General features: G+C 63.0%; 47 protein-coding genes and 1 pseudogene (2 of these 48 cut by a window edge). 19 read left to right on the top strand and 29 right to left on the bottom strand.

Annotated features, from left to right (window positions below; genetic code table 11):
• The 5 genes from ACFY68_RS14460 to ACFY68_RS14440 all read right to left on the bottom strand — a co-directional run.
• Positions 1-1,202, bottom strand: partial view of a tyrosine-protein phosphatase gene (locus ACFY68_RS14460; protein ID WP_387528373.1) — the 5' portion only. It extends 712 nt beyond the left edge of the window; 1,202 of the gene's 1,914 nt are visible here — the first part of the coding sequence; it begins with the start codon at positions 1,200-1,202; its stop codon lies beyond the left edge, outside the window.
• 144 nt (positions 1,203-1,346) lie between these two features.
• A complete protein-coding gene (locus ACFY68_RS14455) occupies positions 1,347-2,120 on the bottom strand; it encodes an AraC family transcriptional regulator (RefSeq protein ID WP_387528370.1) in 774 nt (257 codons plus the stop codon).
• 36 nt (positions 2,121-2,156) lie between these two features.
• Positions 2,157-3,395 carry an MFS transporter gene (locus ACFY68_RS14450; RefSeq protein ID WP_387528368.1) on the bottom strand — a complete coding sequence of 413 codons (1,239 nt, stop codon included), beginning with the start codon at positions 3,393-3,395 and terminating at the stop codon, positions 2,157-2,159.
• Between the two features lie 117 nt (positions 3,396-3,512).
• Positions 3,513-3,746, bottom strand: coding sequence for a hypothetical protein (locus tag ACFY68_RS14445; RefSeq protein WP_387528365.1), 234 nt, complete (start codon positions 3,744-3,746; stop codon positions 3,513-3,515).
• Positions 3,739-4,518, bottom strand: a complete 780-nt coding sequence (locus ACFY68_RS14440) for a VacJ family lipoprotein (protein ID WP_387528362.1) — start codon at positions 4,516-4,518, stop codon at positions 3,739-3,741. Before ACFY68_RS14440 ends, ACFY68_RS14445 begins: the two co-directional genes overlap by 8 nt.
• A gap of 168 nt (positions 4,519-4,686) precedes the next feature.
• On the opposite strand from ACFY68_RS14440, the gene ACFY68_RS14435 reads away from it, so the two are divergent.
• Positions 4,687-5,397, top strand: coding sequence for a response regulator (locus ACFY68_RS14435; protein WP_387528359.1), 711 nt, complete (start codon positions 4,687-4,689; stop codon positions 5,395-5,397).
• Positions 5,394-6,746, top strand: a complete 1,353-nt coding sequence (locus ACFY68_RS14430; RefSeq protein ID WP_387528356.1) for an ATP-binding protein — start codon at positions 5,394-5,396, stop codon at positions 6,744-6,746. The genes ACFY68_RS14435 and ACFY68_RS14430 overlap by 4 nt, the downstream gene beginning before the upstream one ends.
• Here ACFY68_RS14430 and ACFY68_RS14425 read toward each other — a convergent pair whose 3' ends face one another.
• The 6 genes from ACFY68_RS14425 to ACFY68_RS14400 all read right to left on the bottom strand — a co-directional run bounded on the left by ACFY68_RS14425 (position 6,747) and on the right by ACFY68_RS14400 (position 12,212).
• Positions 6,747-7,211 carry a DUF1348 family protein gene (locus tag ACFY68_RS14425; protein WP_387528354.1) on the bottom strand — a complete coding sequence of 155 codons (465 nt, stop codon included), beginning with the start codon at positions 7,209-7,211 and terminating at the stop codon, positions 6,747-6,749.
• Between the two features lie 144 nt (positions 7,212-7,355).
• Complete coding sequence (locus tag ACFY68_RS14420; protein WP_387528351.1) at positions 7,356-7,880, bottom strand: hypothetical protein; 525 nt, start codon at positions 7,878-7,880, stop codon at positions 7,356-7,358.
• Positions 7,867-8,145, bottom strand: coding sequence for a hypothetical protein (locus tag ACFY68_RS14415; protein WP_387528348.1), 279 nt, complete (start codon positions 8,143-8,145; stop codon positions 7,867-7,869). Before ACFY68_RS14415 ends, ACFY68_RS14420 begins: the two co-directional genes overlap by 14 nt.
• Before the next feature lie 249 nt (positions 8,146-8,394).
• Positions 8,395-9,576 carry an MFS transporter gene (locus ACFY68_RS14410; RefSeq protein WP_387528345.1) on the bottom strand — a complete coding sequence of 394 codons (1,182 nt, stop codon included), beginning with the start codon at positions 9,574-9,576 and terminating at the stop codon, positions 8,395-8,397.
• A 74-nt stretch (positions 9,577-9,650) separates the two neighbouring features.
• Entirely contained in the window at positions 9,651-10,454 is an 804-nt protein-coding gene (dkgB, locus tag ACFY68_RS14405) for a 2,5-didehydrogluconate reductase DkgB (protein WP_387528342.1), read from the bottom strand.
• A gap of 180 nt (positions 10,455-10,634) precedes the next feature.
• Positions 10,635-12,212, bottom strand: a complete 1,578-nt coding sequence (locus tag ACFY68_RS14400; protein WP_387528339.1) for a hypothetical protein — start codon at positions 12,210-12,212, stop codon at positions 10,635-10,637.
• Between the two features lie 173 nt (positions 12,213-12,385).
• Here ACFY68_RS14400 and ACFY68_RS14395 point away from each other — a divergent pair, with 173 nt between their 5' ends.
• Together ACFY68_RS14395 and ACFY68_RS14390 are read left to right on the top strand one after the other, a co-directional pair.
• The gene (locus ACFY68_RS14395; protein ID WP_387528337.1) at positions 12,386-16,297 is read left to right on the top strand and encodes a dermonecrotic toxin domain-containing protein; all 3,912 of its coding nucleotides are present in this window, start codon (positions 12,386-12,388) and stop codon (positions 16,295-16,297) included.
• 105 nt (positions 16,298-16,402) lie between these two features.
• Positions 16,403-21,625 carry an NEL-type E3 ubiquitin ligase domain-containing protein gene (locus tag ACFY68_RS14390; RefSeq protein ID WP_387528334.1) on the top strand — a complete coding sequence of 1,741 codons (5,223 nt, stop codon included), beginning with the start codon at positions 16,403-16,405 and terminating at the stop codon, positions 21,623-21,625.
• 60 nt (positions 21,626-21,685) lie between these two features.
• Here the strand turns inward: ACFY68_RS14390 and ACFY68_RS14385 are convergent, their stop codons facing one another.
• From ACFY68_RS14385 to metH, 4 genes are all read right to left on the bottom strand, one after another.
• Positions 21,686-22,180 carry a DUF934 domain-containing protein gene (locus ACFY68_RS14385; RefSeq protein ID WP_346612903.1) on the bottom strand — a complete coding sequence of 165 codons (495 nt, stop codon included), beginning with the start codon at positions 22,178-22,180 and terminating at the stop codon, positions 21,686-21,688.
• A complete protein-coding gene (locus ACFY68_RS14380; protein WP_387528331.1) occupies positions 22,164-23,816 on the bottom strand; it encodes a nitrite/sulfite reductase in 1,653 nt (550 codons plus the stop codon). Before ACFY68_RS14380 ends, ACFY68_RS14385 begins: the two co-directional genes overlap by 17 nt.
• Before the next feature lie 521 nt (positions 23,817-24,337).
• Positions 24,338-24,556, bottom strand: a complete 219-nt coding sequence (locus tag ACFY68_RS14375; protein ID WP_387528329.1) for a DUF2970 domain-containing protein — start codon at positions 24,554-24,556, stop codon at positions 24,338-24,340.
• Positions 24,557-24,651: 95 nt separating this feature from the next.
• Positions 24,652-28,359: a methionine synthase gene (gene metH / locus ACFY68_RS14370; protein WP_387528326.1), complete on the bottom strand. Its 3,708-nt coding sequence runs from the start codon at positions 28,357-28,359 to the stop codon at positions 24,652-24,654.
• A 166-nt stretch (positions 28,360-28,525) separates the two neighbouring features.
• Between metH and ACFY68_RS14365 the strand changes: the two genes are divergently transcribed.
• From ACFY68_RS14365 to ACFY68_RS14345, 5 genes are all read left to right on the top strand, one after another.
• The gene (locus ACFY68_RS14365; RefSeq protein ID WP_387528323.1) at positions 28,526-30,826 is read left to right on the top strand and encodes a fatty acid cis/trans isomerase; all 2,301 of its coding nucleotides are present in this window, start codon (positions 28,526-28,528) and stop codon (positions 30,824-30,826) included.
• Between the two features lie 109 nt (positions 30,827-30,935).
• Positions 30,936-31,970 (top strand): acyltransferase family protein, encoded by a 1,035-nt coding sequence (locus ACFY68_RS14360; protein ID WP_387528320.1) that lies wholly within the window; start codon positions 30,936-30,938, stop codon positions 31,968-31,970.
• Positions 31,971-32,028: 58 nt separating this feature from the next.
• Positions 32,029-32,613, top strand: coding sequence for a Fe-S biogenesis protein NfuA (nfuA, locus tag ACFY68_RS14355; RefSeq protein ID WP_172218736.1), 585 nt, complete (start codon positions 32,029-32,031; stop codon positions 32,611-32,613).
• A gap of 199 nt (positions 32,614-32,812) precedes the next feature.
• Complete coding sequence (locus ACFY68_RS14350) at positions 32,813-33,421, top strand: SCO family protein (protein ID WP_387528316.1); 609 nt, start codon at positions 32,813-32,815, stop codon at positions 33,419-33,421.
• A complete protein-coding gene (locus ACFY68_RS14345) occupies positions 33,421-33,909 on the top strand; it encodes a copper chaperone PCu(A)C (protein ID WP_346612910.1) in 489 nt (162 codons plus the stop codon). Before ACFY68_RS14350 ends, ACFY68_RS14345 begins: the two co-directional genes overlap by 1 nt.
• A 34-nt stretch (positions 33,910-33,943) precedes the next feature.
• On the opposite strand, the gene ACFY68_RS14340 is transcribed toward ACFY68_RS14345, so the two are convergent.
• The 8 genes from ACFY68_RS14340 to ACFY68_RS14305 all read right to left on the bottom strand — a co-directional run bounded on the left by ACFY68_RS14340 (position 33,944) and on the right by ACFY68_RS14305 (position 39,584).
• Entirely contained in the window at positions 33,944-34,171 is a 228-nt protein-coding gene (locus tag ACFY68_RS14340) for a hypothetical protein (protein ID WP_346612911.1), read from the bottom strand.
• A gap of 75 nt (positions 34,172-34,246) precedes the next feature.
• Positions 34,247-35,080, bottom strand: coding sequence for an AraC family ligand binding domain-containing protein (locus ACFY68_RS14335; RefSeq protein ID WP_387528311.1), 834 nt, complete (start codon positions 35,078-35,080; stop codon positions 34,247-34,249).
• Entirely contained in the window at positions 35,077-35,391 is a 315-nt protein-coding gene (locus tag ACFY68_RS14330) for an AzlD domain-containing protein (RefSeq protein WP_254480475.1), read from the bottom strand. The genes ACFY68_RS14335 and ACFY68_RS14330 overlap by 4 nt, the downstream gene beginning before the upstream one ends.
• Complete coding sequence (locus ACFY68_RS14325) at positions 35,388-36,089, bottom strand: AzlC family ABC transporter permease (protein ID WP_387528308.1); 702 nt, start codon at positions 36,087-36,089, stop codon at positions 35,388-35,390. The genes ACFY68_RS14330 and ACFY68_RS14325 overlap by 4 nt, the downstream gene beginning before the upstream one ends.
• Before the next feature lie 108 nt (positions 36,090-36,197).
• On the bottom strand, positions 36,198-36,893 hold the full coding sequence (locus tag ACFY68_RS14320) for a sel1 repeat family protein (protein WP_387528305.1): 696 nt from the start codon (positions 36,891-36,893) through the stop codon (positions 36,198-36,200).
• 156 nt (positions 36,894-37,049) lie between these two features.
• Positions 37,050-38,132: a hypothetical protein gene (locus ACFY68_RS14315; protein ID WP_387528302.1), complete on the bottom strand. Its 1,083-nt coding sequence runs from the start codon at positions 38,130-38,132 to the stop codon at positions 37,050-37,052.
• Positions 38,133-38,172: 40 nt separating this feature from the next.
• Entirely contained in the window at positions 38,173-38,799 is a 627-nt protein-coding gene (locus ACFY68_RS14310) for a LysE family translocator (RefSeq protein WP_387528300.1), read from the bottom strand.
• Between the two features lie 2 nt (positions 38,800-38,801).
• A complete protein-coding gene (locus ACFY68_RS14305) occupies positions 38,802-39,584 on the bottom strand; it encodes a YqcI/YcgG family protein (protein ID WP_387528297.1) in 783 nt (260 codons plus the stop codon).
• 160 nt (positions 39,585-39,744) lie between these two features.
• Between ACFY68_RS14305 and ACFY68_RS14300 the strand changes: the two genes are divergently transcribed.
• From ACFY68_RS14300 to ACFY68_RS14270, 7 genes and pseudogenes are all read left to right on the top strand, one after another.
• Positions 39,745-40,665, top strand: a complete 921-nt coding sequence (locus ACFY68_RS14300) for a LysR substrate-binding domain-containing protein (protein WP_387528294.1) — start codon at positions 39,745-39,747, stop codon at positions 40,663-40,665.
• Positions 40,666-40,725: 60 nt separating this feature from the next.
• Positions 40,726-43,086, top strand: a complete 2,361-nt coding sequence (locus ACFY68_RS14295; RefSeq protein WP_387528291.1) for a DNA polymerase II — start codon at positions 40,726-40,728, stop codon at positions 43,084-43,086.
• A gap of 79 nt (positions 43,087-43,165) precedes the next feature.
• Positions 43,166-47,680 (top strand): NEL-type E3 ubiquitin ligase domain-containing protein, encoded by a 4,515-nt coding sequence (locus ACFY68_RS14290; RefSeq protein ID WP_387528288.1) that lies wholly within the window; start codon positions 43,166-43,168, stop codon positions 47,678-47,680.
• A gap of 233 nt (positions 47,681-47,913) precedes the next feature.
• The gene (locus ACFY68_RS14285; protein ID WP_387528286.1) at positions 47,914-48,465 is read left to right on the top strand and encodes a DUF4174 domain-containing protein; all 552 of its coding nucleotides are present in this window, start codon (positions 47,914-47,916) and stop codon (positions 48,463-48,465) included.
• 170 nt (positions 48,466-48,635) lie between these two features.
• Positions 48,636-48,878: pseudogene (locus tag ACFY68_RS14280) on the top strand (EF-hand domain-containing protein); the annotation flags it as partial.
• An 81-nt stretch (positions 48,879-48,959) separates the two neighbouring features.
• Complete coding sequence (locus ACFY68_RS14275) at positions 48,960-49,796, top strand: DUF692 domain-containing protein (RefSeq protein WP_387528283.1); 837 nt, start codon at positions 48,960-48,962, stop codon at positions 49,794-49,796.
• Positions 49,777-50,475, top strand: a complete 699-nt coding sequence (locus ACFY68_RS14270; RefSeq protein WP_387528281.1) for a DUF2063 domain-containing protein — start codon at positions 49,777-49,779, stop codon at positions 50,473-50,475. The genes ACFY68_RS14275 and ACFY68_RS14270 overlap by 20 nt, the downstream gene beginning before the upstream one ends.
• A gap of 53 nt (positions 50,476-50,528) precedes the next feature.
• On the opposite strand, the gene ACFY68_RS14265 is transcribed toward ACFY68_RS14270, so the two are convergent.
• The 4 genes from ACFY68_RS14265 to ACFY68_RS14250 all read right to left on the bottom strand — a co-directional run bounded on the left by ACFY68_RS14265 (position 50,529) and on the right by ACFY68_RS14250 (position 53,849).
• Positions 50,529-51,023: a DoxX family protein gene (locus ACFY68_RS14265; protein ID WP_387528279.1), complete on the bottom strand. Its 495-nt coding sequence runs from the start codon at positions 51,021-51,023 to the stop codon at positions 50,529-50,531.
• Between the two features lie 14 nt (positions 51,024-51,037).
• Positions 51,038-51,658, bottom strand: coding sequence for a ferric reductase-like transmembrane domain-containing protein (locus tag ACFY68_RS14260; RefSeq protein ID WP_387528276.1), 621 nt, complete (start codon positions 51,656-51,658; stop codon positions 51,038-51,040).
• A gap of 167 nt (positions 51,659-51,825) precedes the next feature.
• Positions 51,826-53,112 (bottom strand): sensor histidine kinase, encoded by a 1,287-nt coding sequence (locus tag ACFY68_RS14255; RefSeq protein ID WP_387528273.1) that lies wholly within the window; start codon positions 53,110-53,112, stop codon positions 51,826-51,828.
• Complete coding sequence (locus ACFY68_RS14250) at positions 53,109-53,849, bottom strand: response regulator (RefSeq protein WP_201207473.1); 741 nt, start codon at positions 53,847-53,849, stop codon at positions 53,109-53,111. Before ACFY68_RS14250 ends, ACFY68_RS14255 begins: the two co-directional genes overlap by 4 nt.
• Before the next feature lie 217 nt (positions 53,850-54,066).
• Between ACFY68_RS14250 and ACFY68_RS14245 the strand changes: the two genes are divergently transcribed.
• Both ACFY68_RS14245 and ACFY68_RS14240 read left to right on the top strand, forming a co-directional pair.
• The gene (locus tag ACFY68_RS14245) at positions 54,067-54,342 is read left to right on the top strand and encodes a DUF2790 domain-containing protein (RefSeq protein WP_387528269.1); all 276 of its coding nucleotides are present in this window, start codon (positions 54,067-54,069) and stop codon (positions 54,340-54,342) included.
• Entirely contained in the window at positions 54,332-54,868 is a 537-nt protein-coding gene (locus ACFY68_RS14240) for a thioredoxin family protein (protein ID WP_387528266.1), read from the top strand. The genes ACFY68_RS14245 and ACFY68_RS14240 overlap by 11 nt, the downstream gene beginning before the upstream one ends.
• 118 nt (positions 54,869-54,986) lie before the next feature.
• On the opposite strand, the gene ACFY68_RS14235 is transcribed toward ACFY68_RS14240, so the two are convergent.
• Together ACFY68_RS14235 and aroQ are read right to left on the bottom strand one after the other, a co-directional pair.
• Positions 54,987-55,835, bottom strand: coding sequence for a shikimate dehydrogenase (locus ACFY68_RS14235; RefSeq protein WP_387528264.1), 849 nt, complete (start codon positions 55,833-55,835; stop codon positions 54,987-54,989).
• A complete protein-coding gene (gene aroQ, locus ACFY68_RS14230; protein ID WP_346612930.1) occupies positions 55,832-56,281 on the bottom strand; it encodes a type II 3-dehydroquinate dehydratase in 450 nt (149 codons plus the stop codon). The genes ACFY68_RS14235 and aroQ overlap by 4 nt, the downstream gene beginning before the upstream one ends.
• A 242-nt stretch (positions 56,282-56,523) precedes the next feature.
• On the opposite strand from aroQ, the gene ACFY68_RS14225 reads away from it, so the two are divergent.
• On the top strand, positions 56,524-57,273 hold the 5' portion of the coding sequence (locus ACFY68_RS14225; RefSeq protein WP_387528261.1) for a TolC family protein. Its footprint extends 504 nt past the window's final position; the window shows 750 of its 1,254 coding nt (coding positions 1-750); it begins with the start codon at positions 56,524-56,526; its stop codon lies beyond the right edge, outside the window.

The raw sequence follows: 57,273 nt of genomic DNA, 5'->3' as shown, positions 1-57,273 counted from the left end.
GTCATGCCGAACATCAAGCCTTGGCTGTGCTCGTTGCTGCTGGCGGCGTGGGCCGAACCGTCGGTGCCCAGGTAGCCGGCCAGCGCGGTGCTCCACAGGCGCGACTGGCCAACCTTCAGGTCGCTGCCGTCGGCGAAGGGCGAAGCGGCGCGGTCGATCATCGCGCTTTGGCGCAGCAGGTAGCTGGCGGCATCGGCGTGCACCTGGCCACCCACGGTCGCTTCAACGCCGCCCAGGGTGCCGGCGTCGATGGCTGACTGCAGGTAGTAGTTGTAGGCGCTGTAGGTGCCCGACAGGGGGGTGTCCTGCAGTTGCCCCAGCAGTTGCGCGCCAGCGCCAGCGTTGCCCAGCAAGCCCGTTTCGCCCGGCAGTGTGCCGTAGCGCACCATCTTGCCGCGCAGCACGTAGATGGTTTCCTGGCTCAGCCCCAGGCCTTGCTTGAGGTAATTGTCCATGCTGCCGTACTCGGCCGTGACCTCGTCCAGGCCGGCCTGCAGGTAGCTGGCCTCGACACCCAGCAGTGGTGCATACACCTGCGCCATGCTCGCTGGCATGGCCGCCAGGGTCGCGGCCACACGGGCGGCGGTGTAGTCGTTGGTGGCCAGGTAGTTGCTCATGATCGTCGTGTCGTCGACACCGGCAATGCTCAGCAGCACGGCGGCGGTCCAGCCGGTGCGGTCCTTGCCGGCGGTGCAGTGGAACAGGGCGGCGCCGTCGGCACTGGCCAGCTCGTTGAACAGCACCGAGAACTGCCCGCGCATGCCGGCATCACTGACGAAGGCGCGGTTGGTTTCCTGCATCATGGCCCGCGCCTGGTCGGCGCTGGTGAACGAGATGTTGGTGATGTCAGCGCCCGAGGTGGTGCTGCCGATGATGTCGATGTTGGTGTACGAGGCACCGGCGGGCAGGGTGTCGGGCGTAGCGGCGATTTCACTGGGGGTGCGCAGGTCGTAGACATCGCTGATGCCCAGGCCATTGAGCACGGCCAGGTCGGCGGCGGTTGGGGTGAGGGCGTTGGCGCGGTAGAACACCCCGGCACGCATCACGCCATCATGGCTTGTGGTGTAGGCCGAAGTGGTGCCGGCGATGTCGCGGAAGTTGTCCATGCCGGCCAGGCGCGGGGTGTCGAGCGCATCGGCGGCGTGGGCGGCAGAGATGCCAAGGGTGAGCAGGGACAGGGAGCAGAACAGACGTTGCAACACGGGTAAGAGCCTCGGTTGAGTGCGTGGTTGCGCTACTCTCCGGGGGCAAGATGAAACTGAATGTTACAAGTTGAGCCGTGACGCAAATGCTTGCGGGATCTGTCCGCTGGCTGCGTTTTCTGTACCGGCCGAGCCGCGTAGCGACTACTTGAAAAACTGGCTGGGTGTGGTGCCGAACTGGCGCTTGAACATGCTGGCGAAGGCGCTGGGGCTGTCATAGCCCAGCGTGCCGGCCACGTCGATGATGCGCTCGCCCAGGGCGATGCGTTCCAGCGCCTGCATCAGCCGCGCCTGCTGGCGCCACTGGCCGAAGGTCATGCCGGTTTCCTTGCGGAACAGGCGCTGTATGGTCTTCTCGTCGACCCCCAGGTGCAGCCCCCAGTCAGCCACGGTGGAGGGGTCGTCCGGCCGTTGCTGCAGGGCAGAACAGATCGTCAGCAAGCGCGGGTCGCTGGGGTGCAGCAGCTTCAGCGGCAGGGTTGGCAGCACGCTGATTTCGTCGAGGATCAGGCGCATGATGCGCGCCTCGCGCGAGTCCTCGGCGAACGGACCGCGCAAGTTCACCGAGGCCTTGATCAGCTCGCTGAGCAGGGGCGAAATGCTGATCGCCTTGCTCTGGCGGGGCAGGCTCGCCGCAGCATCCGGGCGCACGAACACGCTGCGCATCTTCACATCGCCTACGCAGCGAATGGCATGCTCCTGGCCGCAGGGCATCCAGATGCCGCGGCTGGTCGGCACGGTCCAGCGCTCGGCCTGCGACTCGACGATCATCAGGCCCTTGATGGCATAGATCAGCTGATGCTTGGCGTGCGAGTGCGGCGCGATGTACCAGTCCGGCGGGTAGTCGGTAGCGCGGCTACCGACCTCCCAGGTCCATTCATCCACCTCTACCAGCATGTCTTTCAGTGGCTTGAGCATGGTCCCCTCATGTTGTCGTATTTCAGCGTGGCCATCTTAGCAGCAGGTATTCGGGCGCGCTTTGGAGCGGGTAGCAGGCAGCAACGCGGTGGCCACACCCAGCAGCGGCAGGAACGAGATCACTTGGTACACCCACTCGATGCCGTGCAGGTCAGCCAACTCGCCCAAGCCCGCGGCGCCGATGCCGCTGATGCCGAACATCAGCCCGAACATCACGCCCGACACCATGCCCACGCGGCCTAGCACGGCTTCCTGGGCATACACCACCAGCGCGGCAAACGCCGAAGACATCACCAGGCCGATGACCACCGCCAGTACCGCCGTCCAGAACAGGTCGGCGTAGGGCAGGGCCAGGGCGAACGGCGCAACCCCCAGGAAGGAAACCCAGATCACCGCCTTGCGCCCGATGCGGTCGCCCACCGGCCCACCCGCGAAGGTGCCCAATGCCACGGCAGCGAGGAAGACGAACAGGTACAGCTGGCTTTGCTGCACGCTAAGGCCGAAGTGCTCGATCAGGTAGAAAGTGAAGTAGTTGGTAAACGAAGCGATATACACGAATTTGGCAAACATCAGTACGCATATCACGCTAACTGCGCGCCACACGGCACCCTTCGAAAGCCCGGGTGCCTGTTGCCCGGCAAAGCTCTTGAGGTGGGTCTGGCCGTGGCGGATGGTCCAGCCGGTGACGCGCAGCAGCACGCAGACCGCCAGCGCCGCTGCCAGCATGAACCAGGCAATGGCTGACTGCCCATAAGGGATGATGATGGCTGCGGTCAGCAGGGGGCCGATGGCCGACCCGGTGTTGCCGCCCACCTGGAAGGTCGATTGCGCGGTCCCGAAGCGCCCGCCCGAGGCCATGCGCGCGACCCGTGAGGCTTCGGGGTGGAAGGTCGCGGAGCCGACGCCGACAACCGCTGCCGCCACCAGCAGCATCTCATAGCTGCCGGCGAAGGCCAGCAGGGCGATGCCGACCAGGGTCACCAGCATGCCGGCCGGCAGCAGGTACGGTTGCGGGTGTTTGTCGGTATACATACCCACCCAGGGCTGCAGCAGCGAGGCGGTCACCTGGTAGATCAGGGCGATCCAGCCGATCTGCGCGAAGCTCAGCGAGAAATCGCTTTTGAGCATCGGGTAGATCGACGGCAGCACGGCCTGGATCAGGTCATTGAGCAAGTGGGCGAATGCGGCGGCGCCGACAATGCGCACCAGAAACCCCTGGGGTTGGTCGGCGGCGTGCGTGGTTGGCGAGGCCAAGGTGGCGGCAGAAGTCGTCATAAGCGAGGCTCTTTTTTCGAATGATGGCAAGGCATTGCCGCTGGAGGATATCCAGCGGTGCTTTTGCCTGTCTCACGTCGAACAGGCACTCACTAGCGTGTTTCGGACATGGCGTGGTCAGCGTGCCGTGCTTTCCCTGGCCAACCACCTGAGCAACGTGGCGATAGGCACGCGACGGTGCACCTCTTGGCGCTGCACCGTGCTGCCGTTACCGTACCTTTCGCGATAGCGGCTGACGATCAGGTGCCGGCCGTCGTCCGAGACCCGAGCCTCAAGCTCGTGCAGCAGCTGCTGCCGGGCATCGCTCGCCAGGTTTCTGAACAGCACCAGCGGGGCTTGAACGTCACTCATCCGCCTGCCCCCCTGGGCAGCTGGCCGGCCGCTTGCCTGGCGCGCCAAGCTTGCCTTCGGCTACGCGGTCGGCGCGGTACTGGGCGGTGTAGTCGCGCATGGCGAGGTAGTCATCAGGCAAGGTGCGCAACCAGTCGGTAATCGGCAGCAATTCGGCGCGACCATCTACCACCGCGCCTGCGGTGGCCACGTTGGTCAGGGTATCGACCGTATCGCTGTTGTCGCCAAACGGGTCAACCGCCATGCCCAGTACCCGGCCAGTGGCATCGCGCAGGTTGTGCGAGCCCAGCAACGGCAGCTCGATGATCGGGCCATCGGCGATGTTCCATACCCCAAACGTCTGCCCAAAGTCCGACGTGTGACGGGCCAGCCCCATCTTGCCCGACACATCGATCAAGCCTGCCACGCCCAGCGTGGTGTTGAAGATGAACCGCGTCAGGCTGGTCATGGCGCGCTCGCCGTTGCCTTGCAGCAGGTCGTTGACGAAGACCTTGGGCTCGCCGAAGTTGGCCGCGAAGTTGTGCACGCCCTGCTGGGTGAACTTAGGTAATGCGCTGTAGCCGCGGGCGACCGGTGCCAGCAGGTAATCGTCGACACTGCGGTTGAAGGCGAACACGGCGCGGTTGGCAGGTTCGGCTGGGTCGCTCAGCTGATACGCAACAGGGCCGCAGGCGCTGGCAGGCGGCCGCTGGCTGCAGCCTCCGGCCGCGAGCAGTGACAAGGCCAGTAGCGCGTTACGCGCTGAAAACCAGGCATAGGGTGGGGTGGGCATGGGCACATTCCTGACAAGTACGGGCGCCGATGGTGCGGGCGTTTGTTTGCCTGGAAATGTCCGGTTTACTTCACTGGCGACACTTTGTTTCCGAGTTGAAATATATGACGCCAACTGCATGATGGCCTTAAAGTTAGCGCTCATTACCTTAGTTTGCGGTGCCCCCGTGTGAGCCATTTGCTGATTGTCGACGATGATGTCGAAGTACTCGACCTGTTGCAGAAATTCCTCCGTCAGCACGGTTATGAAGTCGATGTGGCCAGCGATGGCGCAGGCCTGTGGCAGGCGCTGGAGCGGCGGGTGCCAGACCTGGTCATTCTCGATGTGATGCTGCCGGGCGACAGTGGCCTGGTGCTGTGCCAACGGCTGCGCGCCGAGTACAAGGTGGCGGTGATCATGCTCACCGCCATGGGTGAGTTGAGCGACCGGGTGGTCGGCCTGGAGCTGGGCGCGGATGACTACCTGACCAAGCCGTTTGCCGCCCGTGAGTTGCTGGCGAGGGTGCGTGCGGTGCTGCGTCGGGTAGGCGAAACCGGGGGCGGTGCGGTTACCAGCCCACGGTCGGTGCTTGAGTTTGCCGGCTGGCAGCTGGAGGTGCTGCGGCGGGAGCTGCGTTCGCCGGAGGGCGTGCTGATCCCCTTGTCCAATGGCGAGTTCGAGTTGTTGCTGGTATTTGCCGAGCACCCGCGCCGTGTGCTCAGCCGCCAGCAATTGCTTGACCTGGCGCGAGGCGAGGCGCACGAAGCGTACGACCGCAGCATCGACGTTCAGGTAAGCCGGCTGCGCCGCAAGCTCGAAACCGATGACAGCACAGCGCCGCTGATCCGCACCTTGCGCAATGTCGGCTACCTGTTCACTGCCACCGTGAACAAGCGATGAGCCTGCTGGCGCGGGCGCGCAAGGCCTTGCCACGGCCACGCGTCACCATTGCCCGCTGGATCGCGCTCACCACCCTGGCCGCCATGCTCAGCCTGCTGTTGCTCAAGTGGCTGTTCAGTCTGCTGTTGAGCGTGTGGGCGCAGCCGCCGCTGCTGGAAAGCGGCCTGATCGAAAAAGTGGCTTCGGTCGCCCGCATGCTCGATGCCACGCCGGTGGCGCAGCGGCCGACACTGGCCAGCGCGGCGGGGGATGCATCCTACAGCGTGCACTGGCTGCGTCGGCATGACGAGTCCGGTTTGCCCGCGTTGGCCGATAGCGAATTTCGCGAAGGCGCGCCTACACTGCGCACCCTGTTGAAACGCCCCGATGCCAAGATCGAAGTGTTCGGGCCCGATGACTTGCCAGCGCAGCAGCAGCGCGGTTATGCCCTGTTGATTGAACTGACGGACAAGTCCTGGCTGCTGTATCGCGCCACCGACCGTAGCTGGGGGTTGGACGAGCTGCCGCGCAACGTGATCATCCTGGCGCTGATGATCGTCTCCAGCCTGGTGGTCGCCTTTTTCGCCACGCGTTATCTCGCCCGCCCACTGGAGCGCTTCGCCCAAGGTGCGCGACGCTTTGGCAAGGACTTCAATGCGCCGCCGATCCCGGTGGTCGGCCCGCATGACCTGCGCCAGGCCATTCTTGCGTTCAACGCTACCCAGGCGCAGCTCAAACACTTTCTCAATGACCGCACGCAAATGCTGGCGGCCATCTCCCATGACCTGCGTGCACCCCTGACCCGCATGCGCCTGCGTGGCGAATTCATCGACGATGCCGAACTGCAGGCCAAGTTGTTCAAGGACGTGGACGAGATGCAGGCGATGGTCGATGCCGCGTTGCAATTCTTCCGCGACGACGCACGGCTGGAACCGACCACGGCGTTTGACCTGGGCGAGCTGCTGTCGACCGTGGTCGATGACTTCAAGGATGCGGGGGTGGACATCGGCCTCAGCGGGCCACGGCGCTGCGTCTATGTCGGCCGGCCCGTTGGCATCAAACGGGTGGTGGTGAACCTTGTCGAGAACGCCGTCAAGTATGGCCGCGAGCCGGTGGTGCAGCTGGAAGTTGATGACGAGCAGCTGGTCATGCGTGTGCTTGACCGCGGCCCAGGCATCGCGGAGCCACTGCAGGCGCGGGTTTTCGAACCGTTTTTCCGCATTGAAGGGTCGCGTAACAAGGACACCGGCGGGGTCGGCCTTGGCTTGCCGGCGGCGCGTGCCATCGTGCTCGAGCAGGGCGGCAGCGTGACGTTGAGCAACCGCAACGGGGGCGGGCTGGAGGTCACCGTCACGCTGCCTGTCGGTTGATCAGAGACCCAGCTCACTGAGGCCGGGGTGATCGTCCGGGCGGCGGCCCAAGGGCCAGTGGAACTTGCGCTCCGTTTCGGCGATGGGCTGCTCGTTGATGCTCGAATGGCGGTTCTGCATCAGGCCATCCTCGGCAAACTCCCAGTTTTCGTTGCCATGGGCGCGGAACCACTGGCCACTGTCGTCGTGGTATTCGTAGGCGTAACGCACGGCAATGCGGTTGCCGGTAAACGCCCACAGTTCCTTGATCAGGCGGTATTCCAGTTCATGGTTCCATTTGCGTGTCAGGAACGCCTGCACTTCGGCACGGCCACGGGGAAACTCGACGCGGTTGCGCCAAACGGTATCCTCGGTGTAAGCCAGCGCAACCTTGGCAGCGTCGCGGCTGTTCCAGCCATCTTCGGCAAGGCGGACTTTTTCGATGGCGCTTTCGCGGGTGAAGGGCGGAAGTGGAGGGCGGGACATGGGTTTCTCCTCAGGCGTGGTGGGCATGAAGGAGAGTAGTACTCTGACGGCCTCGATGAGAATGGGTACAGCAGGCACTTCATAGTTGCAGCCAGCGGAACAATGCTTCAGCAAGCGCAGCTCACGGCGCTGTCGGCGCGGTGTTCAGGGTTTGGCTTCATCCACATACGACTCGAAGAACCAGTCGGGGATATCCTCTGTTCGGTACTCAAGCTCTGTACCTATAGAGGTAGGTACGGTAGCCACGGGCTTGAGCCTGGTGCATAAATTCGACTTGCTTGGATGTGACATCACCGTTTCAAAACTGAAGCTGGTGCGCCTTTCCAACAAGTGCTGACGTATGTAGTCCGAAATGACCGATGCAAAATAAGAGTCGATGTCCAGGCCTCTGTAATCGACTCTGTTGCCTGGCAGCCTAAGTTTTTTCGCTGGCTCGATAAGGTTTTTTTGTCTGATCAGGTAATGGCTGACGTGGAAATTGACCAGTTCGGGAAGTGTGGATTCGATTCCGAAGGGCGACAGGTCGATGAAGCCTGTCGCTTTCGCTTCTTTCTCCAACTCGTCTGCATTGACAAAAACCCGTGTCAGAGCCGGTGGAACGTCGGCTTTGATGGTGCTTTTGCCGGAGCCATTCGGGCCTGCGAAAACGCGCAGCCTAGGCACCTTCACCGGCCGATTTCCCCTTGACCTTGCGCACGGTGATCACCTCGCCAACCTTGACTTTACGCCGCGGTTTGGCCCTGGCCACGATAGTTTTGACACCGTCAGGTGAGACGCGGACAAGATTGCCGTCGTCAGTACGAAGTACGCCCTGTTCACTCACCAGCAGGGCGCGCAGGTAGGCGGAGTGAGTCGCTTCACTCGCTAGGCGAGGGACCTCCTGCTCCAGCGCATCAATGTCACTTTCAGCGCTGTGCTCAAGCTTTTTAGCCATGGATGAATACCTCCGCATATCCTGTAACAGGTTACAAGGATTGGGGGCATCATAGCGCCGACAGGTTGAAAAGGCATCAGAGAGATACATTGAGACCGTCCTGTAAAATGGTTCGCGGAACAGTCTCGCACAAAGACAGCAGCATGGTTTCGCCATGCTCTGTAGTCCATTTCTGACTTTCCGCGCTCTACACTGAGATCTGCGGCGGTTGACGTGTTGGGGCTGTTTTCAGCCTCAGTGAGCCTGCCCTTAGGCGGCATCGCCCAAGGCTTTGTCCACTGCCTTGCCACGCCCGCCCAGCCAGACCAGCAGCAAGCCTGCCGCAGCCAGCACACCGCCGGCCATCGGCACGGCGGCATAGCCCAGGTCGAGGCTGATCACCGCGCCCCCCAGGGCCGCGCCCACGGCATTGCCAAGGTTGAACGCGCCAACGTTGATCGACGATGCCAGCCCCGGCGCCTCGGCGGCGGCGGTCATCACGCGCATCTGCAGCGGCGGCACCACGGCGAAGGTGAACATGCCCCAGACCAGCAGCGCAATGGCGGCGCCGATGTGGCTGCCGAGCACCAGCGGCATCAGCAGCATGATCAGCGCCAGCACGCCGAGGAAGATCCGCGCGGCACCGTCCAGCGACCAGTCGGCCAGGCGGCCGCCGAGGCTGTTGCCAAGGGTAAAGCCGACGCCGATCAGCACCAGGCCCAGGGTGACGAAACTGCCCGAGGCGCCGGTCAGTTCGGCGAGCACCGGTGCCACATAGGTGTACAAGGTAAACATCGCACCAGCGCCCAGCACAGTGGTGGCCATCGCCAGCAGCACGCTGGGGCGGGCGATCACCGCCAGCTCCTTGCGCACATGCGGCACGCTGCCGCGCTCACCCTTGGGCAACGCGTACCACAAGGCGGCCATGGCCAGCAGGCCCAGCACTGCGGTACCGGCGAACGCCATGCGCCAGCCGACCTGCTGGCCGACCCACGTGGCGGCAGGTACGCCGCCAATGTTGGCGATGGTCAGGCCCATGAACATGGTGGCCACGGCACTCGCTTGTCTGTCCTTGGGCACCACGCTGGCGGCCACCACTGCGCCCAGGCCGAAGAAGGCACCGTGGTTGAGGCTGGTGACCAGCCGCGAAGCGAGCAGGGTGTAGTAGTCCGGCGACAGCGCCGAGAGCAGGTTGCCCAAGGTGAAGATCGCCATCAGCGCCATCAGCGCGGCGCGCTTGCCGAAGCGGCTGAACAGCAGCGTCATGATCGGTGCGCCGACCATGACGCCGATGGCGTAGGCGGTAATCAGCATGCCGGCGCTGGGGATGCTTACGTCCACGCCCTGGGCGATCACCGGCAGCAGGCCCATGGGGGTAAATTCGGTGGTGCCGATACCGAAGGCGCCGATGGCCAGGGCGAACAAGACCCGTTTTGGGGAAAGCGTGCTCATCAGGAGCTCCGGTTGAAAAGGGGAACAAGCAGCCAGTAGCGGCCGCAACAGGCCGCTACCGATTCACCGTGGAATCAGTCCCAGGCTGGCGCCAGGCCGTCCGGGCTGACTTCGCGGCCATTGCGCTCCAGCGTGGCAATGCGTGCCATGTCGTCAGCGTCCAGGTCCAGGTCGCGGGCGAGCAGGTTGCTGGCCAGGTTCTCGCGCTTGGTCGAGGATGGGATCACCGCGTAGCCCAGTTGCAGGGCCCAGGCCAGGGCTACTTGAGCAACGGTGGCCTTGTGCTTGGCGGCAATTTCGGCCAGCACCGGGTCCTTCAGGACCTTGCCATAGGCCAGGGTCATGTAGGAGGTGACGGTGATGCCCTGTTCCTTGAGGAAGGCCGTCAGCTTGCTGTTTTGCAGGTACGGGCTGAGTTCGATCTGGTTGGTGGCGATCTCACCCTTGCCGACCACGTCGATGGCCTGGCGGGTCAGCTCGATATTGAAGTTGGAGATGCCGATCTGACGGGTCAGCCCCAGTTTCTTTGCTTCGGCCAGGGCCGCCATGTACTCCGGCAGCTCGACGCCATTGCCTGGGGCTGGCCAGTGGATCAGCAGCAGGTCGACGTAGTCGGTGCGCAGTTTGTTCAGGCTTTCGCGCAGGCTGGGGACCAGTTTGTCGGCAGCGTAGTTGTCGACCCAGATCTTGGTGGTGATGAACAGCTCGCTGCGCGGTACACCGCTCTCGGCGATGGCCTGGCCGACGTCGGCCTCGTTCTTGTAGATTTGCGCGGTGTCGATGGCTCGGTAGCCCAATGCCAGGGCTGACTTGACCGAATCGATGACGACTTGGCCGCTGAGGCGGAAGGTGCCCAGGCCGAAAGATGGAATGCTCATGCGTCTGCTCCTGCTGATTGAGAGGTGGACAAGCGCTTGGCTGCGCTCGCCTCACGTTCGTTCGAGTGGTAGGCAGTGTGCGGGTTTCGCGGGCTTTGATTAAGGCAGGGTGGGGTCAAGGACCTTTGACCTGAAATCACGAGTCCAGGCGTGGCTCGTGATTTCAGGCGTGCATAGGTATCAGGCCGCTATTAGCCCCGGGACGGATTGCAGCAGCCACAGGTGACGCAGCCCTGCCAATTGGTCTTCCAGGGTGGAAGCCGCACCGCTGCGGCGGGCGGCGCGGTCTTGATCAAGCAGCGTATCAAGCATGTTCAGCAGGTCGCGGGACTGGTCCGCCGACGCGCGGTTGGTCTCGTCAGACTGCAGCGTGCCGTTCTGGTAGGTCCGTACACGTTCCTGCTGGCTGGCTTGCTGGGTGGCGCTTGCTTGCACCAACGAATTGTTGGAGAAGCCCAGGCGGGTGGTGCTGAGGGACTGGTCGTCGACCTCGTGATAGCGGTAGTTCTGCGATTCGTTGTCACGGCTCAACACCAGGTCCACCAAGGGGTTGAGGCCCTGATGCCAGGCTGCCTTGAGGTTGGCCTGCTGGTCCTGCTGCACGGTCAGGTTCGCCGCACTGCCCTTGCGCACGGTCGATTGCGAGACCTTGTAGTCGAAGTGGTCCACTTCCTCGGGCCGCATCGGGTTGATTTTCTGCTCGGTCTGGCTGATCGAGGCATCGAAATCGGCCAGGCCACTCAACAGCAGGCGGCTGGCCTTGTTCAGCGCGATATCATGGTTGGCGGGGCGTGGGCTGGCATCGTCGACACTGTTGAGCTGGCTGAAAGCATCCTTGAACAGTGCCATCAACTGCGCGTCACCGTTACCGCGCTTCTGCGCGGCATCGAACTGGGTCAGGTAATTGGCCACCGCAGCCTGGCGTTGCGCCTGGCTGCCGAGCAGGGCGCCGCCCTGGGTGTCGAAGTTCATCTTCACTTCGCCACTGGGGCCTTGCAGTTTCAGGCTGCGGGTATCCTCGTTCAGCTGCAGGTCGAAGGTTTGCTGAGCGCCGCTGGCAGTCTCCAGCTTGGCGTTCATCTGCAGGCCGGTGAACAGGCTCGGGTCGAGCTTGACCAGAGCGCCCAGTTGAAGCTGGGGTGGCTCCTTCGTCAGGCCGTTGAGCGCCGACTGAAAACTGCCCGCCAACGCCGCCAGGCCCTTGAGCTCGTCGCTGGTCAAGGTACCGCCTTGCACATCGGCGTCCACCGCGAGGCCGTCGGCGCTGCTATACAGCCCCAGGGTCACAGTGGCGCCCGAGGCACTGGTGAGGTTGAAGGTGACGGTGTTGGTCGCGTATTCGCGCAACCTGGCCTGCTGCAGGCCCAGCAGCAAGGGCTCGGTGGCCGTGCTGTCATTGACCGCCAGCCCCGACTGGGCGATGCGCTGGCCGCCATTGGCCGCCAGTTGTTCCAGTAGCGCGGCGCCAAGGCCCTGGAAGCGCGCGCCGGTGGACGACGACTGGACCGCGCTCGCCATGTACATGCTGAGCTTGTCGAGGCCGTTGCGCTCCCACACATACTGGCTCTGCGCCTCCCGTGTGGTGCCTTTGGCGGTGTAGGTCTGGGTATCCACGTCGGTAATCTGCTGGCCAAGGCTGACCACGGTGCTGGGGCGCACGGATGCAGCCTGGGGCATGCTGGTGCTGACGAGCTGAGGCGCGCGGGCCGCGATTTGAACGACGGGCGTCAAGCGTACCGCTGAGTTGATGGTGGTCATCGCCAGCTTCCTTACTGGTGTGGAGGTGTAATCCTTGATATCGGCAGGCCAGCATTAAACCTGAATGCGGATTCCGGGTGATGGGCGGCGCGTGCAGCCGGTTGATATAAGTAGCGCTGGGGCATGCGCGAAGGCTGTTTGACTCCGTGTTCGGCTAACCGGAGGACCTGCCAATGACCGCCCAAACGTTACAACCCAACCTGGTGGACAGCCTTATCGCCAGCCGTTTGCCTACATGGCTCGGCAGCGCGTCTGAAGATCAACTGAGCAAATTGCGCACAAGCCTGCTGCAGCAACAACGCATTCAGCACCGGCTGGCTGCAGTGTTTTCCCGTATCACGCCATTGGATGACTTTGCCCAGGCGCTGCTCGACAAGGCGCTGAGCGACCGCCAGTTGCCCGCACTCGATGTACGCCAGGTCATGCTGAGGCGCACCACCCTGCTTCCTGGCGCCTCCGTGGTGCCTGGTGGCGCGGGCACCTCGGTGAGCGAGGTCAGCGAAGTGACATTGCTCGCGGCGGCGCTGCACAATTTTGCCGAGCAGGAAGCATCGCCTGCGGGCACCCTGCAGACCCATTTAATCGTGGACGCCCATGGGGCTGCGCAGGCAGTGAGCCCGGAAACGTACGTAGCGCTGTGTCGAAGCGTGGATGTGGGCGGTTGCTACCAGCGCCATCTCGAATCGATCCTGCTAGTGCCGGGCGGGGAGGGGCAGCAGGTAGCGGCACTGCTCGAAGAAGCCGCGCGCGCCAACCTCGAAGCTGACGTGCGCCTAGCGGTCCTGAAGGGCGAAGTAGATCAGCGCACCTACTTGCAGTTGCTCCCCGTCATTTCGACGGTACCTGTGGTGGACTCCGATACGGCCCGGCTGCTGCCCTTCGAGCTTCGCGTGCTGGGCAAGCAGCTACAGGGCGTAGTGGCATTCGAAGCGCGTCGCACCGGGCCCTCCAGCGCTGCGCTCGAGGGTGTGGTGCTGTGGGTGCCCGGTGACAGCCACGGTGCCCTGCAGCGCTATGCAACCTGGGATGAGCTGTGGCGCCACCTTGCCCAGCGCTGCCAGGCGCAGGGCTACGCCGCTTTCATGCAACGCTTCGTCAGCGAGCGTGACCGCTGCGCCTTCAGCGGCACATTGCGCCGTTTGTTGCAGGCCAGAGCGGGCGCGCTGCCGATTCAGCTCGACGGCCGCAGCCAGGCCGTTGTCGCGCCGCTGTTCCAGCACCTGCGCAAAGTTCGCCTCGACACGGTGCTGGACGATGCGCGCGTTCTGGCCACGCCTACTGACGAGGCGAACCAGGCAGAGCGCGAACGGCGCCAGAGTGGCTACGCCAGCGCAGGGTTGGACCTGCTGGGGCTTGCCAGCCTGTTCGTCCCGGTGCTTGGCTTGCCGCTGCTGGGTATCGCTGCGTTGCAAATCGCGGACGAAGTCTATGAAGGTTATGCCGATTGGCAGCTGGGGGATCGTGAAGGGGCGCTGGAGCACCTGTGGGGCGTTGCCGAAAACCTGGCTGCCGGCGTTGCGCTGGCTTCGATCGGGCTGGCTGCAGGTCGATTGATCGAGCGTTCAGCCTACGTTGACGGGTTGGTGCCGGTGCTGACGCAGCGCGACGAGGTGCGCCTCATCGATGCCAATTTGCCCGGCTATGCGGTGCTCGACCAGGGGCTGGCCGTTGGCGAGCGGGCCAGCGTTGCCGGGCAGGTGCACGTGCGCACGCATCTGGCGACGTACCAGGTGGTCGAGGGCGCACAAGAAGCAGGTTTGCGCATCCGCCACCCCAACCGGTCGGGTGCTTACTCGCCCTGGCTCGACGACAACGGCCAGGGCGGCTGGCGTCATCAGCTGGAAACCCCACAGCACTGGCGAGGCGCGACGCAGCTGATGCAGCGTTTGAGCAGCGCTTGGGCCGATCTTGACGAACAAACCGCCGAGCGGGTGATGCGTATTGCCGGCTTCGATGAGCAGCGCTTGCGGCGCCTGCACCTGGAGCACGCCCCGGCGCCGGCCCGCTTGCACGATGCCTTGCAGCGCTACCAGTTGCATGTGCAGCACCCGCAGCTGCAGGGGGAGGCTTTTGAACAGCACTTCAATGCATTGCAGCTGGCGCCTGCACCCGCTGAGCAAAGGTTGCACCACGACTTTCCCAAGCTGACCTCGCGCGTTGCGCGCGAGATTGTCCAGCGCGCCGAGCCAGGGGTAGTTGACGCCATGCTTAGCAGTCAGCGCGTTCCCCTTGAATTGGCCACCGAGGCACGCTGGCTGTTGCATGACAGCCGCCTGGACCGCGCCTGCGGCGGTTTCTATCAGGCGGGGGCGGTCAATGCCGACACGCAGCGGCTGGCGCTGGGGATGGTTGCCGACATGGCGCCGTGGCCACCGACGGTGCGCATCGAACTGCGTGAAGAACGCCTGAGCGGCGCGTTACTCGCCCATAGCGGCGTCGATAACGCCACGCATATTCGCTATGTCATCAGGCGCGGCAATGGGTATCAGGCTGCGGATACCTCAGGGGCAAAGCTGGCGGCGGCAAACGACACCGACAGCCTTTTCCAGGCGCTGTGGTTGCACCTGGACCCGGGGCAAAAGGACACGTTTGGCGACGCTGTCAGTAACGCCGAACAGCTCGCCCATGCGCTGGCAATGCGCGCCAGTGGGCAACGGCAGCGGGCTGCCGAACTGCTCGGGATGGTAGCGGAGGAGGGCGCGGTTCGTCGGCCTGTGCGCCTGGGGGATGGCCGTCTGGGTTACCCATTGAGCGGCGGGCAGCCGTTGGGTGTACCGTCAGGGCTGGTGCTCAGCACTGAAGACCAGCGGGCGCGCCGGTCGATTGCTGCGGGGCTGCAGCAGCTGTTTCCCCAACGGCCCGCACAGGACGTGATGTGGCTGGCGGTGCAGTTGGCGCAAAGGCCTGGGCGTAGCGTATGGGCAGCATTCAGCGAGCTCGCAAGGCAAGTCGAGCAGCTCGACCTATGCCTGCGCACCTGGCGGGGCGCCCCCACGGAGGCCACCTACCGAGCGCGCCATCGCACCGGCCAGGCCATTCGCGAAGCGTGGCTGCCAGAGTATTTCGGGCCCGGTGCATCGACTGACCTGGTCGTACTTAACGAGCATGTGGCAAGTTTGCCCCGGTTACCGCAAGGTATCCACTTCGGGCATCTGCACCGTATGAGCTTGAGCAATCTCGGCGTGACTACCCTGGACAGCGAGTTTCTGGGGCGCTTCCCCAATTTGACAAGCCTGTACCTGAGCGGCAACAAGCTGGTCAACCTACCTGGTTTGGGCGATCTGCGTCGGCTCGTGAGCCTTGATTTAAGCCATAACCGATTGACCCTTCTGGACGGGGTCGAGCAGCTCAACTCATTGACGCAATTGATCCTCAACGATAATCAACTGAATACCTTGCCGGGTGTCGGATCCCTCACCAGGCTTAGACGACTGGACCTGCAACGTAACCAGCTCCAAGCACTTGACGGCGTAGAGCGCCTGACATTGCTCACCCAGCTGGACGTGAGCGACAATCTGTTGACGACACTGCCTGAGCGGGTTGACCGGCTGCTTCGGCTGCAGAATCTGAACCTGAGCGCAAACCGGCTCAGTGCTGTGCCTGCTGCCCTCGGTAAACTGACCGGCCTGAGAAGTCTGAACCTGCGCGGTAACCAGCTTTCTGCAGTACCCGTTGGCCTGGAGCGCCTGCGGCAATTGGTCGAACTGAATCTGGCCGACAACCGGATGATTATCGACGTACCAGGCGGCCAGCGGCTGGAAGCCTTCAGCGCACTTAGAACGTTGAACCTGAGTGGCAACCCGATCGGGGCGGTGCCGCCGCTGCGCAACCTTGATCACCTGGGTTATCTTTCGCTGCGTGGCACCGGCCTGAGGGAGTTGCCCCTGGTGTTTCTGGAGCAACACCCGGACCTCTTCGTCGACCTCGCGGACAACCTGATTGCCGAACTGAGTCAGCGGGCGCTGGTCTGGATTCGGCAGCATCCCAACCGGCTCAATCTCAACAACAACCCGCTGGATGATGAAGTGCTTGCGCGCTGGCGGGCAGCTCGCTCGCAGTTCGACACGCTTAGCCGGCGCGGGTAATTCGCAAGCTGGGCCTATAGCCCAGGTGCTGAGGCCTGCAATAGTTACCTCAGGCGTCTGGCCTGGCAATGCTCCAATCGCGGCTCCCACCTGAAGGAGCCCGCGATGGCCCCCACGCCTTTCAACGATGACAGCACCGATGCCCTGATCGCCAATCGCTTGCCTGCCTGGCTGACCCGTGCTCCGCTGGACATGCTCTATGACCTGCACCAAAGCCAACATTGGCAGCAGCAGGTGCAGCAACAACTGCATGAGTTGTTGGCGCAGATTACGCCGCTGGATGCCTTTGCCGAGCCACGCCTGCGAGCGGCGCTTGCGATGACTGTCGATACTCGTCAGGCCCAGCTGCGGCGTAGAACGCTACAGCGTTTTCCTTCTTTCATTGCGCATATCCCCGATGGAATCAAGGAACAAGTCTTCCAGCACAGCCTGTTGGCATCGGCGCTGCACAACTTCACCGAGGCTGAATCCTCTGCCAGCGCGATTCAGCGCGGCACTGCTGTGCTGGACGCACAGGGGCAGGCGCTGGGTATTTCCCCCGATGCGTTCATGAAGCTGTGCCGCGCGCTCGACTTGGGCGGGCAGTATCAGGCTCATCTGCGTGCACACCTGACCCCGGATGGCGAGGCCGGGCAACAGGTCGAAGCGCTGATGGAGGAAGGCTTTCGGGCTAATCTGGAGGCGGCCTTGCGGTTGTCGCTGGTCAATGGCGAAATCGCGCCTCATGCCTATGAGCACTGTGCGCCGCTGGTAGCGATGGTGTCAGCCAGGCCGAGCTCGATTCACGGCCTTGAACCTCGGCAAATCAGGTTGTTTGGCCAGCGCGTGCGAGGGGTGGTGGGCTTCGAGGTGCGCCATGAAAACAAGCCTGATGAGGCGCTGGAAGGGGTGTTGTGCTGGATCCCTGATGACCCTCACGGCCCGTTGACCTGGTTCAGTGATTGGGAGGCGCTGTTCCTGACGCTTGGCAAGCAGTTTCGCTTGCCAGGGTATATCGAGTTTTTCCAGCGCTTTATCGGCGACCGCGACCGCGAGGCCTATACCAAAGCATTGAACAAAGCCGTGCAGGGCGTGGGCCAGGACGTGCCGCTGCAGCTCGATGGGCGTCATGCGATTATCGATGGGCCGCTGTTCGCCTTTTTGCGTCAGCAGCAGATCGATACCCTGTTGGACAATGCCAAGGTACATGCTGTGCCCACGGCGCAGGTGGACGCTAAGGTTCGGGACCAGCGATTGCATTTTTATCTGCACTTCGGCTTCGATTTGCTGGGCCTGGCAAGTTTTGCCTTGCCCGCGCTCGCGTTGCCATTGCTGGGTATTACGGCAATGCAAGTGGCGGACGAGGTGTACGAAGGGTATGCCGATTGGCAACTGGGTGATCGGCAGGCGGCTTTGGAACACCTGTATGGCGTCGCCGAGACCGTGATCATGACCGCAGCCAATGCCGGCGCGGGCGTGGCATCCCATCGCCTGGCCCGCGCAGCGATGATTGATGAGCTGGTGCCTGTACGGGCGAGCTCCGGAACGTTGAAATTATGCGACCCGCAATTGCCCGGCTATGCAGTCAAAGCGCACGGGGCCATCGGCGAGCTTGTCGACGTTGAGGGCAGCCAGTACCTGCGTACGCCCGTGGCTAGCCATGTGACATCCTTCGACGCAGAGACCCAGCAGCGGCGCATCCGTCATCCGCTACGAACAGACGCCTACGCTCCGCTGCTGGAGGGCAACGCTGCCGGCGGCTGGCACCACGAGCTCGAAAACCCTCGAGAATGGCAGCACAACGTTGAGCTGCTGCAGGATCTCTGCGGGGATTGGGCACAGCTCGACGACCAGGCGGTTCATGAGGTGCTGCAGGCCACCGGCATCAGTGACGATCAGTTGCGCCGTCTGCATGTAGAGCACAGCCCACCGCCGGCCCGCCTGGTCGATGCCGTGCAACGCCAGCAACTGCACGCGCAGTTCCCTTTGTTACGCGACGAAGGCTTCGAACTTCATCTGCAGGGCCAGCAGCCTCGCCCCTCGGCGGACGAGATTTTGCTGTTGCGCAGTTTCCCCGGGCTTACGGGGAACGCTGCGCGCGAGATCATCGAACATGCTGACGAAGACCTGATCGAGCGCATGCACGCACGTCAGCAAGTGCCTCTGGCGCTGGCTGAACAGGCGCGTTGGCACTTGCGTGATGCGCGCATGGATCGAGCCTGTGCAGGCCTGCTGCAGGCGGCAGCGATCAATCGCGACAGCGAGCAACTGGCGTTGGGCCTGATCGCCGGGCGGGCACCCTGGCGGGGAGTGCGCATAGAGATACGCAGTGGCACGCTGGCCGGGGAAAAAACCGCCTGGGTCGGGGACGCGGGAGCCAGTGAAGTGCGTACCGTGCTCAGAACCTCCAGAGGTTACCAGGCGCTGGACGCGGCCGGGCAACTCATGTCATCGAGCAATGCTGACGACAGTTTCTGCCAGGCGCTGTTACTGCAGCTGGATGCTTGGCAGAAACGGGCGCTTGGTGATGCGGCCAATACGCCGCAGCTCTTGGCAGAGACGCTATCGCAGTGGGCCTGCGCACATCGCGAGAGGGTCGCCATGATATTGGGCATGGCGCCGGTCGGGCTTGGCTTTCGGCCGCCCGCAAGGCTGGGGGATGGGCGCTTGGGTTATCCACTCAGCGGACGGGGCGAGAGCAGCAACCGCGCGCTGCGGCGCGGTATTCTTCGGTTGTTCCCCGATTACGATGACGCCGCTGTCGAAGGCTTCACCGCCAGTGCCCGGGCGCTTGGGCTTACGCCGTGGAATTATTACCTGCGGTTGAACGAGCAATTGCAGGCGCTGGATCGTGCCCTGGGCCAATGGCGTCGGCAATCATCCGGCCCGGTGCAGTTGATCAGGCGTGCGCGGATAGCTCGCAGGATCCGCCATGCCTGGCAGCAACGCGTTCGCGATGACAACGCCAACCTCGTGCTCACGCTGGAAGGCGTGCGCGTGGGTAGCCTGCCGGATCTGCCGCCCACGGTGAATTTTGACCACGTGTCGCTGTTGACGCTGAGCAACCTCGGCCTGGGGGCAGTCAATGAACAGTTTCTGGCCCGCTTCCCGAACCTGATTCGCCTGGACCTTTCGCGCAACCGGCTTACGGAGATCCCCGAGATCGCGCGCGTGCAGCAGTTGGGGCAGGTCGACCTGCGGGATAACCGTATCGAGGAGGTCAGTGAGGCGCAGGCCGCCTTGTTGCGCGCGAGCCCTGAGCGAGTGTTCCTCCATGGCAATCCGCTTTCTGCGACGGCGAGGGAACGGCTGAGCACTTTGGCGCCACCGGCCGTGGCACTGCCGGCGAGCGAACAGCAAGCGTGGTTCGAGGGCCTGAGTGAGGCTGAAGCCACCCGGCGGCGTGAGCAATGGCAGGCACTGCGCGCCGAACCTGCAAGCGATGCGTTTTTTGAATTTCTCGCCGCAGTAAGGGAGGGTGATGAGTTTACTCGTCATCCCCAGGACCTGCGGCGGCGGGTCGCTGAGTTACTCAATGCCATGTACCACCACGGCCATGTCCGGCGTGCATTGTTCGAGCAGGCTGCCCGGCCCCGCGGGGTTGCAGACTTCGATGCGCTGGTGGTCAGCATGCAGGTAGCGCTGCGCACCGAGGGCGTGCGTGGCCGTCGGGTTGAGCGAGAGCTGCGCAACCTGGGGCGCGAGTTGTTCCGGCTCGATCAACTCAACCGCTTTGCCGCCCGGCACATCGAACGCCTGCGCAGGTTGCCCGGCGAAGTCAACGAGGAGGAGATCTATCTGGCGTTTCGCGTGGCGTTGGCCGAACCCTTGAACATCGATGGCCAACCGACCTATATGAATTTCCAGCGGGTCGAGCAGGTAACCTGGCAAGACTTGGCTGAAGCCGAGGCAGCTGTCTACGAAGCCGAGACGGCCTCGGCGCTCAGCGCGTTTCTCGCGCAGCAGACCTTTTGGCAGGACCATGTGCGAGTCGAGCACCCCGAGCGGTTTGCAACCCTGCGCCAGAGCTATTCGGCGCAGCTGGCGGCACTGGTACCGGAGCAGGGGCAGGACCATGCGCCGAGCGAGGCGGTCAACCAGATTGTCGCGCAGAGAAGAAGGGCCGAGGAGGCCCTGGTCCTTGAATTGGCGCGTGGCACTCATTGGACCTGGTACCGGCTGGGTCCGCCCCACGAGCCAGGTAGCCGCGCTTTCGTCTATCTATCGAGGCAGCTCGAGCAGAGCCTTGCCAGCTGGCGAGGCCAACCCGGCGACGCCGAATACTCCGCACGCTCGTATGTTGCGGGAATGTTGCGAGAACTATGGCGGGCTAGCTATCGAGGTGATGTGCCAGCCCTTAACACTTCCGTCGATCACCTTTGCGTCAGTTCACTGCCTGAGCTCCCGGCCGGCATCACCTTTGAACGGCTTCGCTCGCTGTCGTTCAGCAACCAGCAAATGTTGACCTTCAGCGGTGAGTTCCTGCGGCGTTTCCCTAACCTTGAAGAGGTCGACCTTTCAGGGAACCGGCTATCGAGCTTCGAGGGTTTTGAGCACCTGCCGCGGCTGCGTCGGTTGAACGTTGGCGGTAATCTCATCGAGACGCTCGTTGGCCTGGAGCATGCCGGTCAACTGGAGGACCTGGATCTCAGCGGTAATCAGCTGGGCAACCTGCCGGCGGGGGCGGAACGCCTGACGAATCTGGTCAATCTTGACCTTTCCTTCAACCGGATCGATGTGCTGGATGTGCGCATCGGCCAACTGGCCAGCCTGCAAGACCTGCAGTTACGTGGCAACCTGCTGAGCACGGTGCCAAGTAGCATTGGTGACCTGACACAGCTGAGTGTTCTTGATCTGGGTGCAAACCAGCTAAGCGCCGTGCCGGAGCACCTGAACGGCCTGCACAGGCTGACCCAGCTGTACCTGCACGACAACTTCATTACCCTGGACAACGCGGGCGAACGACGGCTGGAAGGTTTTTCGCGCTTGCAGATACTCAGCCTGGCGGGAAATCCGCTGGTCACGGCACCGCGGCTGCGCTTTAACGTGCACCTTTACTACCTGTCGTTACGGGGCACGGGTTTGCGCACTCTGCCGCTGGCGCTTCTGCAAGCGCATTCGGACCTGCTGGTCGATTTGCGCGGCAACCGCATCGCGGCATTGAGCGATGAAGCGCTCAGCTGGGTGGAGGCGCACCCGGCAAGGGTAAACCTGGAGCAGAACCCTCTGAGTGCGCAGGTGCTGGGCCGTATACGTGATGCGCTTGCGCGCGTGCAGGCAGAGTGGGCGCTGGCAGGAGGAGGGGGCGAGGTGCAAGCTGGCCGGAAATCGCCCAGCCGCAAAGGGTAAACCGGAGAAGGTGAAGCGCAGCCCATGGCCCACGTGCAAGTGGGCCATGGGTGTACGGCATCAGCGGCGGCGGAACAGCGGCAGCGGCTGGTCGGTGGCAGCCTGGTAGGTCACCGAAAAGTCTTGCAGCCCTTGCAGCGCGTCTTCGGGGTCCTTGTCGGCACGGATGGCGAACGCGTCGAAGCCGCAGCGGGCCATGAAGAACAGCTGGTCGCGCAGCACGTCGCCAATGGCGCGCAGCTCACCCTTGAACTGGTAGCGGTCCCGCAGCAGGCGTGCATTGGAGTAGCTGCGCCCGTCGGTAAAGGCCGGGAAGTTCAGTGCGATGACCTGGAAGTGTTGCACGTCTTCGCCGATCTCTTCCGCTTCCTGGTCGCTGTCCAGCCACACACCCAAGCCACCATCGCGAGCCTTGAGCACGTGGGCATGGTCGCGCCACATCTGCAGGGGGACGATGTAGTCGTCGCAGTTGGTCAGCTCGTCGAACGAGGTTTCCTTGGGCAGCAGGTGCCAGGTTTCGTCGACGATCTGGTTGTTCTTAATGATTCGCTGCATAGACGCGTTCCTTGAAGGGGTCGATGCCGATACGCTGGTAGGTGTCGATGAAGCGCTCTTCCTCGGTACGCTGTTCAACGTACACGGCGATCAGCTTTTCGATCACATCGGCCATGGCGTCCTGGGCGAAGGACGGGCCGAGGATCTTGCCCAGGCTCGCGTCGCGCGCGGCGTTGCCACCCAGGGATACCTGGTAGAACTCCTCGCCCTTCTTGTCCACGCCGAGGATGCCGATGTGGCCGACGTGGTGGTGGCCGCAAGCGTTCATGCAGCCGGAGATGTTCAGGTCGATCTCGCCGATGTCGAACAGGTAGTCCAGGTCGTCGAAGCGGCGCTGGATGGATTCGGCGATCGGGATCGACTTGGCGTTTGCCAGCGAGCAATAGTCACCGCCCGGGCAGCAGATGATGTCGGTCAGCAGGCCGATGTTCGGCGTGGCGAAGCCGCTTTCGCGCAGTTCCAGCCACAGGGCGTGCAGCTGGCGCTGCTCGACGTCGGCGAGAATGATGTTCTGCTCGTGCGAGGTGCGCAGGAAACCAAAGCTGTAGCGCTCGGAAAGGTCTGCCACGGCGTCCAACTGCTTGTCGGTCAGGTCGCCCGGGGCAACGCCGGTGGGCTTGAGCGACAGGGTCACGGCAACGTAGCCAGGGCGTTTATGGGCCCGGGTATTGCGCGAGCGCCAGCGGGCGAAACCTGGGTTTTCGGCGTCCAGGGCACTGTAGTCGACATTGTCGAGGGCCAGGTACTCGGGGTCGACGAAGTGGCGCGAAACGCGTTGCACTTCCTCTTCGGTCAAGGTGGTGCTGCCGCCACGCAGGTGGGCCATTTCGGCTTCGACCTTCTCGGCGAACACTTCCGGGGTCAGTGCCTTGACCAGGATCTTGATCCGCGCCTTGTACTTGTTGTCACGGCGACCGTAACGGTTGTACACGCGCAGGATGGCGTCCAGGTAGCTGATCAGGTCCTGCCACGGCAGGAACTCGTTGATGAACGAGCCGACCACCGGGGTGCGGCCCAGGCCGCCGCCGACCAGCACCCGGAAGCCCAGCTCGCCAGCCGCGTTACGCACCGGCTCAAGGCCGATGTCGTGCACTTCGATGGCGGCGCGGTCTTCTTTCGAGCCGTTCACGGCGATCTTGAACTTGCGTGGCAGGTAGGCGAATTCCGGGTGGAAGGTGGTCCACTGGCGGACAATCTCGCACCACGGGCGCGGGTCGATTATTTCATCCGCGGCAACACCGGCAAACTGGTCGGTTGTGGTGTTGCGCAGGCAGTTGCCGCTGGTCTGGATCGCGTGCATCTGCACGGTGGCCAGTTCGGCAAGGATGTCCGGGATGTCTTCCAGCGCCGGCCAGTTGTACTGCACGTTCTGGCGGGTGGAAATGTGGGCATAGCCCTTGTCGTAGTCGCGAGCGATCTTGGCCAGTGTGCGGACCTGGCGGGCGTTCAGCTGGCCATAAGGCACAGCGACGCGCAGCATCGGCGCGAAACGTTGGATATACAGGCCGTTCTGCAGGCGCAGAGGGCGGAATTCTTCTTCGCTCAGCTCACCGGCCAGGTAGCGGCGGGTCTGATCACGGAACTGCTTGACGCGGTCCTCGATGATCCGCTGATCGTACTCGTCGTATACGTACATAAAAGTCCTGTCTCAGGCTGCATGCAGCTATTCGCGCGCACGGCCGCGCACTCCGGTTCGGAGCCGGGAAACGATATCAGGTTGCGTTTATGCGCTAAAGTGATGTTTTTGCATATGAAAAGAACTAAACGGACTAAGTGAGACTGACTGGCATTTGTTCGCCATCCAGAGCACAGGTTTACCCTACGGGTTTGTTGCAGAGGGTGTAACTGCACGCTCAAGGGCTGCGCCACGCGTCACCCGTCGATTGGAGAAAAACCCTGCTTGAGGAAAGGGCATTGCTCATCTTAACTGCTGGTGTGAAGTGCATTCCCATAACCACTACAAGAGGCAATGCAATGGGAAACTCAACCAAGGTCCGCAAAGCTGACAGCAGTGTCGATGCCTGGGCGATCCTCTGCCTGATCGTCCTGGTGGTGGTCACCGCCGTGTATTGGGTCAGCCATCAGTAGACTTGTATTCAGACCGTTAGCCAGCCACGACGCCTGGGGGGGTGGATGCCCGCAGGCGTTTTCGTGTGACTAACGCGCAGTCAGGTGCATGGCCAGTTGCACCAGGCCCAGCAGCACCAGGATGAACATCAGCGTGAACACCGTACCCAACGCGATGAAATGGCTGGCCTTGCCGTGGGTGAAGTCGCGCGCACGGTTCTTGCCGCTCTGCACGCCGAACGCGGCGGCGAGGATGCTGTGCAGCATTTGCCAGAAGGTGGGGGGCTTGCCTTGGCTTGAGTCGTCCATGGTGGCTCCTGAGGAAATCAGAGGCAATCAGGGACAGTGTAGGTGAATGTACCGGCCCCATCGCCGGCGTGCCGGTGATGGGGCCGCACAAGCTTTTAGTTGTCGTACCCCAGGTTAGGCGCCAACCAGCGCTCAGTGATGCTGATGTCTTGGCCTTTACGCGCGCTGTAGCTGTCGATCTGGTCCTTGTCGACCTTGCCCACGGCAAAGTACTGCGCCTGCGGATGGGCAAAGTACCAGCCACTGACCGCGGCCGCCGGGAACATCGCAAAGTGCTCGGTCAGGAACACGCCGCTTGGTCCGGTCTCGCCAATGGCCGTGCCATCGAGCAGGCGGAACAGGGTTTCTTTTTCGGTGTGATCCGGGCACGCCGGGTAGCCTGGGGCAGGGCGGATACCGCTGTATTGCTCCTTGATCAGCGCCTCGTTGTCCAGGTGCTCGTCGCGGGCATAACCCCAATGCTCTTTACGCACCTGTTCGTGCAGCCACTCGGCGCAGGCTTCGGCCAGTCGGTCGGCAAGGGCCTTGACCATGATCGAGCTGTAGTCGTCGCCCTTGTCCTGATAAGCCTTGGCCACTTCCTCGGCACCGATGCCGGCGGTGGTGATGAAGCCACCCACGTAATCGGTGACGCCGCTGTCTTTCGGCGCGACGAAGTCGGCCAGGGAGAAGTTCGGCTTGCCGTCGGGCTTGATGGTCTGCTGGCGCAGATGGTGCAGGGTGGCCAGCGGCTGGCCGTTGCCTGCGTAGACTTCGATGTCGTCATCGGCGACCTGGTTGGCTGGCCAGAAGCCGAACACGGCGCGCGCACTGATCAGCTTCTCGTCGATCAGCTTGTCGAGCATCTCACGGGCATCCTTGTACAGCGAGGTGGCCGCCTCGCCGACGACTTCGTCGGTAAGAATGCGTGGGAACTTGCCGGCCAGGTCCCAGGAAATGAAGAACGGGGTCCAGTCGATGTACTCGGCCAGGGTGCGCAGGTCGATGTTATCCAGCACCTTGACGCCGGTGAAGGAGGGCACCGCTGGCTGGTAGCCGGCCCAGTCGTATTTGGGCTTGGTCGCCACCGCCTGGGCATAGCTCAGGCGCTCGGTGCGGGCGCTGCGGTTGGCGGTGCGCTCGCGCACTTCGACGTAGTCCTGGCGGGTTTTCTCGACGAAGCCAGGTTTGAGCTCTTTGGACAGCAGCTGGGTGGCCACACCCACCGCACGCGAGGCGTCGGTCACGTAGATCACCGCGTCGTTGCTGTACTTCGGCTCGATCTTGACCGCGGTGTGCGCCTTGGAGGTGGTGGCGCCACCGATCATCAGCGGCAGCTCGAAGCCCTGGCGCTGCATTTCGCGGGCAACGTGAACCATCTCGTCCAGCGACGGGGTGATCAGGCCGGACAGGCCAATGATGTCGCACTTCTCGTCGCGGGCGGTCTGCAGGATCTTCTCCGCCGGCACCATCACGCCGAGGTCGACGATGTCGTAGCCGTTACAGCCCAGCACCACGCCGACGATGTTCTTGCCGATGTCGTGCACGTCGCCCTTGACCGTGGCCATGAGGATCTTGCCCTTGGCTTCCGGCTTGTCGCCTTTTTCCGCTTCGATGAACGGGATCAGGTGAGCAACGGCCTGCTTCATCACCCGCGCCGACTTGACCACCTGGGGCAGGAACATCTTGCCCGCGCCGAACAGGTCGCCAACCACGTTCATGCCGCTCATCAGCGGGCCTTCGATGACCTCGATGGGGCGCGCGCATTGCTGGCGGCACTCCTCGGTGTCCTCGACGATGTGTGCGGTGATGCCCTTGACCAGGGCGTGCTCAAGGCGTTTGCCTACCGGCAGCGACCGCCAGGCTTCGTTCTCGACTTCCTTGGTAGCGCCGCCGCCTTTGTAGTCGTCGGCGATGGCCAGCAATGCGTCGGTGCCTTCCGGGGTGCGGTTGAGCACCACGTCCTCGACCTTCTCGCGCAGTGCCGCCGGGATCTCGTCGTAGATCTCCAGCTGCCCGGCGTTGACGATGCCCATGGTCAGGCCGTTGCGGATGGCGTGGAACAGGAATACCGAGTGGATCGCCTCGCGCACCGGGTTGTTGCCACGGAACGAGAACGACACGTTGGACACACCGCCGGAGGTCAGCGCGTGCGGCAGGTGGTCACGGATGTAGGCACAGGCCTCGATGAAGTCGACGGCGTAGTTGTTGTGCTCGTCGATGCCGGTGGCAACGGCGAAGATGTTCGGGTCGAAGATGATGTCTTCCGGCGGGAAGCCGACTTCGTTGACCAGAATGTCGTAGCTGCGCTTGCAGATTTCCTTCTTGCGCGCGGCGGTGTCGGCCTGGCCGACCTCGTCGAACGCCATCACCACCACCGCGGCGCCATAGCGCTTGCACAGGCGGGCGTGGTGCTTGAACTGCTCGACGCCTTCCTTCATGGAGATCGAGTTGACGATGCCCTTGCCCTGGATGCACTTGAGGCCCGCTTCGATCACGTCCCACTTGGAGGAGTCGATCATGATCGGCACGCGGGAAATGTCTGGCTCACCGGCGATCATGTTGAGGAAGCGGACCATGGCGGCCTGGGAGTCGAGCATCCCTTCGTCCATGTTGATGTCGATCACCTGGGCGCCAGCCTCGACCTGCTGCAGGGCGACTTCCAGGGCCTCGGTGTAGTTCTCTTCGCGGATCAGCCGGGCAAACTTGGCGGAGCCGGTGATGTTGGTACGCTCGCCGACGTTGACGAACAACGACTGGCGGTCGATGGTGAACGGCTCCAGGCCGGACAGGCGGCAGGCCTTGGCGATTTCCGGAATTTCACGCGGCTTGTACTTGGCCACGGCCTCGGCAATGGCCTGGATGTGACCTGGGGTGGTACCGCAGCAACCGCCGATGATGTTGAGGAAGCCGCTGGCAGCGAACTCCTCGACCACTGCAGCCATTTCGGCCGGGGTTTCGTCATATTCACCGAAGGCGTTAGGCAGGCCGGCGTTGGGGTGCGCCGAGACATGGGTGTCGGCCTTGGTCGACAGCTCTTCGAGGTACGGGCGCAGGTCCTTGGCGCCAAGTGCGCAGTTCAGGCCCACGGAAATCGGCTTGGCGTGGCGCACCGAGTTCCAGAACGCTTCGGTGGTCTGGCCCGACAGGGTGCGGCCTGAGGCGTCGGTGATGGTGCCGGAGATCATGATCGGCAGTTCGATACCGTCGTCCTCGAACACCTGCTGCACGGCGAAGATCGCCGCCTTGGCGTTGAGGGTATCGAAGATGGTCTCGATCAGGATCAGGTCGGCGCCGCCCTCGATCAGGCCGCGGGTGGCCTCGATGTAGTTGACCACCAGCTCGTCGAAGGTGACGTTGCGGTAGCCAGGGTCGTTGACGTCCGGGGAAATCGAGCAGGTACGGCTGGTCGGGCCGAGCACGCCGGCGACGAAGCGCGGCTTGTCCGGCGTTTCGAGGGTCTTGGCATCAGCGACCTGGCGGGCGATGCGCGCGCCTTCGACGTTCAGCTCGTAGACCAGCGACTCCATGCCGTAGTCGGCCTGGGAAATCTGCGTGGCGTTGAAGGTATTGGTTTCGAGGATATCGGCGCCGGCGTCCAGGTATGCCTTCTCGATCGCGGCGATCACATCGGGGCGGCTGAGCAGCAGCAAATCGTTGTTACCCTTGACGTCGCTTGGCCAATCGGCAAAGCGCGTGCCACGATAGTCGTGTTCCTCGAGGCGATAACTTTGGATCATAGTACCCATGCCGCCGTCGAGGATCAGAATGCGCTCTTTGAGTGCGTGCTGGAGTGCTTGGTAACGAGCGCTGCGGTCGGACATAGGAACTACCTGGTCGGGCGAATATCAGAAGGTGCGGAATCATAACAAAGCTGCGCGGTTTTTAGGCGCATCGGCCATTTGCATGAATTCTGTTCATGTTGAGCCATCAGCACCCACGGACGACCAGGCAATCGTGATGGCTTTCAGGAACCAGGACTTTCGGCACATGGTGCATCGTTTTATAGCTGCTGCCTTCGCCTTGCTGATCAGCAGCGTGGCATTCGGGCAGGCCCCCCCATCGAGCCCGGCAATCTCCTACACCCGGGATATTCAACCGATCTTTACCGAGAAGTGCGTGGCCTGCCATGCCTGCAACGACGCGGCCTGCCAGCTCAAGCTGGAAAGCCCGGAGGGCGCGGTTCGCGGCGCCACCAAGGTGCCGGTGTATCAAGGCGAGCGAAGCAAGGCGGTGCCGACGACGCGGCTGTTCTACGACGCTCACAGCGAAGAGGCCTGGCGCAACAAGGGCTTTTATTCGGTGCTGGACAACCAGGGCAGTCAGGCTGCGCTGATGGCGCGCATGCTCGAACTGGGGCACAAGACGCCGCTCACGCCCAACGCCAAGTTGCCGGAGGAGATCGTTCTGGGGCTCAACCGCACCAATATGTGCCCGCTGCCACATGAGTTCGATGCCTACGCCGGCGCGCACCCCAAGGAGGGCATGCCGCTGGCGGTCACCGGCCTGACCGACCAGGAGTACCAGACCCTGCAGCGCTGGTTGGCTGCGGGCGCGCCGGTCGAGTACCAGCCGATCAAGCCCAGCGCGGTCGAGGCCAAGCAGATCGCCGATTGGGAAGAACTGCTCAACCGCCCGGGTTCCACCGAGGCACTGGTTGGTCGCTGGCTGTACGAACACCTGTTCCTGGCGCACATCCATTTTGTCGGCGGCGAGCAGGGCCACTTCTTCCAGTGGGTGCGCTCGCGTACCCCAAGCGGCCAGCCGGCCGACATCATTGCCACGCGCCGCCCCAACGACCCGCCCGGGACCGACTTCTATTACCGCCTGATCCCGGTGCAGGGCGTGATCGTGCACAAAACGCACATCACTTACCCGATGGGGCCGCACAAGCTAAAACGCGTGAAGCAGCTGTTCTACGCCGGCGACTGGCACGCCACCGCGCTGCCGGGTTATGGCCCACGCCACCGCGCCAACCCGTTCGAAACCTTCGAGGCGATCCCGGCGGTAGCGCGTTACCAGTTCATGCTGGATAACGCCGAATACTTCGTGCGCACCTTCATTCGCGGCCCGGTGTGCCGCGGCCAGATCGCCACCGACGTGATCCGCGACAACTTCTGGGCACTGTTCCAGGAGCCCGCCCACGACCGCTACATCACCGACGCCAAGTACCGGGGCGAGGCCACGCCGTTGCTGGCCATGCCGGGGCAGATCGACGATGTGGGCAGCGTGCTTTCGCTGTGGCACGCCTACCGCGACAAACGCAACGAGTACGAAAAACTGCGCCGCGACGCCTATGCCGACATGCCTGCGCCAGGCTGGTCGACGCTGTGGGCCGGTAACGACAATGCGCTGCTGAGCATCTTCCGCCACTTCGACAGTGCCGCCGTGACCAAAGGCCTGGTGGGCGATGTGCCGCTGACCATGTGGCTGTTCGACTACCCACTGTTCGAGCGCACCTACTACCAGTTGGCGGTCAACTTCGATGTGTTCGGCAATGTCTCGCACCAGCTGCAGACGCGTTTGTACTTTGACCTGATCCGCAATGGCGCCGAGGTCAACTTCCTGCGCCTGATGCCGGCCGACCAGCGTGGCGCGATTCTCAGCAGTTGGTACCAGAACAGCGGCAAGGTGAAGATGTGGCTCGACTACGAAGACATCGACACCGATACGCCGAGCGGCATCAAGCTCGACCCGCGCGATGCCAAGCGTGACTTCGGCCTCAAGCTGCTGCAGCGCACCGGTAGCCTGAACGCTGCGCCCGACCCGATCAACCGTTGCCAGGGCGCCTACTGCTCGCGGCCGCAGATGAGCGAGGAATTTCGCAACGTCGAGCAGTCGCTCAGCCGCCTGGTGTCGCGCCCGGCCGCAGGCCTGAAGGTGATCAACCAACTACCCGAGGCGACCATGCTGCGCATCGAAGGGCAGGGCGGCCAGCGCCAGGTCTATAGCCTGCTGCGCAACCGTGCGCACAGCAACGTCGCCTTCCTGCTTGGCGAAAGCGCCCGGTATCAGCCGGGCCTGGATACCCTGACCCTGTACCCCGGGGTACTCAGCAGCTACCCGAACTTCATCTTCAATATTCCGGCGGCGGACGTGCCGGAGTTTGTCGAGGACATGGAGTACGCGCGCGACGACGCTGCCAGGTTCGAGCGCATCGTCATGCGCTGGGGCGTGCGCCGCAGCCACCCGGAGTTCTGGCGCTACTTCCATGACCTGAGCACGTTCATCCAGGAAACCGAACCTGTGGAGGCGGGGGTGCTGGACATGAACCGCTACGAGAACCTCTGATCGGTTGAGCTGACCTTTCCGGCATCACTGCGGTCGGAATCGGTGGGTGGCCCTTGCGAGCAAGCAGCGCTTGCAAGGGCCTCAATGCACCGGCAATCGCAGGTATTCCATGCTGTATTCGCTTCAGGCACTGCGGGCGTTCGCCGCCTGGGTGGTGGTCTGCCACCATTTCATGCAGATCTTCTTCGACTTCCATGCCACAGGCCCCGTGGGCCAGTTCCTTACCGATCGCGGCGCCGTGGGCGTGGATATCTTCTTCGTCATCAGCGGGCTGGTGATCTACCTCTCGACCCGTGACAAGGCCATCGAGCCGCGCCGCTTCCTGCTCAACCGCGCCCTGCGTATCGTCCCTGCCTACTGGTTCTATACCGCGTTGATGGCAGCGCTGCTGCTGGCCTTCAGCCAATGGATGCCACACCAGGAATTCGACTGGCGTCACCTGCTACTCTCGCTGCTGTTCATCCCGGCAGAGAACCCCGGCGGCTACGGCCTGTACCCGACCTTGAACGTGGGCTGGACGCTGAACTTCGAGATGTTCTTCTACCTGCTGTTTGGCCTTGCGTTCATGGTGCGCCAGCGTCACCACCTGCTGCTGGTGACGGGTGCACTGTTGCTGGTCAGTGAAGTATTGAGCCGCCTTGGCGTACTCAGCCACTTCTACAACAACGGCATCATCTACGAGTTCCTGCTCGGTATCGGCATCGGCGTGCTGTACCGCCGCGGGCTGGTGCGCGAAGGGTTGTGGCTGCCGCTGGCGGTACTTGGGGTAGCGGCTTACGCGATTTATCACCTGGACGCGTCCCAGCGCCTGCTGCATTGGGGCTTGCCAAGTGCCCTGGTGGTGCTGGCCTTTGTCGCGCTGGAGCCGTACTTCCAGGGCAGCCGGGTGCTCAAGGCATTGGGTGACTGCTCGTATTCGGTGTACCTGATCCACGTGCTGGTGCTGTATGCCGGCTGGTTCGCCAGCCAGCGCCTGCACCTCAACCCCTACCTGGTCTTCGCCCTCTGCGTGCCGTCCATTGGACTAATGTCGTGGTTCAGTTACCAGTGGCTGGAGCGCGGTTTGTACCGGCGGATGCAGGCGTGGCTGGCGGCGCCGCGGGGGCAAACGCCGGCTTATGCCCTTTCCAGAGTAAAATGCTAGGACTTTGTTCAGGGGCCAGGTTGGCGTACACTTGGCCGCAAGTCTGTGAGGAACTTCCATGAGCGCTATAACCATTACCGACGCCGCCCATGATTACCTGGCCGATCTGCTTTCCAAGCAGAACACGCCTGGCATTGGCATCCGCGTTTTCATTACCCAGCCGGGCACCCAGTACGCCGAAACCTGCATCGCCTACTGCAAGCCTGGCGAAGAGAAGCCTGACGACACCGCCGTGGGTCTGAAGAGCTTCACCGCCTATCTCGATGCGGTCAGCGTGCCGTTCCTGGAAGACGCGCTGGTCGATTACGCCACCGACCGCATGGGCGGCCAGCTGACCATCAAGGCGCCGAACGCCAAAGTGCCGATGGTCAATGAAGACAGCCCGATCAACGAGCGCATCAACTACTACCTGCAGACCGAAATCAACCCTGGGCTGGCCAGCCACGGTGGCCAGGTGAGCCTGGTCGACGTGGTCGACGACGGCATTGCCGTGCTCCAGTTTGGTGGCGGTTGCCAGGGTTGCGGCCAGGCGGACGTAACCTTGAAGGAAGGTATCGAGCGCACCCTGCTTGAGCGTATTCCGGAACTCAAGGGCGTGCGTGACGTGACCGACCACACCCAGAAGGAAAACGCCTACTACTGATTTGTAGTATTACGCGCTCCTAGCAACAAACTGTTACGGTTTCAACCCCTGCGACAACAGGTCGCAGCCCGTATTCAAAGGGCTGCAGGCCATCACCGCCTTGGTCGGGTAGAAGCCCGCGGGGTGCCATGCAAGAATGCCCCGGTTTTTCGGCCGGCCCGCTTCTGGGGCCGGCACCTTCCCTGTAAAGGATGGTTCCATGAATGATCTGTTGACCCGGCGCGCGGTAGTCGCCGGGATGGGCGTTCTCGGGCTCGGCCTGCTGGCAGGCTGCAACCCGGCCCGGGGGCTTGAGTTCAAGTACGGCAAGAACATGAGCAACGAGATCCTCGGGCGTAAGTTCCGCCTCAAGGACCCCCAGGGCAACGACGTCACCCTGTCGAGCTTCTACGGCAGCATGCCGATGATCTTCTTTGGTTTCACCCAGTGCCCGGCGGTCTGCCCGACCACGCTGGCGCGTGCGGCGCAAATCAGGAAGCTGCTCAAAGGTCGCGACCGCGAACTGTTCCGCGTGGTGTTCATCACCCTGGACCCGGAGCGCGACACCCCGGAAGTGCTCGATGCCTACGTCAAGGCCTTCGACCCGACGTTCACCGCGCTGACCGGTACACCGGAAGAAATCGCCGAGGTGGCCCGAGAGTTCAAGGTGTTTTACGAGAAGGTTCCGGCCGGTGACACCTACACCATCTCTCACTCGTCCACCAGCTACGTCTACGATACCCGTGGCACCCTGCGCCTGAGCCTGGGCCATTCGCTGAATGCCAAGGAATGCGCGCAAGACCTGCTTACACTGATGGAGATTTGCTAATGGCTGTTTCACTGCAACCGATCAAGCGCGGCCTGGCCGCCATCGCCTTGCTGGGCCTCGCGCTGCCAGCCCTGGCCCAGACCACCGTAAGCGATGCCTGGGTGCGTGCGAGTGTTGCCCACCAGCAGTCCACCGGCGCCTTCATGACCCTGACGGCCAGCAGCGACAGCAAGCTGGTTGGCGTGGCCTCGCCCATCGCCAAGACCGTGCAGGTGCATGAAATGACCATGAACGGTGACGTGATGGGCATGAAAGAAGTCAAGGCTGTCGAGCTGCCTGCCGGCAAGCCGGTGAGCTTGGACCCGAACGGATACCACGTGATGCTGATGGGCTTGACCCAGCAAGTGAAGGAAGGCGAGAAAGTACCGCTGACCTTGACGGTCGAAGATGCGCAGGGCGCAAAGGAAACCCTGAATGTGCAGGCAGAAGTCCGTGCACTCAACGCCGAGATGGGCGGTGGGCACGACCACATGCACATGAAACACTGACTTGAACGGGGCCGCTTATGCGGCCCCGCTTCATTCAGCTGCGAAAGCGTGGCAGAGGCCTTTCGAGGGTCAGCGAGGTCAAGGTCTTGCGAACCTGGGCTTCATCGGCCTCCAGGGCCTTGAGGCTGGCGCGGATCTTGCCAGCGACGGGCACATCGCCCTGCCGGTCGATCCAGTCGGCAATCTCCTTGCAGGCACTGCTCAGGGCAGCCTGACGCTGGTTCATCAGCGATATGAGGGTGGTGAGCTCTCTTTCGGACATGGCAGGATCCTCCATTCAGCCCTGTCAGTGTAGCAGCGGCTGGGGCGATTGCCTGGGGCCGGGTGTCGCAGTGGCCTAGCTGTGCAGGCAAGCGGTGCGGTAGGCGCCCGGCGTTACGCCATAAGCTTGCTTGAACTGTCGGCTGAGGTGGCTCTGGTCGGCGAACCCCAGGTTGAACGCTACGTCGGCGGCGGCCAGCCCACTTTTCAGCAGTTCGCGGGAGCGGGCCAGGCGCCGCTGTTTGAGCCAGGCATGCGGCGGCAGGCCAGTGGCCTGGCGGAATACGCGCGCGAAGTGAAAGGGCGATAGGTTGACCGCCGCTGCCAGCGCTTCCAGTGACGGTGGATCCGCCAGTTGGCTTTCAAGCAGCTCGCGCGCGCGGGCAACTGCCAGCGGTTCGCTCCCGGGGGCGCTTGGCGCCGGGCAGTGGCCGTGGCGCTGCACCAGTGCCAGCACCGCCTGGCGCCAGGCGGTCTGTTGCTCGAGTGCGCTGGCACCCGACTCGGACAACTGGTGCACCTGGCTGAAGGCGCGCGCCAGCTCCGGGTCCTGGATCACGCTGGCGTTGAAGCGCGGCATGCCATGCCGGCCCAGTTCCAGCTCATCCAGCACCCCGGTCACCCGTTCATGCTCCGGGTAGAAACCGCGGTAGCGCCAACCGGCTTCATGGGCCGTGGCGCCGGTGTGCAGTTCGTCCGGGTTGATCAGCACCATGCTGCCGACCGGCGCCAGGTGCTCGCTGCCGCGGTGCCAGAAGCGCTGGGCGCCGGACTCGATCACGGTGAACACGTAACCTTCATGCACATGCGGGGCGAAGCGCTGCTGGAAATAGCGCGCGTGCAGCATCTCGACGTCGCCCAGGGCGGGCGCTTGCCAGAGGTGGGTCTGTTCGCGCAGGGGGATGGTCATGCCAGCCAGCTACGCAGCAGGAAGAAGATCAACATGCTCACCAGCATGCTCAGCAACACGCTGCGGGTCAACAACACCAGGGCGACGGCCACCAAGGCACCGAGCAGGTAGGGGTTGAGCGGGCTCAGGTCCAACTGGTGGCCGGGCAGGAAGATGATCGGGCCGCAGATTGCCGTGAGCATGCCCGGTACGGCAAAGCCCAGGAACTGCCGCGCGTTGGAACTCAGGCGCAACGGCAGGCGTGGTTCGAGGAAGGCATAGCGGTTGAGGAACACCACGGCACCCATGGCGAAGATCAGTAGCCAGGTCATGCGCGGCCTCCGAAGTATTTCTGGCAGATGAAGCCGGCGGCCATGCCCAGCAGCCCGGCAGCCACCAGCGCGGTTTCCCAGTGCCAATAGCTGAACAGTACCGAACAGAACAGCGACACCGCCACGCATACCACCGTGGCGGCATTGCGGACCAGCGGTGCAATCAGCGCGACAAAGGTGGCGACGATGGAAAAGTCCAGGCCCAGCTGGTCCAGGTGCGGGATGTTCTGGCCCAGCACGATACCGGCCAGGGTGAACAGGTTCCAGGCCACGTAGAACGTCAGCCCGACACCGAGTGCGTACCAGCGGTTGAACTGCTGCTGGTCATAGTGGCTGGTGAGTGCAAAAAACTCGTCGGTCAACAGAAAGCCCAGGCCCAGCCTCCAGCGTAGCGGCTGGTTCGACAGCACCGGGCGCATGGACAAGCCATAGAGCAGGTGCTGTGAAGTCAGCAGCAGGGTGGTTAGCAGGATCGACAGCAGGTTCGCGCCGCCCTTGAGCATGCCGATGGCTACCAGTTGCGCAGCCCCGGCAAAGACGATCGCCGACAGGCCCTGGCCTTCCCAGGCGCTGAGGTTGGCCTCGATGGCCATCGAGCCTGCGAGCAGGCCCCACGGGGCGACGGCCAGCGATAGCGGTAGAATGGCGATGGCGCCGTGCAGGAAGGCCTGGCGGGCAATGGGCGGACTTCTGTGCATGATGGTTGCGACACTGTTGTTCGGCAGAGCAGCATGCCAGAGGCTGGGGCGGGTGGCTTGAACGATCTTGCTCGTTTGGCGCCGCCCCGCCCACTCAAGGCAGGCGTGTCACCGCTGGCTGGTCAAGCGTTGCTGGGCCGCTATACAGCCATTGATTTCCACGGCCTTCTGCAGCAGGGATCGGCTGTGTTGCGGGTCCAGGTCACCCAGCAGGCGGTAGACCTCGGCCTGGTAGTCACGCTGGCGTCCCCACTGCATCTGCAGCCCCTGTGGCTGGCTGCGGCTGCACGCCAGGCGGGTGGCGGGCTGCGGGTAATAGGGTGCATACAGCGTGGCCATGCTCGGGATCGCTTCGAGGGCTTCGCGATAGGCTGGGCTGGCGTTGAACCCCGAGCACCAGGTGGCTATCGCCGTGGCCGGCGGGGCAAAGCCCTGGTTGAGGCTGGCCTCCAGTAACGGGCAGGCGGCATCGGGTATCTGTGCCGCAGGCAGGTAGGTCGTGTAGTAGAGCGCCAGGCGATACTGGGCCACAGGGTGGCCGAGTTCCACCGACTTTTTCAGCAGTGCCACCGCCGTTGGCAGCGTGCGGGCCAGTGCCTGGCCTTGCCGGTTGAGTTCCGGGTCGCCGCCAACGGCGGTACGCAGGGGGCTGGCACTGTCATCGGGGTTGTCCGCCTGCTCCAGCAAAGGCAGCGCCTGGCGGTACAGAAGGTCGGCGTGGGGGTCGATGCGCGCTTCGAGCGCTTGTGCGGCCAACGGTGCCAAGGTGACGAGCAACACCGGCCCCAGCGCTGCGCGGCTCACGTAGGCGCCTCGCAGCAGGTGAAGCCACGGTGGGTAGCCAGGTACAGGTGGGCAGAATGGGTGTTCATCACAGGTACGCGTGCGCCTCGGGCGAATCGGAACGACTGCCTATTCTAGCCAAGCCTAGGGGCAGACCGAAAGGCCGGCGGTCAACTGTCAGACGAGCTTGATCGGCGTGACCTTGCGTTGCGCATGTTTTTCCTGGGCAAGGCCCAGTTTGGCCGTGATCACCTTGGCCAAGGCATTGTTGCCCAAATCGTTGAGGTGCAAGCGGTCGATGAACAGGTCAGTGCCGAAAACGGGCGAGCTGCTGAGCATGCTGTTCATGTCGTAGCAAGGCACCGGATCGGCCTGGCTTTTGATGCGCCTGAAGAATGCCATGTGCAGCTGGCTGTCGAAGGCGCCATCGAGCAGGCGGTCGAAATTGGCAGGCTGGCGTTCCACCGCCGCCAGCATGGCTTGCTCACCGGCAGGCAGGGTTTCGCGGCACCAGGGCAGCAGCGGTTGCAGAATAAAGGTAAGGGTGGCGTGGCTGTCGGCCAGCATCCGCTCCCACTGGCGCAAGGTGCGGCCAATGCTGTCGGCAGCGTGGGCCAGGCGCTTCTCCGGCGGCGATAACGACCAGCCCAAGACCTGCCCCTGCCGACGCGGCGCCAGTGCGTGGCCAAGGCGTTGCCACAGTGAATCCCGGCGCGTCGGGCTGGTGGGGTGCAGGCCTTCGTTGAAACTGTGCAGGTAATCGTGATGCGCCTTGGCGTGCTGCAGGTCGTGCGGGCCCGCCAGCACCTCGCCCAGCGCCTCATGGGCCAAGGTGTTGAGGCCGCTGAGCACTACCACATGGCCCACTTCGCCGAGGCGGTGCTGGTGGGTGAGAAACAGCAGCAGCTCCTGGCTCGCATTCAGCCCACAGCCCGCGAGGCTTAGCCACACTTCACCGGTCAGTATCGACAGCTGCGAGGCCACCGTATGCTCGTCGGAACTGGCACCGATACCCAGTGCGGTCGAGCCGCCGACCAGCAGGTTGACGCGTGCCGTGCCGCCGCGTTCGGCGGCGGAAAAGCGCTTGCCGGTGCAATGGCTGTAGCGCAGCCCGAGTGCGTCGGTGTTGATGGTACCGGAGCGGTAGCCACTTTCGTGCACATGCAGGGTATGTGGGGCGCGCCGAGTGCCCAGTTGCAGGAAGCGCTGGTAGTCCGGTTGCAGCGTCGAGGCGTGCGTTGCGGGGTAGGACGAGGTCATGGGCGGTCCTTCGGCTCTGGCGTGGCTGTCGCTTTGGGCTTCAGCCCGCCAGCTCCTTGAAGTTGTAGGCCAGGCCGCCGACGGCGATCAGCAGCAGGGCAACCCCTGAGGCCAGGGAAATCACGCGGTTGCTGCGCTGCGAGGCGAGCTTGCCGATGGCGAAGATGTACAGGCTGAGAACAGCGAAATCGATGGCCACCCAGAGCAGTGACAGCACCACCATGCTTTTGCCGAACGATTCGGTGATCTGGATGAACTGCGGGAAGAAGGCGATGAAGAAAATGATGTCCTTCGGGTTGGAAATACCTACCATGAACCCTTGCCACAAGCCGCCGCGCCCAGCTTTTGCCGGTTGCGCCTCGGCTTCGGCGGCAGGCGCCTGCAGGCACTCGCGCAGAGTGCTTACGGCGATGTAGCCGATGAACAGGCAGCCCAGCAGGCTCATGCCGCTAAGCCAGGCCTTGTCGATGGCCGCGCTGGTCAGGATGACCCAGGCAGCGGCGCCGATCAGCACCAAGGATGCCCAGTTGGTGCCGACGGCGGTAAACATGGCCTTGCGCGAGCCAGAGGCCGCGGCGGTGTTGACGATCAATGCCACCACGGGGCCAGGGGTGGCGATCAGTAGCAGGACGGTCAGGGCGTAGGTGAGGGTCAGTGCGGTATTCACGGTCAATTCTCGATCTGTGTGTCGGGCGTGGCGTGGGCGTGGGCATGAAAGGGGCAGCGCGACGGGTTGAGCGAGCCTGCTTCCTGCAGTTGGTATTGCTTCCATTCAAAATTGTCGGCCTGGCCGAAGAAGCCCAGGCTGTCGGGCATGACGCCGTCGTTGTAGTGGTGCACCCGTTCGCGGATGCGTGCACGAATCCGCTTGCCGCTCTCGGTGCCGGCGTTGGCTACTTCGTCGAAGTTTTCCCGCGGGTTGATGACGAAGGTGATGTGGTTACCCAGGTTGCGGCTTCTCATCTGCCGGTGGCCGGGAAAGTTCATGTTGATGAACAGTGGCATGCCGGCGTAGCAAAATGACCAGCCACTGTCATCGGGGTCGCTGGGTATCGCCTGGGGCCAGGGGTGCGGGTCGCGCGCGTGCACGCCGCGCAGTACCTTCCAGGCTAGCGCCTGTTGTTCGGCAAGGGTGCTGTCGGCGGCCGTTTCGAGAAACACCACCAGCGGGCTGCCGATACGTTGCTTGGTTGGCACGGGGGTAATGGTGCGGACGTAGTCGGCGAGGCCTTGAGCGATGTCGTCGGCCAGTTGTTCGGCCCGGGCGAACAGAATGTGGCAGGATTCGCCAGCCACCGCCTTGCGCCCGAACAGGCAAGGGAAGTCAGGGTTGGCGAGGATGTCGCGAAAATGTTGTATGGTTTTGTGCGTCCAATGCTGCGTGTTCCGGACATGTTCAGCGGCCAGCTCTAGCGCATCCAGGCGATAGCAGTTTCCATAACCCGTAAACATGATTTCCCCAGGCGTTTGATTAACAGAAAGTTACAGACATATGCAGGCAGGTTATTGGCTTATCTTTGTTATTTACCTGCATTTTCTGAGACGCAGTTAACGTTGTAAAACGCGTGGAACTATGACCTACTATTAGTCTTACTCATGCTTCGGGGGCGTCATGTCGGAACGGATTCAGGCTTTGCATGCATTGCGTGCCTTCGAGGTCGCCTCGCGTTACGGGTCGTTCACCCGCGCGGCTGAAGAGCTGGCGCTGACCCAGGGCGCCGTCAGCCACCACATCAAGACCCTTGAAGGTATGTTCGGCTGCGATTTGTTCGAGCGCCGCGGCCCCAAGTTGAGCCTCACCGAACACGGGCGGCTGCTGTCGCAGGAGCTGAAGGTCGGCTTCAAGATCATCGAAAACGCTTGCGCGCTGCTGCGTCAGGACCGCTACGGGCTGCGCCTCAAGGCACCTTCGACGCTCACCGTGCGCTGGCTGCTGCGGGCACTGGATGCCTTCAAGAAAGTCGACGACAGCTGCAGCGTGCAGCTGTCGAGCGTGTGGATGGATATCGACACCGTGGACTTCTACTCCGAGCCCTACGATTGCGCGTTTCTGCTGTCCAGCGGCAGCTTTGCCGCCGATATCGAGAGCTTCAAGCTGTTCGATGAATGGCTGATCCCGGTGTGCCACCCGGACTACATGGCACATGAGCAACCGGCACTGGGCGATTTGCGCCAGTGCGAGCTACTGCACCCGTCACCGGACCGCCGCGATTGGCGCCGCTGGCTGGCGCGCATGGATGCGCTGGACATCAGCATCGACCAGGGCCAGGTGTTCGACACCCTCGACCAGGGTATTTCCGCAGCCCAGCAGGGCCTGGGCATCTCGGTGGTCGACCTGGTGCTGGCCAGTGCCGACCTGGGTGCCGGGCGCCTGGTCACGCCGTTCAAGCATGCCGTGGCGACCGGAGACGGGTATTACATGACCTGGCTCAAATCCAGCCCCAAGGCAAGGCAGATGCACAAGTTGCGCGACTTCCTGCTGGGCCAGTTGCCACCGTTGGCCTACAAGGACATCAACTACCTGTACGGGTGATTGCCCACACAAGGGTAGAATTACCCTTTCCGACCTATCGGTTGCACCGAGGACGACGCAGTGGAGTTGCAGCAGGGCTTTGTCCTGACCCGGCATTGGCACGACACGCCCGAAGGCACCTGCGTGGAGTTCTGGCTGGCCACCGACCAGGGGCCACGCCTGTTGCGCCTGGCCCCACACGGTTCAGTGATGTTCATCCTGCAGGCGCAGGCGGAGCACGCGCGGCTGTTGCTGGCCGGTGAAACAGGTGTTGAACTCAAAACCCTGAGCCTGCGTGATTTCGAGCACCGGCCAGTAATGGGTGTTTACTGCCGTCAGCAGCGGCAACTGATGCAACTTGAACAACGCCTGCGCAGTGCCGGCGTAGAGGTGTTCGAGGGCGATATCCGCCCGCCAGAGCGCTACCTGATGGAGCGCTTCATCACGGCGGCGGTGCAGTTCGCCGGGCACCCGGATGCCCAAGGGGTCATCTGTGATGCTCAACTCAAACCCTGCGCGCACTACCGCCCGCCATTGCGTCTGGCATCGCTGGATATCGAAACCAGCGAACGCGGCGAGTTGTACAGCATTGCCGTAGAGGGATGTGGCCAACGCCAGGTATTCATGTTGGGCATTGCCAATGCTCAGGCCAGTAACGTGGATTTCGACCTGCGCTACTGCCCCGACCGCGCTGAGCTGCTTCACTGCCTGAACCAGTGGATGGCCGAACACGACCCGGATGCGATCATCGGCTGGAACCTGATCCAGTTCGACTTGCGCATCCTGCATGAGCATGCCAAACAACTGCAGGTGCCGTTGACGCTGGGGCGCAATGGCGCGCCCATGACCTTGCGTGCCCACGCCAACGGCGGCCATGTGTTCGTAGACGCACCTGGCCGGCTGCTGATCGATGGCATCGAAGCCCTGCGTTCGGCCACCTGGAGTTTCCCCTCGTTCAGCCTGGAGAACGTCGCCCAGACGCTGCTGGGTGAAGGCAAGGCGATCGATACGCCTTACCAGCGCATGGACGAGATCAACCGCATGTTCGCCGAGGACAAACCGGCCCTGGCCCGTTACAACCTCAAGGACTGCGAGCTGGTGACGCGTATCTTCGCCCATACCCGGTTGCTGGAGTTTCTGCTCGAGCGCTCATCCGTCACCGGGCTGGCGGTGGACCGCAGCGGCGGTTCGGTGGCGGCGTTCTGTCATCTGTATATCCCGCACATGCATCGGCTTGGCTTCGTGGCGCCTAATCTGGGCAGTCGACCGGATGAAGCCAGCCCCGGTGGGTTCGTGATGGATTCGCGCCCGGGCCTGTATGACTCGGTGGTGGTGCTCGACTACAAAAGCCTGTACCCCTCCATCATCCGCACGTTCCTGATCGATCCGGTGGGCCTGGTCGAGGGCTTGCGCCAGCCGGATGACACGCACTCGGTCGAGGGCTTTCGAGGCGGGCGTTTTTCGCGCAGCCTGCATTGCCTGCCGGCGATCGTCGAGCGTGTCTGGCAGGGCAGGGAGGAAGCCAAGCGCGAAGGCAATGCGCCGTTGTCGCAGGCCCTGAAGATCATCATGAATGCCTTCTACGGCGTGCTGGGTTCAAGTGGTTGCCGGTTTTTCGACCCGCGCCTTGCGTCATCGATCACCATGCGTGGCCATCAGATCATGCGCCAGACCCGCGCGCTGATCGAGGCGCGGGGCTACGACGTGATCTATGGCGACACCGATTCCACCTTCGTCTGGCTCAAGGGCGCCCATGGTGAGGAAGCTGCGGCCCGCATTGGCCGCGAACTGGTGGCCGAGGTCAACCAGTGGTGGCGCCAGCACCTGCGCCAAACCATGGGCCTGGAAAGCGCGCTTGAGCTGCAGTTCGAAACCCATTACCGGCGCTTTCTGATGCCGACCATTCGAGGTGCCGACGAGGGCAGCAAGAAGCGCTATGCCGGGCTGGTGCAGCGCGCCGATGGTAGCGAAGACATGGTGTACAAGGGCCTGGAGTCGGTGCGTACCGACTGGTCACCGTTGGCCCGACAGTTCCAGCAAGCCTTGTACGGGCGGATCTTCCGCGGCCAGCCGTACCGCGATTATGTACGCGGGTTCGTTGCGCAGACCCTGGCGGGCGAACTGGACGAGCTGCTGATCTACCGCAAGCGCCTGCGCCGGCCGCTGGCCGACTACCAGCGCAACGTGCCACCGCATGTACGCGCCGCGCGCCTGGCTGATGACTACAACCGCCGCCTTGGTCGTGCGCAGCAGTACCAGAATGGTGGCTGGATCAGCTACGTGATTACCACGGCGGGCCCGGAACCGATGGAAAACCTGCAGTCGCCGATCGACTATGACCATTACTTCAGCAGGCAACTGCAGCCCGTGGCCGATGCCATCCTGCCCTTTGTCGGTGACGATTTTGCGGCATTGACCGACCGCCAGTTGCTGTTGTTCTGAGCGCTGGCGTTAGCTATCTAACGCCTCGATCAACGTGCCCTGTCTAGGCTGGCCTCTTTATTTTCAGGAGGCTTCGAGCATGGTTACCCCATCACCGCCAGATGAGCATCGTTACCAGCAATTGCGTCGCGCCAGTGAGGCTTTTCAGGATGGCATCATCGGCGAGCGGCTGCCCTCGTGGCTGCGCAAAGCACCTGCTGAGCAGCTTCCGGCATTGGCCGACGCACTGGCCAAGAGCCTGCAGTTTCGGCAACAGCTGGGCGCGTTGCAGACGCGTATCGAAAACATCGACGATTTTGTGGCCTCGGCAATGGAGGACGCACTCGCGCAACGTCATGGCGTCAGCTACAACCTGCGTCGATTGATGTTTCTGCAAGGCCGTCGAGAGCCGGTCATCAACGCTCAACCCGTAGGGGCCCACCTCACCAGGGTGGTGTACGAGGAAAAACCGCTGCTCGAAGTGGTGTTGCGAAACTTTACTTCCGAGCAGGCAAGGCCTGGCGGCCAACCCGTGGGCAACCGCCTGCTCACACCGCGGCAGGTCCAGGGCAAACCACCCACGGCCATCGAATTCGCCGCGTTGTGCCGGGAGCTCGACTTGGGGGAGGCTTATCAACGTCATCTGGATGCCATCCTCAAGCCCGCTGGGGACGAGAAACGCGTGGAGGCGCTGCTGGTCAACACCAGCCGCTATTCGATGCTGGTGGATGCGTACAAAGCCAGGCTGGATGAGACCCTGGACGACAGTGAGCTGAAACTGATAACCGCCATGTGCATTGATGGCAAGTTATTACGCCTTGCGGGTGATCTGGTGGTGGCCAAGCGCCTGACGTTACTGGGCTGTGCGCTGGAACAGATTGTTGTGCTGGATGTGATCGACCAGGGGCCGCTGCTCGATACTACGCGACGGCTATTGATCTACGTGCCCGGCGACCCGGTCGCGCCTTGGCGGGCATTCCAGAGCCTGAGCGCCCTCAACCGCGAGCTGGGGCACCACTTGCGCGTCAAGAGCTATCAGCGGTTTTTCAGCCGGTTCGTGCTCCGACGCGATAGCTCGACATTCTTCGCGAGTGTGGTACCTGCTTTCGACGGTCTTCCCGACTGGGCAGGTTTTGACTTGAAGCCACGCCTGCGGGCTTATCCAGAGCCGTTGTTCAACAGCCTTGCTCAATCGCGGATCCGCCAGATCAAAGACGATGCGTCGGTCATCGTGATGCCGGTGGCCCAACTCGATCGTGACCTGCAGCGCGCCCATGATGAGCGGCTGGCCGCAGAAGGCTGGGCGTTGCTCAATATTGCCGGGTTGTTTGTACCGAGCATTGGCCTGGTGTTGTTGGCGGTCACTGCGTGGGAGCTGCTGGGTGAGGTTTATCATGGCATCGAGGCTTGGCATGACGGTGATGCTCAGGAGGCGCTCGACCACATGACCCACGTGGCTACCGACCTTGCTGTGCTCGCGGCCACCGCAGCAGGCATCACGGTCGTCCGGCGCTTGTGGACGCGCTCTGCGGTAGTCGACGGCATGCTGCCAGCGCGGCTGGAGGACGGCAGCACCAAACTCTGGAAGCCCGACCTTGCTCCGTTCCGCAGCCTGCTGCCCAGCGCTGCGTCTGCGCCCGATGCGCTGGGTGTCAGGCGGCTTGAGGGTGAGGCCTGGATCGAGATGGACGGGCACCACTATGCAGTGACGCAGCACCCCGACAACGGCCAATGGCAGCTTCGCCCGCGCGCCCAGCATGGTCCTGCGCTGCGAAATAATGGCGCCGGAGCCTGGCGCCTGTGGAGCGAGCAACCGTCCGAATGGAATGACACGCACCGCATGTTCCGACGCCTCGGCCCCCCTCTGGATGCCATGAGCGATGAGCAGATTGATGAGGTAATGAGCTTTCATGGATTTGGCGCAGATCAATTAAGGGCTCTGCACGTCTACGGACGAGCGCCGCAGCCAGGCTTGCTGGATAGCGCAGAGCGTTCAAGGCTCGACCGGCGCATACGCGCGATGGTCAGCCGTTTGCGCGGTGGTGAGCAGGTTGACGACATCACGGTGCTGCAACACGCCCAGAGCCTACCAGGTGCCAATGGCCTGTCGGACCAGGCACTGGCCGAGTTGGCCTGGGCCCAGCGTCGTAATTTGTTGGGGCGCATGTATGACGCTGTGCAAATCACCGACACTGCCAGCAGCACGTTGCTGCGCCGGGTGTTTCCTGGCCTGCACCGGCGTGCCGCGCAAGGGTTGCTGCGCGCAGCTTCTGGGGATGATCGCAGGCGCTTGTTGGCGAGTGGCCGTGTCCCGCTACCCTTGGCTGAAGCAGCCAGGGGTAGCGTGCAGGAAATTCGCCAGGCGCGCGTGTTCGAAGGTTTCTTCCTGGACACGCCACAGAACGCCGACCTGGCACGCGTTGCCTTGGGGTTGCTCAAATACCTGCCCGGCACAGCCGAGGGTATACGTTGGAGGTTGTTCGAAGGCTATCTCAACGGGCCGTTGTTGATGTCCACCGAAGAGGGGTCCCAGGCATTCGATCTGGTCCACTTCAATGGCGCGTTCCAGCTATTCGATGCCCAGGGTGGGCGATCTGGCGAGGCGGGGGAGATGTTCGACGTCATCGCCTCGGCATATGCACCCAGCCAGCGGCAGGCCATGGCGGTGGGTGACCCATTCGCACATAACCTGCGCGTCATGTTGGGCCGCTTGGCGCTGCAACGTCGTACCGAGGTCGAGCGGTTGCTCGGCTTGCAGCGCCCCGGCGCTTTCCGGGCACCACAGCGGGTCAGTGACCGTCTGTTCGGTTACCCCCTGGGGGGCTGCAATTCGGGTGGGCTTGGCCGTGTCGACAGGTCGCTCGCGGCAATCGTGCGGGACTTGTATCCATCCTTCAGTGATGAGCAAGTGGCGGTGTGGACCGAACATGTGCAGTTGTCGGGCCGTCGGGTAGAAGAGGTTCTGGTTGAGCTGGGTGAGCAGTTGACTGTGCTGCAGAACAGCCTCTCAGCGTGGGTGGCGGAGTCAGACGGTGCTGTGAGGGAAGACCGGATAGACGTATTCGATACGCTGACCGACTGTTGGCGGCATACCACGGACGCCGGGCAAGCCCATCTCAATATTGACCAGGACTACCGCATGGTCCTGTACAACAACAGGCCTGGCGGGTTGCCGGAAATACCGGCCCAGGTCAGTTTTTCACACGTATCGGATCTGTCGCTGCTGCGCATGGAGCTGCAAGAGGTTCCAACGAGCTTTCTGCTGGCCTTCCCCAATCTGAGAGCGCTGGATCTGGGGGGCAACGTCTTGACGCGTTTGCCGCAACCGTTGCTGCAAATGCGGCACTTGCGCCAATTGACCCTGACCGACAACCAGATCGTCCTGAGCACCAGCCAGGCCGCTACCCTGGCAAGCGCCACTGGGCTGGAATACATCGACCTGTCCCACAACCCGCTGGGGCGCACATTCAGCCTCAGAGGGCTGAGTGCACTGCGCTGGCTGAGCATGCGTAATACGGGGGTCAACCGCTTCCCGGAAGGGGCGAGCGATCACCAAGGGTTGCTATACATGGATATGCGCGAAAACCGTATCAGGCACGTCCCAGAATGGTTCTATCAAGTACCTGTCGCATTTCGAAGAAGGATCAGACTGGCCGGAAATCCTTTTGACGAAGCCGAGCTGGTACGTGTGCAAGCGTCTCTGATGGCACCTCTTGCGCCGCCTGATGAGGCGCTTCTTCGTGAACAGATCAATCGTGCCCGCGAGGTGTGGGGTGATGCTGTCGGGCCGCGTTATAGAGGGCTGCTCGTGGCCGCCTGGGAAGCAGTGGATGCAGGGGAGCCGGCAGACCGCTTCTTCCGCGTGCTGCAGCAACTGCTGCATTCCGCCGACTTTCACATCGATGCTCAGGCACTGGCGCAGCGGGTACTTGGCCTGTTGCAGGCGATGGCGAACGAGCCAGCCCTGCGTGAGCAACTGATGACCGTTGCCAACGATGAATGGGGCTGCCAGGACGGCGCTACCTGGTGCCTGAGCAACCTTGAATTGAACAGGCTGGTATGGAATGCCCAGTCCGGTGATCACGGGAGTACCGAGCAGAGCTTGATTGATCTGGGGCGGCGTTTGTGGCGTCTGGACGAAGTTGACCGCCTTGCCGTACAGGAGATCATCGACCGCGGCGGCAATCCCGATGAAAGCGAGGTGGGGCTCGCCTATCGCCTGGGTTTGCGGCATCGGCTCAACCTGCCCATCGAGGTGGGCGAGATGAGTTTTCGTCCCCTGGCAGGCGTCACTCAGGCGCACCTGGCCCGGGCTGAAGCGGCTGTCTATCAGGCCGAGACGCAGGAAGAGGTGGCACGCTCTCTGGTTGATCGAACATTTTGGCAGGCGCATCTGGAGCGCGCTCAACCCCATGGTTTCGCTCAGGTGGACCTCCCATTCCGCCGCCGTCTGGACGCAGTACTCGACGACGAGGCACTCACGGACGAGGAGCGGCGTGACCAATCGGATGCCATTCTGGGGGAGCAACGGGCGGCGCGGCGTGGCTTGATGCTGGATATGACGCTCAGGCTTCTGGCGTCCGGCCCGGCGGACCCTCCCATCGAGGTGCGCTGACAGTCGCCGAGGAAGGCAAGGCCTTGTACTGTTTTGTCCGCAGTGGCTTTGGACTATGCTCAGTCAGGATGTTGGCTGTTTCCCATAACGCTTGCATCCTGGGCTGAAGCATCATTGGAAACCGCCAGTTACTTTTCCCTGACCAACTGATGTTCGAAGTGGTTTAGGCTCCGGGTCGGATTTTTCTCCGTGATCTGTAGTCATTGGTTTATCGAGACAATAAGGAGATGTGTATGCTCGTCCGGTCACTGACCCTCGCCACCTTGCTCGCCGTCACTGGCCCGTTGTTCGCCGCCGACAGCGATGCCCCTCTGGCCAAGGAACTGGGCAAGGCACGGCCTTTGGTGATCATTGCCCCCAGTTCTGCCGACCCTACATTGAGGGGGTTGAATGAGGCGCTGAAGGATCCCGCTACCCAGGCGGCTTTCAAGGAACGTGGCCTGGTGGTGTACAGCGTCGCCAACATGATGGGCAAGCGTGAGGACAAGAACCTCGAACAGCAGACCACCATGGCCCTGATCCGTGAGCTCAAGCTCGGTGCGAGCAAGGGCACCAAGGTGATCCTGGTGGGCAAGGATGGCGAGCGGCACATGCTCAAGGATGACGAGTTGGGCGAGAAGCTCGATCCGCAGGCCATCATCAAGGCGGTCGACGAATTGCCCGCGACCGAGAAGGCTGTGGCCGCCCCGGAACCGGTTGCGGCCGTTCCTGAGCCCAAAGCCAAGGACAGCAAACCCGCCAAACCCGCCAAGCCTGCAGCGCCGCCCAAGCCGCTGGAGGACTGACAGGGCTCCCCCGCTCCTTGCTGTATGCCGTAGGAGCGGGCGCACTGCAGCTCTGTAATCTGACAACTCGGGACATCCAGTCCTATACATTGCGCTGATTGTGGTGATGTATCGGCGACGCTCCCTCACGCTCTAATGGCTCCTCTATTGCACTTATGTGGAGCTTCATCATGATTGATGCACGGAAAAAGCTTGGCCTGTTCGGCGCCACCTTGCTCGGCAGCATGGCCCTTGGCAGTAGTGCCTTTGCTGTAGAACCACTGCCCCAGGGTTATCAACTGGCATCTGCCAAGGCGCCGGGGGAAGGCAAATGTGGTGAAGGCAAGTGCGGCGCCGACGATAAGGCCACTAAAGGTGAAGGCAAGTGCGGTGAAGGCAAATGCGGCGAAAAGCCCAAGACCGACGCCAAAGGCTGACGACCTGCCCCATGAGTGAAGCAACGCCCCGCCTGCAGGTCAGGTGGGGCGTTGTGCGTGTTGTGGAGATCTTTACCGATGAGCCTCTTACCCTTGTTCACCGGCCTTGGCCTGCGCCGTGGTCTGATGCCTGAGCTGCTGACTCTCGATGAGGGCGCGCTGGACTTTCTGGAGTGTGCACCAGAAAACTGGATCGGAGTTGGGGGCGCCTACGGCCGTAGCCTGTCGCAGCTCACCGAGCGGTTTGCGCTGACCAGCCATGGTTTGTCGTTGTCCCTGGGGGGAAGCCTGCCGCTGAACCTCGAACTGCTGGAACAGACGCGACAGTTCCTCGATCGCCATAAGGTGCGCCTGTACAGTGAACATCTGAGCTACTGCGGCGATGACGGCTATCTCTATGACTTGATGCCGATCCCCTTTACCGACGAGGCCGTGCACCAAGTCGCAGCCAGAATCCGCCAGGCCCAGGACCATCTGCAGCGGCGCATTGCCGTGGAAAATATCAGCTATTACGCCGCGCCTTATCAAGCGCTGAGTGAGCTGGATTTCATCCGGGCGGTGCTCGCGGAGGCCGATTGCGACTTGCTTCTGGATGTCAATAACCTGTTCGTCAATGCCTGCAACCATGGTTATGACGCTCTGGCTTTTCTCCGCGGGCTGCCGGCTGCGCGGGTCACTGCCATGCATGTAGCCGGGCATTACGATGAAGCGCCGGACCTCAAGGTCGACACTCACGGCGCGCCGGTAAATGATGACGTCTGGGCCTTGTTCGCACTGGCCTGCCAGCGCTTTGGGGCGCAACCGACAGTCCTTGAACGTGACTTCAACTACCCGCCGTTGGCCAAGCTACTCGAAGAAACCGCGCGCGTCCGTGCGATACAGCAGGAGGTGTCGCATGGGCGAAACGTTGCGTGAGCAGCAGTTCACCCTGGCCCGGCACCTGCGCGATCCAGGCCGGCATCCCCCTCCACCTGGCGTTGAAGAGCGCCGCTTGAAGGTCTATCGCGAGCTATTCTACGGCGCCATTGAAGGCCTGCTGGCGGGCAGTTTCCCGGTGTTGCGCCAAGCCCTTGGCGAGCCGCGCTGGCATGCACGGGTGCGTGATTTCTACGCCAACTACCGCAGCCAAACCCCGCTGTTCACCCAGGTTGCCGAGGCGTTCATCGACTACCTTCAGGGCACCCAGGCTGATCCCCCGTGGCAGCTGGAGCTTGCGCACTACGAGTGGGTCGAGGCGCAGCTTTATCTGAGCGATGCCGAAGACCCGCCCCATGACCCACAGGGCGATCTGCTGCAGGGCGAACCGCTGTTGTCGTGCATGGCCAGGGTACTGGCCTATCAGTGGCCGGTGGAACGTATTGGCCCTGACTTCCAGCCAGAGCAGGCCCCTGGGCTGCCAACCTTGCTGATGGTGTATCGCGATGCCAGCCTGCAAGTGCGCTTTTCACGCCTGACGCCCATGGCGTACCGCTTGCTGGCACAGGTGAACGGCAGTGGGCGCGAGCGCTTGCAGGCTTTGGGGGCAGACCATCAGCAAGGCCTGGCGCTGCTGGAGAGCTTGCGTGGGCTAGGCGTTGTCATCGGTACACGCTGAATTGAAAACGGGCTCTTCGCCAGCTGCGACGAGCCCGTCGTTGTGCGTGCTGCTCAGGCTTGGGCAGCGAAGCGCCCTTTGAGCCAGTGATCAAGGCTCAGGCGGCCGGCGCCTTTGAGCAGAAGCGGCAGCAGTGCCACCAGATAGATCACCGGCAACTTGAAGTTGCCGAAGCCCTGGTCAGTAAAGGCGTAGCCCTGCGCCAGTTCCGCCAGGGTCCACCAGTGCATCGGCCAGTGCACTGCGGCTATCGCAACCACTGTGATCACCATCAATCCTGCCGAAGCAAACCGCGTGCCGAGCCCTAGCAGCAATAACAGTGGCAGAACCAACTCGGCCCACATCGACAGCTGCCAGTTCAGTTCTGCGGGCAGCATGTTGAAGGGGAACGGGAAACTCTCCTGCAATTCGCCGAACCAATTGCTGCCATTTAATTTCTCAACGCCGGATTCAAAGAACTCCCAGGCCAGAAAAAGCCGTAACGGCAGGTCGGCGCTCCAGTTACCGAAGCGGTCGACGGTGGTGAGGGTGCGGGTCAGGGTGGTCATGGTTCTTCTCTTCCTCAGGATAGGGCTGTGGCACTGCGGCGCTGGGATTGCGCCCGTTTGGCGGTGAGTTTGAGTGCAATGGCGGCGAACATCAGGGCGAAAGCCAGTGGGTACCAACCACCCATGGGGATGCGGTTGTAGAACGACAGGCAGAACACCCCGGCCAACACCCACATGCCGGTGCTGTGCAGGGCTTTCCAGGCCCGCCCGCCGAGCAGGCGCATCGGGGCTTTGAAAGAGGTCAGGGTCAGCATCAGCAGAAAGAGGTAGCCGATGCTGCCGGGCAGGCTGGATGTCACTGTGCGGCCGGCCCAGAACAGTTCGGGAAACTGCTGGGCGTAGCGGTAGATCAAGGCGCCGTGCACGGTGTGGGAAAAGGCGAAAGCCAGGCCCAGGAAACGCCGTTCGCGCAAGACCCGCCTGCTTGCGGGGCCTGGCAACAAGGCCACCAGCGAGGACGCCAGAAACGCCAGCAGAAACAGTGCGAAGGAGCTGCGTGCGGTGGCACGGATGGCGCTGCGCAAGCCGTCCGAGCCGAGTGGGTGAGCGGCGAGGACCACCGCAGTCATGGCCAGGGTCAAGCCGGCGAGGGCGGCAAAAAGCTTCCAGCCGGAGGGAAGGGCGATGGCTCTCATCAAGGGGGCTCCCGGTGTGTCAATGTGTGACCGGAAGTGTGGCGGGGTTGGGTATCTGCAGTGTGTCGGCGCAGGCTGTGTTGTGTATCGGACTGTAGTTATGGGGTGCGTAGGAAAACCTCATCGCGGCGTATCGGAGCCTCGCACCGCGAAGTTGTCATGCGTGTTCATCTCAGCTCGATCTGTGCGCACAGCCCGCCGCCCTGGCGGTTGCTCAAGGTCAACCGCCCACCCATGGCCTGGGTCAACTGCTGGGCAATGGCCAACCCCAGGCCGGTGCCCCCGGTGCTGCGGTTGCGCGAGCTTTCCACCCGGTAGAACGGCTTGAGCACTTCGTTGAGCTCTGCTTCGGGAATGCCTGGGCCCTCGTCGAGCACGCGAATCAAGATCAGCCCGTGTTCACGGCTGACCTCCAGCTGGGCCTTGCCGGCGAACTTCAGGGCATTGTCCAGCAGGTTGACCAGCACCCTGCGCAACGCATGCGGGCGCGCTTCCAGCAGGCTGCCGGTAATGCCATGGCGCTCGACTTGAGCCCCGCTGTCCTGGTAGTCGAACACCACGCTGTCGAGGAAGGCATCGAGGTTGATGCGGCAGGCAGGCTCGGTGTTGATGTCCATGCTGCGGGCATAGGCCACGCCTTCGCGCACCAGGTGCTCCATGGCATCCAGGTCATGCCACAACTTATCCTTTTCGACTCCCTCATCCATGACTTCGACACGCAGCTTCATGCGTGTGATCGGCGTTTGCAGGTCGTGGGAAATCGCTGCCAGCAATTGCATGCGTTCTTTGAGATAAGCCGCGATGCGCGCCTGCAGGGCATTGAACGCCGTGGCGGCATATTGCACCTCACGTGGGCCGCTTTCGTCCAGCCGCATGCCCGGTTTGTCCGGGTCGAGGTCGTCCAGTGCCTTGATCAGGCGGGTCAGCGGGCCGATGGCCAGGCGTACGGCCAGCCAGGTACAGAACAGCAACACGGCTAGCTGGATCAGCAGCACCCCTGGCAACCATTTGGCCACGGGCACGGGCGTCGGGGTTACGTCGATGGTCAGTGGCGCCCCGTCGGCCAGGCGCAGGTGGGCTTGAAAGTGTGCGTTCGGCCCGGGGATGTCCTGGAATGTCAGGCGATAGCTGTTGCCGATCGCCTTGACGATGGACTCCGCCGCCATCGGAGGGTCTTCGCTGGGCATTGCCGCGCCCGTCAGGCCTTCATCCAGCCGATAGCGGTAGGTGCGTCGCTCGAGGCGCGGCAACCAGGCGGCGCGTTCGGCGGCAGGCAGGCGGTCGAGAATGGCTACCGACGTGGCGACGTCCTGTTCCAGGTTGTTGAGCATCATCGAACGGCTGCTGATGTAGCGCTCGTACGCCTGCAGGCTGAATGACAGCCCGTAGGCCAGCACCAGGCCAGTAAAGAAGATCAGTGCCAGGCGCGAGGCCAAGGTGCGTGGCCACTTCATGACGGCGACTCGAGCAGCTGCACCGGTAGCGAAAACACATAGCCTTCGCTGCGCACGGTCTTGATGCAGCTGGGTTCACGGGCGTCGTCACCCAGGCGCTGGCGCAGCCGGCTGACCAACAGGTCGATGGAACGGTCGAAGATGTCGGCCTCGCGGCCTTGCGTCAGGTTGAGCAGTTGTTCGCGGCTGAGCACCCGTTGTGGGTGGTCGAGAAACACCCGCAACAGGCGGTATTCGGCGCCGCTGAGGGCAACCAGGGTGCCTTCGCTGTCGAGCAGGTGGCGCGCGGTGGTGTCCAGGCGCCACTGGCCGAAGGCGAGCAGGCGGCTGCTTTCGCTGATGGTCAGGTTGGGCGGCAGCATGCGGGTGCGGCGCAGCACGGCATTGATACGCGCCAGCAGTTCGCGGGCGGAGAAAGGCTTGGTCAGGTAGTCGTCGGCGCCCATTTCCAGGCCGATGATGCGATCGGTCTCGTCGTTGCGCGCGGTCAGCATCAGCACCGGCGTGTTGCGGTGCTTGCCGGCGCGCAGTTCGCGGCACAGCAGCAGGCCGTCATCGCCCGGCATCATGATGTCGAGGACGATCAGGTCGACGCTGTTGGCTTCGAGGAAGGCGCGCATCTGCCGGCCATCGGCGACGATGCTGGTGCGCAGGCCGTTCTTCTTCAGGTAGTTGCCGACCAGTTCGCGGATCTCGCGGTCGTCGTCGACGATCAGGATGTGATCGACATGTTCCATCGCTGGGGTCCTGTGCAAGGGGAGTGGGCGCAGTGTATCGAGCAGGCGGGTGCTTGCCTGCAGGGGTTTGTATTGCAGTGTATCTGGCGCCTGCACAGATACAGCAGGAAGCACATCACAGGTTTGGCGACACATGCGCGATACCTGGCGGGGGTGAAATGGCTCTCGACCGGGGAGCAACACTCCTCACCCTTCGAAGCTGCACAGGAGCGATACCATGAACGTCAAAACCCTTGCTTGCGCCAGCCTGTTCGCGGTGCTCAGTTTTGGCACCCTGGCTGCCCAGGCCACCAGCATGCCGATGACCGACAACAATGCCATGCAGTATCGCTATGGCGACCATCTGGACGTGAAGAAAGTGCTGTCCGTCAAAGATGATCAAAGCAACGCCTGTGGCGTTGTCAACACCCGCATGGACTACCTGGACTCCAAAGGCCAGCACGAGAGTGTGGAATACCGCTCCTACGCCACGGCGGGTTGCCATGACAATTGATCATCGCGCGCTGTTAAAGGTGGGCGGCGTGGCCTTGGCGCTCGTTGGCCTGGGCCTGGCCGGCCACTTGATGGCCCGCGACAGCTACGGCGCCATGCCTTCGCTGTCCGGGGCCAGCGAGTGGCTCAACTCGCCGCCGCTGGATGCCCCGGTGCTCAAGGGCAAGGTGGTGCTGGTGGATTTCTGGACCTGGGACTGCATCAACTGCCAGCGAAGCTTGCCGCATGTGAACGACTGGGCCCGGCGTTATGCCGACCAGGGGCTGGTAGTGGTAGGTGTGCATACGCCGGAGTACGACTACGAGCACGATGTCGGTCAGCTGAAAAGCAAAGTGGCCCGCCTGGGCATCGGTTATCCGGTGGCGGTAGACAACGATTACCGGGTGTGGAATGCCTGGGGCAATCAGTTCTGGCCCGCCCATTACTTCGTCGATCGACAGGGGCAGGTCAGGCATGTGCACTTTGGCGAGGGGGATTATGACGGGCAGGAGAAAGTCATCCAGGCGCTGCTGGATGAAAAAGGTTGATGCGTGTCTATGCCGGCCTCTTCGCGGGGCAAGCCCGCTCCCACAGCCATTGCGCTGAATCTGGTATCAGCGGTGGCCTGTGGGAGCCGGCTAGGCCCGCGAAAGGGCCGGTGCTGGCTCAGCTGAAGCTGGCAAAATGCGCCTGCATCCGCCCCGCATCGGCCTGGCGCCCGCTGAACAGCTCGAACGCCTTGACCGCCTGGAATACCGCCATGTTGCTGCCATCCAGCGTTCGGCAGCCCAAAGCCCGCGCCGCGCGCAGCAGTTCGGTTTCCAGCGGGAAGTAGATGATTTCAGCCACCCACAGCCGCGCGTGCAGCAGTTCTACCGGCAGTGGTGTGCCTGGCAACTTGGCCATGCCGACCGGCGTGGTGTTGACCAAGCCATCCGCCTGGGCCAGTTCACTGGCCAAGTCCGTACCGATGACTGCCCGGCCTGCGCCGAAACGTGCATTGAGGTTGTCGACCAGTGCCTGCGCGCGTGCCGCATCCACTTCGAACAGCACCAGCCGCTCGACCCCTTCGCCCAGCAACGCATGGGCCACCGCTGACCCCGCGCCGCCCGCGCCCATTTGCACCACCTGGCGCCGGGCCACATCGGGCAGGCCGCGGCGCAAGCCTTCGGCAAAGCCCAGGCAATCGGTGTTGTGGCCGACGCGTTTGCCGTCCTTGAGGACCACGGTGTTTACCGCACCGATACCACTGGCCTCCTCGGACAGTTCGTCGAGCAGCGGCAGGATCGCCTGCTTGAACGGGTAGGTAATGTTCAGCCCGGTGAAGCCGGTGTGCTGGGCGGCATCCAGCAGTTGCGGCAGGGCGCTGTCGTCCAGTTGCAACTGGTCGGCATCGATCAGGCGATAGAGATAACGCAGGGCCTGGGCATCGCCCTCGTGTTCGTGCAGGGCAGGCGTGCGCGACAGCTGGATGCCGCGGCCGATCAGGCCGGCAAGGATGGCTGGCTGGGTCATGCGGCCTGCTCCCGCAGCGTTTCGGCAAAGTGGCTCAGGGCCATGCGGTAGCCGTGGCTGCCCAGGCCGCAGATCACACCGACGGCGATCGACGAAACGAACGACAGGTGGCGGAAGGGCTCACGCTTGTGCACGTTGGACAGGTGCACTTCGATCACCGGCAGTTCACTGGCGACCAGTGCGTCGCGGATCGCCACCGAAGTGTGGGTCCATGCACCGGGGTTGATGACGATACCGGCGCAACGGTTGCGGGCCGCGTGGATCCAGTCGATCAATTCGCCTTCATGGTTGGTCTGGCGGAATTCGATTTCCAGGCCGTGGGCGTGTGCCGTGTCGGCACAGCTCTGCGCGAGGTCGGCAAGGGTTTCACGGCCGTACTGAGCGGGTTCGCGGGTACCCAGCATATTCAGGTTAGGGCCGTTGAGCACGAGGATAAGAGGCTTCATGGCGGGCTTCGCTTTATTGTTGTTGAACGCCTTTATGTTTGTACCACCCGGTTAGTTTCGTCAATTGGGTTGACTGTCGCAGGGGGAAAAGTGGGCGATTATCGGACTGATGTTGCACGTACCCGCGAACAGCCCGCAGTCATATCAGTGCTCGATTACACAATTGTAATGTTCACGCCACCGCCCCGATAACCACCGCTCCCTACAGTCCCTCGCCACCGCTCGCCGACGAGGACATCGAAGTGCCGACCCCCCGCAAAGTCATCATGCTCTGCCTGTTGCTGACGGCCGCCGCCAGCGCCCAGGCAGGGCAAGGCCTGAGCCTGCCCGAGGCGCTCGCCGCGGCTTTTGCCAACAACCCCGAGCTGGCCGCCGCCGGCCGCGAGATTGGCATTGCCGAGGGCGAGCGTCGCCAGGCCGGGCTGCTGCCCAACCCTGAATTGTCCTGGGAAGTCGAAGACACCCGCCGCGACACCAGCACCACCACCGTTACCCTCAGCCAGCCGCTGGAGCTGGGCGGCAAGCGCGGTGCGCGCATCGCTGTTGCCGGCAGCGGCCAGGCCATCGCCCAGCTCGAACTGGAGCGTCAGCGCAACGCCCTGCGCGCCGATGTGGTGCAGGCATTTCACGCCGCCCTGCGCGCGCAGACCGCGCTGGCGTTGGCGCAACAGTCGCAGGCGTTGACCGAGCGAGGTGTGCGGGTGGTACAAGGCCGGGTCAGCGCAGGCCAGTCGTCGCCGGTAGAAAGCACCCGCGCCCAGGTGCAGCTGGCTCAGGCGCAAGCCGAAGTACGCCGCGCCGAAACCCAACAGGCAGTGGCCTATCAGGCATTGGCGCGGCTGACTGGCAGCCCGGTGGCGATGTTCGACCGGTTGCCGGCTGCCGAATTGTCCCCCGGTACGGCGCCCAAGGCCGAAACCCTGCTCGAAAAGGTGGAGCAGACCGCCGACTGGCGCCTGGCCGCTGCGCAGATCGAACGTGGCGAGGCCTCG

Origin of the sequence: Pseudomonas sp. NPDC012596, assembly GCF_042902325.1 — a bacterium.
Lineage (GTDB): Bacteria > Pseudomonadota > Gammaproteobacteria > Pseudomonadales > Pseudomonadaceae > Aquipseudomonas.
This window is presented reverse-complemented; position numbering and strand designations above follow the sequence as displayed.

What these genes read in the sequence shown, in the direction of transcription:
- ACFY68_RS14340 (WP_346612911.1), bottom strand. Translation starts at nt 34,171, where the DNA reads ATGTCCGAAAGAGAGCTCACCACCCTCATATCGCTGATGAACCAGCGT.
- ACFY68_RS14265 (WP_387528279.1), bottom strand. Translation starts at nt 51,023, where the DNA reads ATGACCACCCTGACCCGCACCCTCACCACCGTCGACCGCTTCGGTAAC.
- ACFY68_RS14285 (WP_387528286.1), top strand. Translation starts at nt 47,914, where the DNA reads ATGCTCGTCCGGTCACTGACCCTCGCCACCTTGCTCGCCGTCACTGGC.
- ACFY68_RS14375 (WP_387528329.1), bottom strand. Translation starts at nt 24,556, where the DNA reads ATGGACGACTCAAGCCAAGGCAAGCCCCCCACCTTCTGGCAAATGCTG.
- ACFY68_RS14330 (WP_254480475.1), bottom strand. Translation starts at nt 35,391, where the DNA reads ATGACCTGGCTACTGATCTTCGCCATGGGTGCCGTGGTGTTCCTCAAC.
- ACFY68_RS14390 (WP_387528334.1), top strand. Translation starts at nt 16,403, where the DNA reads ATGGCCCCCACGCCTTTCAACGATGACAGCACCGATGCCCTGATCGCC.
- ACFY68_RS14360 (WP_387528320.1), top strand. Translation starts at nt 30,936, where the DNA reads ATGCTGTATTCGCTTCAGGCACTGCGGGCGTTCGCCGCCTGGGTGGTG.
- nfuA (WP_172218736.1), top strand. Translation starts at nt 32,029, where the DNA reads ATGAGCGCTATAACCATTACCGACGCCGCCCATGATTACCTGGCCGAT.
- ACFY68_RS14385 (WP_346612903.1), bottom strand. Translation starts at nt 22,180, where the DNA reads ATGCAGCGAATCATTAAGAACAACCAGATCGTCGACGAAACCTGGCAC.
- ACFY68_RS14235 (WP_387528264.1), bottom strand. Translation starts at nt 55,835, where the DNA reads ATGACCCAGCCAGCCATCCTTGCCGGCCTGATCGGCCGCGGCATCCAG.
- ACFY68_RS14315 (WP_387528302.1), bottom strand. Translation starts at nt 38,132, where the DNA reads ATGACCTCGTCCTACCCCGCAACGCACGCCTCGACGCTGCAACCGGAC.
- ACFY68_RS14335 (WP_387528311.1), bottom strand. Translation starts at nt 35,080, where the DNA reads ATGACCATCCCCCTGCGCGAACAGACCCACCTCTGGCAAGCGCCCGCC.
- ACFY68_RS14270 (WP_387528281.1), top strand. Translation starts at nt 49,777, where the DNA reads ATGGGCGAAACGTTGCGTGAGCAGCAGTTCACCCTGGCCCGGCACCTG.
- dkgB (WP_387528342.1), bottom strand. Translation starts at nt 10,454, where the DNA reads ATGAGCATTCCATCTTTCGGCCTGGGCACCTTCCGCCTCAGCGGCCAA.
- ACFY68_RS14425 (WP_387528354.1), bottom strand. Translation starts at nt 7,211, where the DNA reads ATGTCCCGCCCTCCACTTCCGCCCTTCACCCGCGAAAGCGCCATCGAA.
- ACFY68_RS14395 (WP_387528337.1), top strand. Translation starts at nt 12,386, where the DNA reads ATGACCGCCCAAACGTTACAACCCAACCTGGTGGACAGCCTTATCGCC.
- ACFY68_RS14400 (WP_387528339.1), bottom strand. Translation starts at nt 12,212, where the DNA reads ATGACCACCATCAACTCAGCGGTACGCTTGACGCCCGTCGTTCAAATC.
- ACFY68_RS14380 (WP_387528331.1), bottom strand. Translation starts at nt 23,816, where the DNA reads ATGTACGTATACGACGAGTACGATCAGCGGATCATCGAGGACCGCGTC.
- ACFY68_RS14445 (WP_387528365.1), bottom strand. Translation starts at nt 3,746, where the DNA reads ATGAGTGACGTTCAAGCCCCGCTGGTGCTGTTCAGAAACCTGGCGAGC.
- metH (WP_387528326.1), bottom strand. Translation starts at nt 28,359, where the DNA reads ATGTCCGACCGCAGCGCTCGTTACCAAGCACTCCAGCACGCACTCAAA.
- ACFY68_RS14365 (WP_387528323.1), top strand. Translation starts at nt 28,526, where the DNA reads ATGGTGCATCGTTTTATAGCTGCTGCCTTCGCCTTGCTGATCAGCAGC.
- ACFY68_RS14255 (WP_387528273.1), bottom strand. Translation starts at nt 53,112, where the DNA reads ATGAAGTGGCCACGCACCTTGGCCTCGCGCCTGGCACTGATCTTCTTT.
- ACFY68_RS14245 (WP_387528269.1), top strand. Translation starts at nt 54,067, where the DNA reads ATGAACGTCAAAACCCTTGCTTGCGCCAGCCTGTTCGCGGTGCTCAGT.
- ACFY68_RS14260 (WP_387528276.1), bottom strand. Translation starts at nt 51,658, where the DNA reads ATGAGAGCCATCGCCCTTCCCTCCGGCTGGAAGCTTTTTGCCGCCCTC.
- ACFY68_RS14290 (WP_387528288.1), top strand. Translation starts at nt 43,166, where the DNA reads ATGGTTACCCCATCACCGCCAGATGAGCATCGTTACCAGCAATTGCGT.
- ACFY68_RS14430 (WP_387528356.1), top strand. Translation starts at nt 5,394, where the DNA reads ATGAGCCTGCTGGCGCGGGCGCGCAAGGCCTTGCCACGGCCACGCGTC.
- ACFY68_RS14345 (WP_346612910.1), top strand. Translation starts at nt 33,421, where the DNA reads ATGGCTGTTTCACTGCAACCGATCAAGCGCGGCCTGGCCGCCATCGCC.
- ACFY68_RS14450 (WP_387528368.1), bottom strand. Translation starts at nt 3,395, where the DNA reads ATGACGACTTCTGCCGCCACCTTGGCCTCGCCAACCACGCACGCCGCC.
- ACFY68_RS14440 (WP_387528362.1), bottom strand. Translation starts at nt 4,518, where the DNA reads ATGCCCACCCCACCCTATGCCTGGTTTTCAGCGCGTAACGCGCTACTG.
- ACFY68_RS14325 (WP_387528308.1), bottom strand. Translation starts at nt 36,089, where the DNA reads ATGCACAGAAGTCCGCCCATTGCCCGCCAGGCCTTCCTGCACGGCGCC.
- aroQ (WP_346612930.1), bottom strand. Translation starts at nt 56,281, where the DNA reads ATGAAGCCTCTTATCCTCGTGCTCAACGGCCCTAACCTGAATATGCTG.
- ACFY68_RS14415 (WP_387528348.1), bottom strand. Translation starts at nt 8,145, where the DNA reads ATGGCTAAAAAGCTTGAGCACAGCGCTGAAAGTGACATTGATGCGCTG.
- ACFY68_RS14240 (WP_387528266.1), top strand. Translation starts at nt 54,332, where the DNA reads ATGACAATTGATCATCGCGCGCTGTTAAAGGTGGGCGGCGTGGCCTTG.
- ACFY68_RS14305 (WP_387528297.1), bottom strand. Translation starts at nt 39,584, where the DNA reads ATGTTTACGGGTTATGGAAACTGCTATCGCCTGGATGCGCTAGAGCTG.
- ACFY68_RS14300 (WP_387528294.1), top strand. Translation starts at nt 39,745, where the DNA reads ATGTCGGAACGGATTCAGGCTTTGCATGCATTGCGTGCCTTCGAGGTC.
- ACFY68_RS14410 (WP_387528345.1), bottom strand. Translation starts at nt 9,576, where the DNA reads ATGAGCACGCTTTCCCCAAAACGGGTCTTGTTCGCCCTGGCCATCGGC.
- ACFY68_RS14250 (WP_201207473.1), bottom strand. Translation starts at nt 53,849, where the DNA reads ATGGAACATGTCGATCACATCCTGATCGTCGACGACGACCGCGAGATC.
- ACFY68_RS14275 (WP_387528283.1), top strand. Translation starts at nt 48,960, where the DNA reads ATGAGCCTCTTACCCTTGTTCACCGGCCTTGGCCTGCGCCGTGGTCTG.
- ACFY68_RS14350 (WP_387528316.1), top strand. Translation starts at nt 32,813, where the DNA reads ATGAATGATCTGTTGACCCGGCGCGCGGTAGTCGCCGGGATGGGCGTT.
- ACFY68_RS14455 (WP_387528370.1), bottom strand. Translation starts at nt 2,120, where the DNA reads ATGCTCAAGCCACTGAAAGACATGCTGGTAGAGGTGGATGAATGGACC.